Annotated in this window: 60 protein-coding genes, 2 pseudogenes and 1 riboswitch; of the genes and pseudogenes, 9 read left to right on the top strand and 53 right to left on the bottom strand. The window is 54.8% G+C overall.

Annotation, left to right across the window (positions count from 1 at the left end; genetic code table 11):
- Positions 1-15: 15 nt before the first annotated feature.
- Positions 16-330 carry a DUF4177 domain-containing protein gene (locus tag BZK31_RS02745; RefSeq protein WP_054994234.1) on the bottom strand — a complete coding sequence of 105 codons (315 nt, stop codon included), beginning with the start codon at positions 328-330 and terminating at the stop codon, positions 16-18.
- A gap of 168 nt (positions 331-498) precedes the next feature.
- Between BZK31_RS02745 and BZK31_RS02740 the strand changes: the two genes are divergently transcribed.
- Positions 499-930, top strand: a complete 432-nt coding sequence (locus BZK31_RS02740; RefSeq protein WP_074952385.1) for a hypothetical protein — start codon at positions 499-501, stop codon at positions 928-930.
- A 23-nt stretch (positions 931-953) separates the two neighbouring features.
- Here BZK31_RS02740 and BZK31_RS02735 read toward each other — a convergent pair whose 3' ends face one another.
- From BZK31_RS02735 to BZK31_RS02620, 24 genes are all read right to left on the bottom strand, one after another.
- On the bottom strand, positions 954-2,411 hold the full coding sequence (locus BZK31_RS02735; protein WP_083181163.1) for a UvrD-helicase domain-containing protein: 1,458 nt from the start codon (positions 2,409-2,411) through the stop codon (positions 954-956).
- Positions 2,412-2,420: 9 nt separating this feature from the next.
- Positions 2,421-3,170, bottom strand: a complete 750-nt coding sequence (locus BZK31_RS02730) for a TIGR03747 family integrating conjugative element membrane protein (RefSeq protein WP_003425101.1) — start codon at positions 3,168-3,170, stop codon at positions 2,421-2,423.
- Between the two features lie 39 nt (positions 3,171-3,209).
- Positions 3,210-5,369, bottom strand: coding sequence for a type IV conjugative transfer system coupling protein TraD (traD, locus tag BZK31_RS02725; protein WP_016567470.1), 2,160 nt, complete (start codon positions 5,367-5,369; stop codon positions 3,210-3,212).
- Positions 5,370-5,380: 11 nt separating this feature from the next.
- On the bottom strand, positions 5,381-5,887 hold the full coding sequence (locus tag BZK31_RS02720; protein WP_003435734.1) for an integrating conjugative element protein: 507 nt from the start codon (positions 5,885-5,887) through the stop codon (positions 5,381-5,383).
- Positions 5,884-6,441, bottom strand: a complete 558-nt coding sequence (locus tag BZK31_RS02715; protein ID WP_016567471.1) for a lysozyme family protein — start codon at positions 6,439-6,441, stop codon at positions 5,884-5,886. Before BZK31_RS02715 ends, BZK31_RS02720 begins: the two co-directional genes overlap by 4 nt.
- Complete coding sequence (locus tag BZK31_RS02710; protein ID WP_016567472.1) at positions 6,426-7,172, bottom strand: TIGR03759 family integrating conjugative element protein; 747 nt, start codon at positions 7,170-7,172, stop codon at positions 6,426-6,428. Before BZK31_RS02710 ends, BZK31_RS02715 begins: the two co-directional genes overlap by 16 nt.
- 8 nt (positions 7,173-7,180) lie before the next feature.
- On the bottom strand, positions 7,181-7,891 hold the full coding sequence (locus tag BZK31_RS02705) for a hypothetical protein (RefSeq protein ID WP_029572125.1): 711 nt from the start codon (positions 7,889-7,891) through the stop codon (positions 7,181-7,183).
- 441 nt (positions 7,892-8,332) lie between these two features.
- On the bottom strand, positions 8,333-9,154 hold the full coding sequence (locus tag BZK31_RS02700; RefSeq protein WP_029572124.1) for a hypothetical protein: 822 nt from the start codon (positions 9,152-9,154) through the stop codon (positions 8,333-8,335).
- Positions 9,151-9,567, bottom strand: coding sequence for a hypothetical protein (locus BZK31_RS02695; protein ID WP_229621099.1), 417 nt, complete (start codon positions 9,565-9,567; stop codon positions 9,151-9,153). The genes BZK31_RS02700 and BZK31_RS02695 overlap by 4 nt, the downstream gene beginning before the upstream one ends.
- A gap of 205 nt (positions 9,568-9,772) precedes the next feature.
- The gene (locus tag BZK31_RS02690; protein WP_029572122.1) at positions 9,773-12,031 is read right to left on the bottom strand and encodes an SNF2-related protein; all 2,259 of its coding nucleotides are present in this window, start codon (positions 12,029-12,031) and stop codon (positions 9,773-9,775) included.
- Positions 12,032-12,137: 106 nt separating this feature from the next.
- Entirely contained in the window at positions 12,138-13,589 is a 1,452-nt protein-coding gene (locus tag BZK31_RS02685) for a DUF6094 domain-containing protein (protein WP_057419740.1), read from the bottom strand.
- 29 nt (positions 13,590-13,618) lie between these two features.
- Positions 13,619-14,218 carry a hypothetical protein gene (locus tag BZK31_RS02680; RefSeq protein ID WP_029573114.1) on the bottom strand — a complete coding sequence of 200 codons (600 nt, stop codon included), beginning with the start codon at positions 14,216-14,218 and terminating at the stop codon, positions 13,619-13,621.
- 66 nt (positions 14,219-14,284) lie between these two features.
- On the bottom strand, positions 14,285-14,809 hold the full coding sequence (locus tag BZK31_RS02675) for a hypothetical protein (RefSeq protein ID WP_029573115.1): 525 nt from the start codon (positions 14,807-14,809) through the stop codon (positions 14,285-14,287).
- Positions 14,810-14,897: 88 nt separating this feature from the next.
- Entirely contained in the window at positions 14,898-15,509 is a 612-nt protein-coding gene (locus tag BZK31_RS02670; RefSeq protein ID WP_003317516.1) for a DUF3275 family protein, read from the bottom strand.
- Between the two features lie 95 nt (positions 15,510-15,604).
- Positions 15,605-15,940 carry a hypothetical protein gene (locus BZK31_RS02665; protein WP_054991125.1) on the bottom strand — a complete coding sequence of 112 codons (336 nt, stop codon included), beginning with the start codon at positions 15,938-15,940 and terminating at the stop codon, positions 15,605-15,607.
- A gap of 476 nt (positions 15,941-16,416) precedes the next feature.
- Entirely contained in the window at positions 16,417-16,572 is a 156-nt protein-coding gene (locus BZK31_RS29665) for a hypothetical protein (RefSeq protein WP_003317518.1), read from the bottom strand.
- A 70-nt stretch (positions 16,573-16,642) separates the two neighbouring features.
- Entirely contained in the window at positions 16,643-17,215 is a 573-nt protein-coding gene (locus BZK31_RS02655; RefSeq protein ID WP_004409789.1) for an STY4534 family ICE replication protein, read from the bottom strand.
- Positions 17,216-17,311: 96 nt separating this feature from the next.
- Positions 17,312-17,542, bottom strand: a complete 231-nt coding sequence (locus BZK31_RS29660; RefSeq protein ID WP_003425076.1) for a hypothetical protein — start codon at positions 17,540-17,542, stop codon at positions 17,312-17,314.
- A 304-nt stretch (positions 17,543-17,846) separates the two neighbouring features.
- A complete protein-coding gene (locus BZK31_RS02645) occupies positions 17,847-18,089 on the bottom strand; it encodes a hypothetical protein (protein WP_003317521.1) in 243 nt (80 codons plus the stop codon).
- A gap of 307 nt (positions 18,090-18,396) precedes the next feature.
- Positions 18,397-18,945 (bottom strand): hypothetical protein, encoded by a 549-nt coding sequence (locus BZK31_RS02640; RefSeq protein WP_029572725.1) that lies wholly within the window; start codon positions 18,943-18,945, stop codon positions 18,397-18,399.
- Between the two features lie 348 nt (positions 18,946-19,293).
- Positions 19,294-19,560, bottom strand: a complete 267-nt coding sequence (locus tag BZK31_RS02635) for a hypothetical protein (RefSeq protein WP_017699420.1) — start codon at positions 19,558-19,560, stop codon at positions 19,294-19,296.
- An 819-nt stretch (positions 19,561-20,379) separates the two neighbouring features.
- Positions 20,380-22,401, bottom strand: a complete 2,022-nt coding sequence (locus BZK31_RS02630; RefSeq protein ID WP_003425069.1) for a DNA topoisomerase III — start codon at positions 22,399-22,401, stop codon at positions 20,380-20,382.
- A gap of 132 nt (positions 22,402-22,533) precedes the next feature.
- Entirely contained in the window at positions 22,534-23,028 is a 495-nt protein-coding gene (locus tag BZK31_RS02625; RefSeq protein ID WP_029572726.1) for a hypothetical protein, read from the bottom strand.
- A gap of 205 nt (positions 23,029-23,233) precedes the next feature.
- Entirely contained in the window at positions 23,234-23,668 is a 435-nt protein-coding gene (locus tag BZK31_RS02620) for a MerR family transcriptional regulator (protein ID WP_080288487.1), read from the bottom strand.
- Between the two features lie 92 nt (positions 23,669-23,760).
- Here BZK31_RS02620 and BZK31_RS02615 point away from each other — a divergent pair, with 92 nt between their 5' ends.
- The gene (locus BZK31_RS02615; RefSeq protein ID WP_083181162.1) at positions 23,761-24,663 is read left to right on the top strand and encodes an arsenic resistance protein; all 903 of its coding nucleotides are present in this window, start codon (positions 23,761-23,763) and stop codon (positions 24,661-24,663) included.
- 142 nt (positions 24,664-24,805) lie between these two features.
- Here BZK31_RS02615 and arsH read toward each other — a convergent pair whose 3' ends face one another.
- Genes arsH through BZK31_RS02595 form a run of 4 tightly spaced genes read right to left on the bottom strand, consistent with a single transcriptional unit; the run spans position 24,806 to position 27,680 of the window.
- Positions 24,806-25,540: an arsenical resistance protein ArsH gene (gene arsH / locus BZK31_RS02610; protein WP_029571621.1), complete on the bottom strand. Its 735-nt coding sequence runs from the start codon at positions 25,538-25,540 to the stop codon at positions 24,806-24,808.
- Complete coding sequence (locus tag BZK31_RS02605; RefSeq protein ID WP_029571622.1) at positions 25,540-26,010, bottom strand: arsenate reductase ArsC; 471 nt, start codon at positions 26,008-26,010, stop codon at positions 25,540-25,542. The genes arsH and BZK31_RS02605 overlap by 1 nt, the downstream gene beginning before the upstream one ends.
- Positions 26,011-26,019: 9 nt before the next feature.
- Positions 26,020-27,309, bottom strand: a complete 1,290-nt coding sequence (locus BZK31_RS02600) for an arsenic transporter (protein WP_029571623.1) — start codon at positions 27,307-27,309, stop codon at positions 26,020-26,022.
- A gap of 20 nt (positions 27,310-27,329) precedes the next feature.
- On the bottom strand, positions 27,330-27,680 hold the full coding sequence (locus tag BZK31_RS02595; RefSeq protein ID WP_029571624.1) for a metalloregulator ArsR/SmtB family transcription factor: 351 nt from the start codon (positions 27,678-27,680) through the stop codon (positions 27,330-27,332).
- 294 nt (positions 27,681-27,974) lie between these two features.
- Between BZK31_RS02595 and BZK31_RS02590 the strand changes: the two genes are divergently transcribed.
- Positions 27,975-28,937 (top strand): tyrosine-type recombinase/integrase, encoded by a 963-nt coding sequence (locus BZK31_RS02590; protein WP_029571625.1) that lies wholly within the window; start codon positions 27,975-27,977, stop codon positions 28,935-28,937.
- A 28-nt stretch (positions 28,938-28,965) separates the two neighbouring features.
- Here the strand turns inward: BZK31_RS02590 and BZK31_RS02585 are convergent, their stop codons facing one another.
- The 4 genes from BZK31_RS02585 to BZK31_RS02565 form a co-directional block, all read right to left on the bottom strand.
- Positions 28,966-29,172, bottom strand: coding sequence for a hypothetical protein (locus tag BZK31_RS02585; protein WP_074996485.1), 207 nt, complete (start codon positions 29,170-29,172; stop codon positions 28,966-28,968).
- A 480-nt stretch (positions 29,173-29,652) separates the two neighbouring features.
- Positions 29,653-30,033 carry a COG4315 family predicted lipoprotein gene (locus BZK31_RS02580; RefSeq protein ID WP_005895472.1) on the bottom strand — a complete coding sequence of 127 codons (381 nt, stop codon included), beginning with the start codon at positions 30,031-30,033 and terminating at the stop codon, positions 29,653-29,655.
- Positions 30,034-30,360: 327 nt separating this feature from the next.
- The gene (locus BZK31_RS02570) at positions 30,361-31,353 is read right to left on the bottom strand and encodes a beta-propeller fold lactonase family protein (protein ID WP_005895475.1); all 993 of its coding nucleotides are present in this window, start codon (positions 31,351-31,353) and stop codon (positions 30,361-30,363) included.
- A gap of 157 nt (positions 31,354-31,510) precedes the next feature.
- Positions 31,511-32,407, bottom strand: a complete 897-nt coding sequence (locus BZK31_RS02565) for a LysR family transcriptional regulator (RefSeq protein ID WP_005895477.1) — start codon at positions 32,405-32,407, stop codon at positions 31,511-31,513.
- Between the two features lie 116 nt (positions 32,408-32,523).
- Between BZK31_RS02565 and BZK31_RS02560 the strand changes: the two genes are divergently transcribed.
- Positions 32,524-33,693 (top strand): TDT family transporter, encoded by a 1,170-nt coding sequence (locus tag BZK31_RS02560; RefSeq protein WP_029571626.1) that lies wholly within the window; start codon positions 32,524-32,526, stop codon positions 33,691-33,693.
- Positions 33,694-33,701: 8 nt separating this feature from the next.
- On the opposite strand, the gene BZK31_RS02555 is transcribed toward BZK31_RS02560, so the two are convergent.
- From BZK31_RS02555 to BZK31_RS02510, 10 genes and pseudogenes are all read right to left on the bottom strand, one after another.
- Positions 33,702-34,304, bottom strand: a complete 603-nt coding sequence (locus BZK31_RS02555) for a uracil-DNA glycosylase (protein WP_003317532.1) — start codon at positions 34,302-34,304, stop codon at positions 33,702-33,704.
- Complete coding sequence (ppa, locus tag BZK31_RS02550; RefSeq protein WP_003317533.1) at positions 34,304-34,849, bottom strand: inorganic diphosphatase; 546 nt, start codon at positions 34,847-34,849, stop codon at positions 34,304-34,306. The genes BZK31_RS02555 and ppa overlap by 1 nt, the downstream gene beginning before the upstream one ends.
- A 115-nt stretch (positions 34,850-34,964) precedes the next feature.
- On the bottom strand, positions 34,965-36,248 hold the full coding sequence (gene eno, locus BZK31_RS02545; RefSeq protein ID WP_005895484.1) for a phosphopyruvate hydratase: 1,284 nt from the start codon (positions 36,246-36,248) through the stop codon (positions 34,965-34,967).
- A gap of 73 nt (positions 36,249-36,321) precedes the next feature.
- Entirely contained in the window at positions 36,322-36,663 is a 342-nt protein-coding gene (locus BZK31_RS29655) for a hypothetical protein (RefSeq protein WP_003317535.1), read from the bottom strand.
- Between the two features lie 94 nt (positions 36,664-36,757).
- Positions 36,758-37,024 (bottom strand): hypothetical protein, encoded by a 267-nt coding sequence (locus tag BZK31_RS02535; protein WP_005895487.1) that lies wholly within the window; start codon positions 37,022-37,024, stop codon positions 36,758-36,760.
- A gap of 42 nt (positions 37,025-37,066) precedes the next feature.
- Positions 37,067-37,390 (bottom strand): DUF190 domain-containing protein, encoded by a 324-nt coding sequence (locus BZK31_RS02530; protein WP_003425060.1) that lies wholly within the window; start codon positions 37,388-37,390, stop codon positions 37,067-37,069.
- An 80-nt stretch (positions 37,391-37,470) separates the two neighbouring features.
- Positions 37,471-37,836 carry a hypothetical protein gene (locus tag BZK31_RS02525; RefSeq protein ID WP_005895490.1) on the bottom strand — a complete coding sequence of 122 codons (366 nt, stop codon included), beginning with the start codon at positions 37,834-37,836 and terminating at the stop codon, positions 37,471-37,473.
- Entirely contained in the window at positions 37,833-39,179 is a 1,347-nt protein-coding gene (locus tag BZK31_RS02520; protein ID WP_005895492.1) for a voltage-gated chloride channel family protein, read from the bottom strand. The genes BZK31_RS02525 and BZK31_RS02520 overlap by 4 nt, the downstream gene beginning before the upstream one ends.
- 79 nt (positions 39,180-39,258) lie before the next feature.
- Positions 39,259-39,331: riboswitch (Fluoride riboswitch) on the bottom strand.
- 95 nt (positions 39,332-39,426) lie between these two features.
- The gene (locus BZK31_RS02515) at positions 39,427-39,750 is read right to left on the bottom strand and encodes a DUF190 domain-containing protein (RefSeq protein ID WP_005895494.1); all 324 of its coding nucleotides are present in this window, start codon (positions 39,748-39,750) and stop codon (positions 39,427-39,429) included.
- Positions 39,751-39,760: 10 nt separating this feature from the next.
- A pseudogene (locus tag BZK31_RS02510) lies at positions 39,761-40,040 on the bottom strand (fluoride efflux transporter CrcB); the annotation flags it as partial.
- 582 nt (positions 40,041-40,622) lie between these two features.
- Between BZK31_RS02510 and BZK31_RS30450 the strand changes: the two are divergent.
- The 5 genes and pseudogenes from BZK31_RS30450 (at position 40,623) to BZK31_RS29650 (ending at position 43,885) form a co-directional block, all read left to right on the top strand.
- Entirely contained in the window at positions 40,623-40,766 is a 144-nt protein-coding gene (locus tag BZK31_RS30450; protein WP_229699110.1) for a histidine kinase dimerization/phospho-acceptor domain-containing protein, read from the top strand.
- Between the two features lie 2 nt (positions 40,767-40,768).
- Positions 40,769-41,140 (top strand): annotated as a pseudogene (locus BZK31_RS30445) (sensor histidine kinase); the annotation flags it as partial.
- On the top strand, positions 41,082-42,506 hold the full coding sequence (locus tag BZK31_RS29960; RefSeq protein WP_229616349.1) for a cation:proton antiporter: 1,425 nt from the start codon (positions 41,082-41,084) through the stop codon (positions 42,504-42,506). The pseudogene BZK31_RS30445 and the gene BZK31_RS29960, both read left to right, overlap by 59 nt.
- Entirely contained in the window at positions 42,503-43,459 is a 957-nt protein-coding gene (locus BZK31_RS02490; protein ID WP_005895504.1) for a tyrosine-type recombinase/integrase, read from the top strand. Before BZK31_RS29960 ends, BZK31_RS02490 begins: the two co-directional genes overlap by 4 nt.
- A 216-nt stretch (positions 43,460-43,675) precedes the next feature.
- A complete protein-coding gene (locus BZK31_RS29650; protein ID WP_154216775.1) occupies positions 43,676-43,885 on the top strand; it encodes a hypothetical protein in 210 nt (69 codons plus the stop codon).
- Positions 43,886-43,912: 27 nt separating this feature from the next.
- Here BZK31_RS29650 and pilM read toward each other — a convergent pair whose 3' ends face one another.
- The 10 genes from pilM to pilL2 are packed head-to-tail and all read right to left on the bottom strand — an operon-like array spanning position 43,913 to position 54,813.
- Entirely contained in the window at positions 43,913-44,353 is a 441-nt protein-coding gene (pilM, locus tag BZK31_RS02480; protein ID WP_020342594.1) for a type IV pilus biogenesis protein PilM, read from the bottom strand.
- Positions 44,354-44,384: 31 nt separating this feature from the next.
- Positions 44,385-45,791, bottom strand: coding sequence for a shufflon system plasmid conjugative transfer pilus tip adhesin PilV (gene pilV, locus BZK31_RS02475; protein WP_020342595.1), 1,407 nt, complete (start codon positions 45,789-45,791; stop codon positions 44,385-44,387).
- Entirely contained in the window at positions 45,788-46,720 is a 933-nt protein-coding gene (locus BZK31_RS02470) for an ATPase, T2SS/T4P/T4SS family (protein WP_029571627.1), read from the bottom strand. The genes pilV and BZK31_RS02470 overlap by 4 nt, the downstream gene beginning before the upstream one ends.
- 2 nt (positions 46,721-46,722) lie before the next feature.
- Complete coding sequence (locus tag BZK31_RS02465) at positions 46,723-47,247, bottom strand: type 4 pilus major pilin (RefSeq protein WP_003317566.1); 525 nt, start codon at positions 47,245-47,247, stop codon at positions 46,723-46,725.
- A 38-nt stretch (positions 47,248-47,285) separates the two neighbouring features.
- Entirely contained in the window at positions 47,286-48,377 is a 1,092-nt protein-coding gene (locus BZK31_RS02460) for a type II secretion system F family protein (protein ID WP_003425010.1), read from the bottom strand.
- The gene (locus tag BZK31_RS02455; protein ID WP_003425008.1) at positions 48,367-49,998 is read right to left on the bottom strand and encodes a GspE/PulE family protein; all 1,632 of its coding nucleotides are present in this window, start codon (positions 49,996-49,998) and stop codon (positions 48,367-48,369) included. The genes BZK31_RS02460 and BZK31_RS02455 overlap by 11 nt, the downstream gene beginning before the upstream one ends.
- A complete protein-coding gene (gene pilP, locus BZK31_RS02450) occupies positions 49,995-50,597 on the bottom strand; it encodes a type IV pilus biogenesis protein PilP (RefSeq protein WP_003425006.1) in 603 nt (200 codons plus the stop codon). The genes BZK31_RS02455 and pilP overlap by 4 nt, the downstream gene beginning before the upstream one ends.
- Positions 50,587-51,945 carry a type 4b pilus protein PilO2 gene (gene pilO2, locus BZK31_RS02445; RefSeq protein WP_003425003.1) on the bottom strand — a complete coding sequence of 453 codons (1,359 nt, stop codon included), beginning with the start codon at positions 51,943-51,945 and terminating at the stop codon, positions 50,587-50,589. The genes pilP and pilO2 overlap by 11 nt, the downstream gene beginning before the upstream one ends.
- Position 51,946: 1 nt before the next feature.
- The gene (pilN, locus tag BZK31_RS02440; RefSeq protein ID WP_016567500.1) at positions 51,947-53,683 is read right to left on the bottom strand and encodes a PilN family type IVB pilus formation outer membrane protein; all 1,737 of its coding nucleotides are present in this window, start codon (positions 53,681-53,683) and stop codon (positions 51,947-51,949) included.
- On the bottom strand, positions 53,680-54,813 hold the full coding sequence (pilL2, locus tag BZK31_RS02435) for a PFGI-1 class ICE element type IV pilus protein PilL2 (RefSeq protein ID WP_083181161.1): 1,134 nt from the start codon (positions 54,811-54,813) through the stop codon (positions 53,680-53,682). The genes pilN and pilL2 overlap by 4 nt, the downstream gene beginning before the upstream one ends.
- Positions 54,814-54,937 lie beyond the last annotated feature (124 nt).

Genomic DNA, 54,937 nt, shown 5'->3' with positions numbered 1-54,937 from the left:
CAGGTCGAAGTCCCATTATTCGACTTGTTGAATTCTCACGCAGCGTTTGAAAAAGAAAAGGAAGCCCGTACTGAGAGTGTAACCAAGCGCCCAGCCTTGGGCGTTTTGGTTGCCAATTTGCTCACGGCCGCGATTGATCTGCTGAACGCTCACCAGCTCCCATCCTTCTCTGCCATGTCGATTCAACACGGCCAGAGTTTCTGGGTCGCTCAGATACCTCTCAACATCCGGCTGGGTCGTCTCATCTATCGACTTGAACATCAACATGCCGCTGGTCACGGTTTTGTAGGGAAGGGGGACGAAGGTCTGGGTGTATTCATAGAGTGTCATCGGATACCTGCTGCGAGTAGATGGGGAAGGCCAGTTCATTTTTGCAGTCTCTAAGCGCTGGGCGAAGCGCCAAACCTATTCCATTTGGAAAATGGTATAGGTAGTGAGATATTTACTACGCCGGTCATGAGCCGGTCCACGCAGTTATATTCAAAGGGAACGTTGGGAATGCAGACGCTGGAATATCACAATTTTGAGTACAAAGGCTTCCACTCCATGGGAGCATGTTTTGTTCGTGTGCGTATCAAGGATGACGGGTTCCTTGTCTGTCTGATAGCTCAACTTCGTGACTACAATGGCACGTCAGTTACAAACGTCATTGAGGACATCATGTATGGTGTTGTTAAGCGTCTTGATTCTGAAAAAGCCCTTCCCAAGGCGCTTTCGTCAATGGATAAAATTCTTGAGCGTTCTGTTTGGATCGAACGATATGCCCCGGGTCTTGGCATCTCACCAGACGGTTCGTGGGCAATCGTTACCCTTGATTCCGAACGTAAACCGGATTGGACACACGCGAGCTTCGAAAGCGTTGTAGCGCATAGCGGTGTAGAACCTGGCTTCTTGGCTCTGACCGAAGAAGACTTGCGTCATAAGAAGTAGTTGGTTGGGGATGGGGCAGCGCATCAAGGTTTCGAGCGCTGCTTCATGTCTTTGAAGCGCTGCATGATGTCGATCACCAGCGAGTTGACGGCAAGAATCTTCATGGCTCGTGTGACAGCGACGTATAGAAGGTTCAGCTCATCGTCGCGTTTGCCTGCGTCGATGTCAGGTGAAAGCGGATCCGCAGAAAAGTCGTCATAAAGTCCAACGAAGTCCCACTCCAGACCTTTGGCTCTGTGCGCGGTGGTAAGGGTCACGGTTGCATCGAGCTCCGACGTGACAGATGCAGCACGCAGCTGCTCGATGCGTTGGGGCAGATCTGCATAGTTTTCGATGATTTTGATCGACCGCAGCATCTCAGGATCCTGCGTGGCCTTCGCGATCACGACATACTGGTCGTAATCGGCATAGTCGGTCAGCAATTTGCGCTGTTGGACCTGGTCATTCATATGCCGGCTGAAATAGAACAGGTCCTCCAGATCGCGCAAGGAATAGCTGTCGATCCCTCCGATCCACTGCATGCGGTGGTTTTGGTTGACCAGGCGCAGCGCGTTCTCGATCACACCGCTCACAGTACGGTGCAGGTAGGTGCGGTGAGGGAGGTCGTCCGGTAAGGCTCGTTTCACCAACGTCGGCTGTCCCAGGCCTTGCAGGGGGATCTTTTCACCCTTGAAGGAAAGGATGACGTTGGCCACGTAGGCAACTGCCGGTCCAAATCTGAAGCTCTGAGTCAGGAAGTGTTTCTCTGCGTCCTTCATCGCCGGGCTGTTTAAAGCATCCACAGCGCCTCTGAACCGATACAGCTGCTGATGCCGATCACCTACAGTGACTTGAGTTATTGTTTGGATCTGGACCAGGTTCGCGATGACCGGGTTCACGTCCTGCCCTTCGTCGAGCAAAATCGCACCGAAACGCTGGCTCAGATCTGGCTGGCTCATCTGGTACAGCTTCAGATAGCCATCGTGCGTCATGGGGACTGAGCGATCGTTGATATCGACCATCTTCTCCCAAACGCCTCTGGTCAGGTTGAGCGCTTTACTCATGTACTGCTGCTGGACCGAGGTCAGTCTGCGGTTGCTCTGGAATCGCACAAAGTGGTCTTCCAGCAGCTCCAGATCTTTGCTGGCCATGAAAGCATTGAGGGTCGAAACGATGTCTTTGGCCAGCTCCCAATCCTGGGTATTGATCGTCCTCGCGATGTCGGTCAAACGCAGATTGCCAGCCTGCTTGTGTTTGTACTGGCTGCCATAGACAGCGTAGGCAAGGCCGTGAGCTGTTTTGCAGGTCACGTTGCGTGGAAAACGGTTCTTTGCCGCGATCTCAACGGCTTTGTTGTAGCAGAGGTACAGCATTTTGACCGACGAATTATGCGTGGCGTAACCGACGAGTGTCGTTGTCTTCCCGGTACCGGCAAATGCCTGGACCAGTAGCTTCTTCGCGAAGGAGTGAATAGCTGGCAGTTGTTCTTCTGTCCATTGCATGGAGGGCACCTAAAGGTATTTTTTGAAGCTGGACGCCGTAATGCTGACCGCCAGGCCGAGCAGTGCTGCGCATGGCAGGAGCACCAACAATGGGCTCACGCTGAATGGCAGAGCCAGGTAGAGGCTCCAGGGGATGATCACCAGCGGCACCATCGTTGCTCGAGCTTTGTGATATAGGTAGCTGGACTCGCGGCCGGCACCGAACCGCCGCAAGTCTCTGCGTACCAGTCCGTCCACAAAACCAACAAACGCCGTCATCACAAATAACGGGATTGCGAGGGTCAGGATCACCAGGCGCACGCAAAACACCAGTGTCGTGTAGAGCGCCGCAAGGCCGTAATCCTGAAACTTGCTGACTCCCACGCCGAGCATGTAGCGCATATCGAAACCGCGTGATCGTTGTCCTGTCGCAGCATAATCAGAGGTGTGTTGAACCCAGTCCTGAAGCCCGGTCTTGACCACCAGCCAGTCATATGTGGTTTGAACCAGCCATGTCGCCGTTCGGCCTGGCTCTTGAACAACCACACTCTGCAGGAACCCCTTGGAGAGCCAGCTGAGTTCATGATCGAGCATTGCACGAGCATGCTGCCAACCGGCCTCCGGCCAGAAAAAGTACATGCAGATCCATTCGACGATGATGGCTCCCCCCAGAGAGAGGAACATCACTGCCGCGAATCGGAAGGGCAGGGTGAAAAGAGATCCTATGAACGACTGTTCGTGGTCTTGTTGCTGTTTCGCGCGATCGGCAACGTCAGCCATATCAGACGCCCCCTTGCCGATCGCTCAACCCGCCGAGAGTCATGCCGCATCCTCAGGTGCAGCACCGATTTTTTTGAAGTCGTCGAGCAGATCTGCAGGCAGCGACTCGTTGAGCGTCTGATAACCAGGCGCTGACCACCAGCCAGTGTCGTCGACCTTGCCCACCTGATACGTCTGACGCATGCTTTCCGCCAAGGCCTGCAGATCTGCCGGCATCACCTCATCAGGATCATGCCCGGGCAAAGGCATTCTTATTTTCCACAGATTGCCGCCCTCCATGAGAGCAAAGCATTGGCCCTTGGGGAGGCCGACGACATGCGCTGGCTCAATCATTGGCACGCTGACCTGCTGAACTTGGTCATGACTGGAGGACGTGAACGCGGTACTGCCCGTTGCACTGTCATTCGCCGAGCTGGCCGGGGTGGATGTGAAAACCTGAACCTTAGGCAACTGGTTTGTCAGCAGCTCGGCGGTGGACGTTTCGCGGACGCGCAGCATGAACACGTTGTTGAAGTTACCGATCACCTGGCCAGCCTTGGCCTTGTTGCCGATCTTCGCTTCGATATCGCTCATTGTCTGGGTGTAGGCAGTCACCTGCATGCCGGCACCACCACCCTTGTTGATCATCGGAATGAATTCCTCACCCATCAGCTCGTTGAACTCATCGGCATGGAGGTTGATAGGCACTTTGGTGCCAGGGACGCCGCCCGGTAGTCCGTCGTCGACACCGAACTTGTAGATATGGCCAGCGACCGAGACCAGGTCGGAGAACATAGAGTTGCCGACGGCAGCGGCGACCTCTGTGTCCGACAAGGCGTCCAGGCCGATATAAACCACGGCCTTTTTGCGGACCACCTGCATCCAGTCAAAGATCGGTCGAGGATCGTTCACGTCCTGATAGTCCGGCGAGATCAGTTCCGCCATGCGGCCTGTTGTCAGCTTCTCAAGCAGTGGCAGCAGCGAGGCGACGATCTTGTCGAAATAGGTCTTGTCGTAGCGGACCGCGCTGCGCAGTCCATCCATCACTGGATCTGCCACGCGCGTCTGAGACAGGTATTGATCGATGGCCACCACGCGGAACGGCCGACCCTTCATGTTGAACGGTACGTTTTTGTCGTTGAGCTTGCCCTCAATGGCGACGATCGCCTCCCAGGCCTTTGGATCAGATTCATCAAAGTATTTAGAGGCATACTCCTGGAAAATCCCTTCGATGTTGATCACGTGCTGCTGGATCTGGAGGTAGTCAGGTCGGCGGCCCAGTGCGACCAGGGCTCTTGCGATGATGTTCACGAAACGCCAGGCGAATTCACGGAATGCTGCCGAGTTTCCTTCGCCGGAGAGTTGGCCAGCGATCCGGGTGGCCACCTCCGAAATCCGACCAAAACGTCCTACGGCGTTGTAGCGTGCCGAGTGATCCGGCCAGCCCAGGTGGAACACATAGAATTCATTCAGGCGTCCGGCGCGTTTGGCTTCGAGATACATGCGCTTGAGCAGATCGGCGTCGCCCTTCGGGTCGAAGACGATAACGACTTCATGCTGGCCGTGTTTTTTACGCCGAATGTCCTGAGTGATGAACAATTCAGCCAGGCGCGTTTTTCCGACACGGGTAGTGCCCAGGACAATTGAATGGCCTACTCGCTCACCCAAAGGGAGAGAGACGTTCTCCTCGTATGGCTCGATGCCGTGCAGCCTTGGCAAACCGCCGACGGGGGGCAGAGGTCGCACAGGATTGATGGGCACGTCCCATGATGTGGCTCTGGCCAGAAGCCGGACCGGGTATGGGGCGAACTCAGCTCTTTCCTCAAAACGACGCGCTGCGCGGAAAAGGGGGGTAGCTTCAACGTAGCTGGCGTACTTCGGCAGGTAAGTGTCCATCAGCCGCTGGGTATGGCGCTGCTGCCAGCGAAAGCCAAGACCGATGAAGAGACGTTGATTGCTGACCGGCACTTCTTTACTGGTCATCGTGTAATGAGGCAGTCGACGGATGTTTCGGCGATAGCGCAGCACCTGCCATGCTTGTTTCAGACGCACTAAACCCAAAGCGAGAAAGCCCGCGGAGGTCACGATGCCGAACAGCGGAGTAAGCGCAAACGCCCAGGGAGCGAACACGCACAGGAATGCACCTGCAGCGCACACGTACACGGTGTACAGCTCTACGGCGGGTCTGAGCAGTGATTCAATGGCGTAATCGTGAGCCATAATCCGACCTCCTATTGCTCGATGGCGGTTGGGGTGATCAACACCGGATAGTGATTCAGGCCGAGTCGTTGAGAAAGCTCGTCACCCGATGCGGGGGACACGAGCGCGTCGGGCAACCAACTCCTGACTACGGCAAGTCGTTCTTGTGTGGCCACGTTGACCACCAGTCCTACGGCCTGCATCTGCTTCAGCACCGCACCGCGTTCTTGTAGCCATCGGCGTGATGTTTCATCGTCACCGATCAGGAACAAAGGCTGCAGGCCTGGCGCGTTGATGATTCGGCCCTGAACTGTCCCCGGAGTCATTCGAGTGGTGCGTACCGGCAAGCCCTGTGCTGCTACAGGATCCAGTTGCGAGGTCAGGTCATTTGAGACAGAAGAGGACGGCTCGGGATTGAGAGATCGATAGTAAGGCAGCGCTGAGTCACCACCTTTGTCTTCAACCACGGTGAGCTCTGCAGCTTGGCAGATCATAAATGGCAGGCAGAGCGCTGCGCCGAGGATCACTGATCGGGTCATGGATTGGTCACCAGCATTTGGATGCCGGTTACCCGGCTGAGATGTTTGGCAAAGGCCTTGCGGTAATTGGCGGCTGGAGCGCCGCCGGCAGGCCGGTGATAGCGTCCGGCTACGGTGATCCAGTCACCGCCAAGCGCGCGCAGTTCGGCGAGCATCTGGGCAGCTACATCGAGGTTCTTGTAGGGATTGAGCGCGTCGCACGGATTGCTTGATTTAAATCTCTGGCCGTTCCAGCCCATGTTGACCTGACCTAATCCGACGTCGACCCGCTTGGGACCCGCCTGCGCGAGTGCGATGATAAGTGCGGTGCAGGCATCGGCACGGGTTGCAAAACGATAACTTGCGCCGGCAACGTTCAGCGTCCAAGGCCACGGGACCAGTTGGCCCCGCAGTGGCGTCCCGCTTTCCTGCAGTGCCACCGAGTAGAGCACCTCCGACGGAATGTTCGCGGCGTGAGCAGCCAGTTGATAAGCCGGCGGCGGAAGCTCGGCTGCATGGCTTGTCAACGCGAAGCACAGCAGGGCAAGGCCTGCCCACGTCACTGACGCAGCCATTGCCCATTCACCTCTCGTACAACGGCCGGTAACTCGCCACCCAAGCTCAGGCCAAGCCAACGTCCACCGTCATGGTTGAGTGTGATTTGTCGGGTTCTGACATTCGCAGGGTCGATCCCCGAGACAATCGCCCAGTTACGAATTCGCTCATCGTCGTTCTGGCTACCCACCATGTACACGTCAAACGGCTGCTTCTGAGCTTGAAGGGCCTTAACCCGAACGGAGCACTCCGGGCAATCGTCCTTGACGAACACTGCCAATCGGCCATTGCCCTGGTTAGCAGGGCTCGCGGTCCCCCCCTGGGACGCCGAACTGGCGATGGGCATCAGATTGGGATAGAGGCGTTTGAAGGCATCGTCATATGCGCGTTGATACGCCAATTCTTTTGCCGTGCGCTGCGCCTCGGCTTTGACCTGGAGCTCTGCATACCGCCGGCGCTCTTCATCATTGCGGGCTTCGATACCCAATGCAGTTAGCGGATCCAGCCCGGGGGAATACACACCTCGTGAACTCTGCATCAGCGTTTGATAGCGCTGCCATTCCTGAGGACTGAGGTTCCAGTCTCGTGCCAGCATCTCGTCGCTCGATTGCGATTGGCTGTCCAGCAAAGCGCTCTGCTGCTCTCTACTGGTGGACTGCGCTGAACTATTGCTGGCGGCGTTGGCCATGCCAGTTGCTGAGAGCAGGATCACTCCCGTCAGTGTGAACATTCGCAAGGTGTAAATGGACATGTGAACCTCTAAGGGCGCAGGGGCAGTATGCGGGTGGAGCCGTTGATGCTGAACAGGGCGCGCGAGTCATCCAGGCTGTTGAGCTGCCAGTTGCTCCCCGCGACCACGTCGCCCGGGCGTACCAAGTTCAATTGACTCAGTTGAGTGCTGCCAGGCGGGGCAACTGACAAGAAACGTTCGCCCCCGCGATACTCCACACCCACGACCGAAAACGGTGGAGGAGCCTCCGGAACTTTGGTTTGTGCTGTTGATTTGCGGGAGGGGGGTGGAGTCTTTGGCTTGGCTGCCGTGATTTGAACAGATGCTGGTTTAGCCGCACGCAGGTCTTGGAGTTTCACCTGCAGCTCCTCGATCCGAGCCCCCATGACCACAACCTCTTCCATTGTGGCACCCTGCTGGGCAGCCTCCTTCGCCGCCTCCTGCACCTGCTTCAGGAGGGCTTGAACGGCATCGATGCGGTTGGACAAAGCCTGCTGGCCGGCTCTGAAATCATCGATGGTCACGGACTTCATCTGGCTGGCGGCATCGAGCCGGTCATCCACGCCATTGATGCGTTGGGTGATGGCGTTGACGGTTTCCAGGTTTGCAGCGGACTCAAAGCCGGCATTGAGGTGGAAAATCTGCCACTGCTGGTAGACCAACATGCCGATCAGCACGATCAGGGTCAGTATTTGCAGGATGGCAGCGCGGGAAAGAGAAGGGCGCAGTGGCAGTTTCATGAAGGACCTCACTCAAGATGTGAGGCAGGTTCGCAAAAGCGATCATCAGAATCAGTACCAAACCGTTTTTGGATTGCGTTGGGTTTCCGAGAGAGAAATTCTCCTCCTGGGAATTCGCGAACATTCTCAGGGATAACCTCAGGATTTCGGGCTGATCTACGAGGGTACTCAACCGGTCAAGGAGGTAAGTCTTCTTGCGCAAAAGTTTGTTAGGATGATATCGTACGATACAGCGCTACGCTCCACGCCTTCCGGGCTGCTGAATCCAATACGTTGGACACCGGCCTGGTCATCGACTGATGAATGCGTTGCCAATAGCTGGGAAAGCACCAGAAACGTATTCGTTTCAGAGCAGCAATCCTTTCTATTGACGCTGAGGGTGGAATAAGCGATAGGCTGCAGGAAAGGGGAATCAATTAATTGATTCCCCTTTTTTTTCGATCAAAAAAAGTCGTTCATGAACATGTTCAGGTGAGACGTTTTAGTGACCTCACGGGTCTCATTATGGCAATTCACAAATGCTCCCTTAACCGATGGGTTTCGCCCCGACCCGCGATTCACGTTGAAGTGCCTGAGAGGATCATCCACTTTCCTGCCGAACCTGAATCTGCCGTTGAGGTCACAAGACTTAGTGTGAGGTTCACCTGTTTGGAACTGTGAGTGATGTTCTTTCCCGTATAAAAAATGCTTATCATCATCATCTATAAAGAAATGTGTTCGATCCTTGTTTTTACGCCTGGGTTTCCGTCTCTTTCTGCGGATGTCTGTCAGTAGAATCTCTACCTCTTTGATAAAGGTGTCACTGTGTGTTTCACAACGTACCTTGTCGAGTAGTTGGCGCCATTCATCAGCATCAAAGTTCAGGGCTGGCAGGATCGAGACAAGGTAATTTTCGCCCCTTGCATTGAGCTGCTTGAAGGCACTGAAGTGATTTAGGAGCCGAGACAGATGATGTTTTAGAAATGGCGCAGGATTCTCAACTCGTTGGGGAATTTCCAGTCTATAGCTGAAAAGCGCCGTTGGAGTGAAGTCGATTTTAGTCGCGCAAGCGTGATCCGCAATTACGAGTAGAGCGTCATTGCAAGCTGATTTTGCGTGAAAATAGTCTTCTAGTGTGTCCCAATGCCCAACCTCTGGAGTACCCAACTCAAGTTTTATTGCTGTTTCACTGAGGTTGGCGGGAAGGGCGACGCCATTGCGGAGCTTTATGAATTCCTTTCGAAGAAAGTCGTTCGTGGTTGCCAGCGCAATGAAAACGTTCATGGCATGCGGTGCAATTTTGCCAGCACAGAGACTGGGATATTGAGGTTTACTAGATCCTGATCATCTAGCTTGCTAAGGATGTCGAGTAACCGGACTGCGTGGCTGTCACCGGTGTACTTCTGCTTTTGCTTTACAGCATCCTCCTCTTGCGGAAAATCGTAAGACTCTTCGGCGGGAATAAGCCCAATCTTCGCGCGGTGCTGCGGGTGAGTGACAACTTTGAGGTGGCCTTGTTCGGCTAAGGTGCTTACAAAGGCCTTCAATGAAGTATTTCCAAGGATGGACTTATAGTCTGCTATTCCCTTCTCGGACAAAGAACTGGGTAGGTTGCTCAGCAACAACGGGCTGCTGTAGGCCGCCCAAAAATCCCGAGTCGCGTGGATCAGCGTGTCTTTGAGTTGTTCGTTGTTCATCGTAGGTCCCTCCAAATGAGGGCACATATTCTCCTTGAAGGATGCTTAAGGCAAGTGGCCATGTGGCATGCGCTTCAAGATAAAGACTAGAGTAAGCGTCTGTTTACATGACTCGAACCCCATGGCCTGCGGCGCTGGGGGCAGGAAGTGTGTTGCTTGGAGGCACCCGAAGGATATAAAAATGGCCACCCGAAGGTGGCCATGTTCAAGCGTTGATGAGTTGTCTGGCGAGTGCCATCTCTACGGAATCACCATCCTGGTTCAGTGAATCCAATCCAGACTCTGGAACATCCCCTGAAGTGCTCTGCGATACGGCGATCTTCTTGGCCATCAGTTGCAGGCAGGTAATCTGAGAACTGCCGATGTAGCCGAAAAAGATCACCCGGACGTCCTGCTTCTGTCCGATCCTCCATGAGCGCCTTGCCGCCTGTTGCACCGTGTAGACGTTGTAACCCGTCTGCATGAACGCAATGGTCGGAAAGTCCAGCAGGTCCAGACCTGTTTTTACGAGCTCCGGGTTGGTGATCAGTACGTCGACGCCTCGATCAACCTGGTCAAGGATCCAGTCCTCGCGCCTGGCGGTGTCCACCGATGCACGCAGCACTGCCACCTTCAGTCCCGATTGCTCGAGCACCCGCTTCATGCGGCTCGTGGTGTCTCTGGTACCCGTGTAAACCGAGTAGGCCAGAACCTTGCGGTTCCGGGCTTTTTCAGCAAGACATAGGTCCAGAAGGGCCTGTTCCTTCGGCATGAGCTCGTCATCATCGAAGACCGACGGCACGAAAGCCAACGTGTCTCTGGATCGAGGATGTTTCACCACCTCAGGTCGAAAGCAGCAGTCCGGCCATGCCAACAGCACGTTCAACACCACCCCTAACAGCGTCGTATCTCTACGGGCCAGCGCCTGCCGAAGCTCGGCGGTCAATGTCTGGGCAAGCTTACGGTGAGCCGCCTCCTGGTCTGGAGACATCGGTACGTCAATGAACTCCTCCCGGTAACCAGGTAGCACGTTGCCGCCGATATCCTTGAGTTTCAGGAACACAGTGAAGGGTAGAACGAAGCGGTGAATGCCTTTCGGGCCGAACCCCGGAGCTTTGACCGTCCGCACTGAGAGTTTCTTACCTTTGGCAGTCTTGTGAGAACTGCCATCACGCTCGGTGTAGATATCCTTCAATACCCCGTGATCCCGCATAAAAGACATCGCCGCCGGCGCCATGCTTCCTCGCGCGTTGGGCTGATAGCCGTCCTCGATCATACGTCTGGTGAGGATTCGGAACAGGAGGTAGAACAGATCGTCTGCATACCCGCCCATCAGAGTGCCGGTCAGCAGCACAGTCTTTCGTGCTTTGGCTGCGAGCACGCCCATAGCCTGACCTTGTGCCGATCCACTGTTTTTGTACTCGTGCCCCTCGTCCACGACCAGTAGGTCGAAGCACCCATAAGGTAGGTAGCGCTTGATGAACTCGGTGGGTTGGTAACCCCCTTCGCCGAACCCGAACTCGATGTTCGCCATCGCACGCTCCATGCGCTTGGCCTGGCGGTCGCTGAAGATGAAGTTGCCTTTGGCGTCCATCAGGTTGATGAACTCAGAGACATTGTCCAGGAGCATCGAGGCGAGAAAGTCTTCGCCGAAGTCAGATAGAAGCCGTTCTGCACGAACAGGTCCGATTGTAGGGATGCGACACATCGACTTTAGGATCGTGTTACGGCGGCTGCCGCCATCCGATTTGCCCGGGCGCATCAGCGTCCATAAAGCGGCATCACAGTGTTCGCAGCGTCGACGTCGCTCTTCACGCTGAAATTCATCAGCGGTGATCAGATTGCCTTCCTGGTCCTGGAGCAGACGCCCACAATCTGGACACGCTGCCAGGCTCCTTCCACCGCCGGCACGTCGCTGCCAAAAGGCCAGACGCCAGTGGAACCCCATCCGCATCCGCACACGGCCGAGAATAAAGAACTCCTGACGTCCGTCGTAGGTATCACCCAGTTGATCGCGCAGCTTCAGCAGCTTGACCAGGGTATCCGGTCCGTTGAGCACCCAGACGCGAGCGTCTGGGATGGTTTCGAGGATTTCGCGCCGCCACTTGTAGACCAGGTGCGGAGGCGCGATGACCATCGTCCTGCGATAACCAGCTCCATGCATGACTGCAGCGAGAGCGATGGCCATCATTGTTTTGCCTGTCCCCATCTCGGCATTGATGATGCCAGCCTGCTCATTCTGATCGAGCAAAAGCGCGGCAATTGCCTGGACCACTTGAGCCTGGGCAGGGAAGGGCTGTCGTTTGAGGCCGTCCAGCACCCACTGCCGAGCCGGATTGTCGATGCCGGCGTAAACCGGTGGGTTGGAGCGGTTGAGTGACTCCAGGAGTTCGTCGCCAAACTCTTCGATAAACTCAGTGAGCCCGATGTTCAAAGTTGGCACACAAGGGTGGCCTGCAGGCGCAGCCAAAGGCAGGTCGTTCATGATGTTTCTCCACTATTGGGTTAAACAGGGCATGCACGACACCACCAAGGGTATTGTTCATACCCTGAGGTGCGGTTAGATGATTGAAAGGTGTTGGTAAAGTTTCTTAGTAGTCAGATGGCAACATGACTGTTGTTGCTGAGCGATCAGACTCGGTAATGATCCAGAGTCTGGTCTCATCCTCTGCGTCGATGTCATACCCGGAAAACAATCGGCCATCAGCACTCAGTGCTTGCTGGTTGCTGTCCCAGTCGTCGTTCGAAATCTCGCCCCAATCGCCCGTCGCGTGACGCCGCAGGTACTGCCTCACGTCGAGAGAGCTATTTTGAAGCAGACTTTGAACGCTGTGCGTGACCATCACACGGCCCAGTTCAATTGAAGCGTTCTGACTACTTGCAGCAGTGTTTGAGGTGGTTTCGTGTGTAGCTGGTGTTGTCGCATCCGAGCTGATGGTCAGTGCGTACCCTAGATAGGATGAGCCTGGCGTCATATCCCATGCCCGAATCCTGGGCACAAAACGATCAGTCAAGATCCGTGTCTCAAACACGTTGCCGTCCTCGTCCTCAGTGAATTCGGTCTTGGGAACCTTATCCTTGTAAGTGTCGCCCTTGAGCACCAGGACACGCCCGGAACGAGAGGTCACTACACCAGTTATGGCTCCAGCAGCGAGTGCCAGTGCCAAGTGCCACCGTGAAAGTGCCTTCACCGGGGCCCGCGGTTGAGCGCCAGTCTGGCCAAAGTGCAGCGTAAAATCAGGCCATAGGCCTCTCAGACGAAGAACCTCTTCACTGAATTGCTCGGGTTCAAGAGTGATTCGGTAGAAGTGTTCCAGTTCATTAGCGATCGGTAGGACAGCGTATTGCTCCCATGGCCAAGTGGCCGGTAGCAGATCAGCAGCTTCTTCCCCGGATCCGATTGCCCGCAGATACTCACGCATCGCCGCCAGTTCCCGGGATCTTGCCAGATCCTGACGCCGTACCCTGATTCCGAATATCACGACCTGTTTGAACGTCCGGTCTACCGCGGCGCAGATCCGCAGCCCGGTAAAGTGATTGGTGAGCCAGCCACACAGCTCGTCGTCCAGCACGTAGTGAGGAACGATGAATACCATCACCCCTCCGTACTGAAGCAACGGCAGTGACCGTTGGTAAAATGCCTTCTCCAGCCTTTTGCGGCCGCTACCCTGGTACTGTGAAGCGCCAGAGTGATCAGCGACCAGATCCCCGTAAGGAGGGTTGAGCCAGAGCAGTCCGAAGGACTGTCGAGAGATCATGGTGTCCATCAAGTCACCCTGCAGCACTCGGTCCAGCAACGTTTTCGAGTGATCAGCGCGCTCTTTGTCGTACTCAACCGCATACGTCTCTGTTCGGTCTCGCTCCAGCCGGTGTGCGACCTCAGCCAAAGCCACTCCTTCTCCCGAGCACGGATCAAGAATCCGCATCCGTCCCGAGGCCGCCGGCAACAATGCCTGCAGAGTGCGCTCCAGAGTCAGTTCGTCAGTCGGGTAATAGCCGTTGCGTGCAAAATTACGGGCAAGCCGTGAGAACATCAAAGCCATGGTTGGCTCCTTGGACTGGTGGGCGTGAACTACGCCGTAACTTCAGTGGTGAGCTTCCCTGCGCGAATGAGTTCGCCGAGAGCTTTTTCGAGCACGTCCAGCTGCAGCGACAAACGCCAGGCTGTCACCGAGCCAATAGCTCCCGGTAGCGGGTGCAACATGTTGTGCGCAGTAAGGACCTCCATCACCGGCTCACGCCAATGTGGAAGGAACGGAAGAGGGCAAGTGTCTACGATCAGCGGCCACAACCTATCGAACGGGTCTTGGGCTTGATTGATGAGCGCGTAAGCAGAATGGTTTGCTCTATCCGGCTGCGAGCAACGCTGATCGAACAGCCATAAGTGCAGCAGGCTGCCGAAGAGCGTTCCGCGAAGCTGGCGAGTGGTGCGTTTTTCCAACAGATCCGTATTAGGGAACACCGGGATGCGTTGGTCATTCATGACGATGTGGAACTGGTCCAAGCCGTTCTCGGTGGTACCGAGTGTGAGTCTGGCCAGAAACTCCTGCATGGCCGTGTCGCGGCCCCAGGCTGATAGGAATATCAGGTTTCGCTGCTCGTCACAGACGCACGCGTCGACGTACAGATCCGGGCATTCTTCGATGTGAAAGAGTTGAGTGCGGTTCGGCATTAGGTCCTCCAAAACACGAGGGGAACCGCCCTGAGGGGCGGTGATGCCCCTCGGGATTCAATGTGTTTAGCGGATAAATTCGGGTTTATCGATTGCCGCCCGAGTTTGTTCTTCTGTCTCGTACTGCCAGCGACCATCAACGAACGCATCGCGGTCGAAGTCGTAAACTTCAAACATGACGTTTTTGTCGCATGGGTTTAGATGGGTGCAATACAGCTCACCCTCTGAATTCAAACCGGCTGCCCAGTGAGCCCCCAGTTTGAGTCGGTAACCCGGTCGACTCTTCAGCAGCATCGTGTATATCTCTAGGATCTGATCGAAACTCAAAGGCTCAGCAGCCACGAGTTTTTTCTCAAGCGGATCGAAGGTTACGGTGTTTGTTTGATACAACGGGCTTTGCCCAGCAATGAACATCTCGCATTGGAAGCGCGGTCGCATTGCTATGGCTGCGTCTGCCTGTTCTACGGTCAAGTCAAGTTCGTCGACCAGAATGTTCCAGATTTCAGAGTCAGGCGCTTCTTCGTTGTTGGTGAGTTGATCCTCAATGATATCCAGGATCGCTTTCTTGATATTTATGAAAAGCGGATGCATGTGATGCTCCTTCAGTTAGTAATGAGGAGCACCCATGAGGGAGCCCTCAGGGGATGTAAAAGTAGAAAACGCTCAGTTCTGAGCAAGGTCAATAAGTGCTGAGATTCCAAATCTGCAGCTTGAAGTCAAGCTCATACCCGAGCTCGCCAAGGCGAACACATTGTTGCCGCAGACGCTTACGGTCTACAGTTGTGTCCAGCTTGACTGAACGTCCAATCGGCCAGATCGTGCCGAACAGCTCTGCATCAGCCTCATGTGCGGTGACCTGTTTCTCAGGCTCGGATCTCGACATCCCGAACGGTGCGTCACTGCCAGCAGAAACTGATCTTCTCGGAGTTGTTTGAATAGTCGGGCGAGGTTTGGTTGACGACGAGCCTCCCGAGGCTTCTTCGTCGAGTGGGTCAGTTTCGTTGTTGGACAGCCTCTCAGCCTCGTCTGCGCTCAGGTTGGCCACATCGTCCAAAGACATGCTGTCCAGCCTGGCGCGGACTTCTACCACTAATCTGCCGCCGTTTGTGTAGTAGGAGGGACGAATTTCGGTGATAACAAAATCACCTCGATATTTGCCCTCGTGGTACTGGTCCAGCAGCGCGTCCTTGATAACGAACTCACCGATGGACGTCGAAAGTCGCCCAACGTTGAAAGCGCCGTTGCGACCGCTGATGGTGCGTATGGCCAAATAGCCGGGCAGGTTGATCATGACTACTCCGGATTATCGGGCAGGCCACTAATATGGGAGCCCGAAAAAAAGCCCGAATATTCGGGCTTGTTCGTGGTTGCAGGTTGCTAACTGGGTCAGCAAAGATAGAGCGGCTTTTCATCCCTCAGCGAAATACACAGGTACGAATTACCGTGTACTGCATCAATGCGATGGAGTTTTAGCTCCAGCCATTCACGCCCTGAGCGGTCACCGTTAGGTGGGAAACGATAGATACCGAAGTCTATCTGGGTTTCATCGGGTTGCAGGTGGAGTTCACGATACGCTTCGAGTACGACTTCGCCTAGGCGAGTGCCGACTTCTGCAATATGTGATGGGGCTTCCAAGTGAACAGATTCATTCCATGCGGAAGGCGTCAGCACAACTGGCAATTTCAGCAAAGTGGATGGCAAGTGGTTTATGGCGGTGGACATAGTAGTTCTCCAGGTGCGGGTAACCACCTGGCCCGACCGGGTGGTGAATTACCCGGTCAGGTTGGTTTTCGTTCTTGAGAACGTTTGGTTAGAGTCTTTCTGTCACAGCGGATGGGCTATCAGGATATATATCTATCCCGCACCATTCCCGAAGAGTCCAGTAAGACCTGAGGAGTGCAGCATCTTCAATATACGAGCTGTGGTCCGGTGTGAAATTCTCAACGTGGTCCAATAGGGCCAAGTCTTCGAGCTTGTCCAGGACATCCTCCCAATACAAACTGGAAAAGCGATCCGGAGGCGTATCTTTGTTCAAAACCTGTTGATAGATACTATCTTGAGTGTGTGCTTTTGAGATCAGCAAAGCGAGCTCAAGTCGCAAGGTAAGTCTATTAGTATTACTGTCCATAGGAGCTCCAATATAAGGGCCCCGGACCCTTAAGGGTGGGGGCCTTAAGGGTAAAGTAGAAGGTTTAGTGTCAAGAAGTGATCACCATACCTGTCATTGCAAGAAAAGTGGCGACCAGTCCTCCTGCGCCGATCTGTGTCAGTAGTTGAGCGGAGAGCTGTTGTCCAAATTCCAGAAAAAATATGCTTAGCACTGTAAGCACGAGTGTAGCGATAGCGAATTTCATGAAGTCGTTACCTACTATGTGGAGAAAAGAAAAGGCGCCTGCAGGGCGCCTTGAGGTTGTAAAAAATCTATCAAGCGGCTTGTTTCTCTCCTCGTCCTGCGCGAGCTGGTTTTGCTCGTGTTGGCTTAGGGGGAGTAGCAGCTGGAGTAGCCACATCAGTTGGTTCGCTGGAGGCAGACGCCTCGGATTGAACGACTGGGGTAGCTTCGGACTCTGAACTTTCAGAAGAGGCAGGTGCTTCTTCTTTCTGCGGAGCCTGATAGACGTATTCACCTTCAACTTTGATCCAGGCAAGGTACAAGAGACGGCCTTTGAGGCTGACACCTGCTTGGCCCTGCTTAGCACCACTGCTGTAAGTAAAAACATCAGCCCAGATATCGCCGATCCGGAAAGAGACAAGAACCTTCTTCTCGGCAGCAACAGCTTCCTGGCAACGGCGAATCAGCTTGTCAGCTTCAGCACCAACCACGTTGCAGTCAATGTAGGCGTACTCAGGTTTCTCAGATGTGCCTTTGAGGGCAGCTACTGTCACAGCCATGAAAGGAGCGCCCTTACGAGGCTTCACTTCACGAATGCGGTTGAGATAGCCAATGCCGACGGTGTGCAGGTCGAAGTATTTGGTTTCGTTGGTAGAATTGCTCATGATGTATCTCCAGTTTTGAGTGTTCAAAGCGGAGATACACTTCGCCCAGGGGGAAGGTATTCCCCGCATGGGTGGTAAAGCGAAATTTTACGACAATCAATGCATGAATCTGAACGCAGTAAGCATAACGCCTACAGCAGCAGTCAGCATGACGGCCATACGAATGGTGAGTTTCAGTTCGAGTCTAGACTCGAGAGTGTCGATGTCGGCTTTTGTCGCGAGTTGCGTTTGCATATCCGACTCCAGAGCATCGACGACTGCAGCGGCGCGGTCTTCCGGAACATCGATTGAAATCAATGCTTGGTACAGCGCAATACTGCTTTTCATGAAGGTCTCCTGCTGGGCACGAGACCAACCCTACGGGAAAGGTCCCGATGGGGTGAGAGAATCATTGTGCATCCATCAACCAGATAAACTGATCAACCGTTCGCGCTTCCGAATGCTTTGCGAACTGGGGGTTGGATTAATGCGAAAAACGCATCGTAGTCATGAAATCCAGACTACCTCGGGCATGTTGCTGACAACGTCAGCGGTACATGGCTTTAGAATCCTTTAAGGGCGATTCGTTTGTCAACCCTCCAAATGAAAAAAGCCCCTCAATACATGAGGGGCTTGCCAAGGGTGGGGAGTATTAGGCAATGAGCTGGTCCAAAGGACCCATCACAGGGGCCTTGACTGGTGGTTCAGCATCCTGCTTTTGGGATGTTTCAAGCGCCTTCGATGCGCGAGATTTCCGGGGTTTCTTTACGGGTTTGGCTTGAATTTCTTGCATGTGGTGATCATACCAGCCAGCAAGATCGACGTGTTTGCATCGAGCCAATGCCGGCAGGCGGTATTGTTCCCACTGTTCGTTGGACATCACAGGTTCAGGCATTGTCCTGACTTGCTGTGGTGCGACTTGCACTGGTTCAGGATTAGGCTTATGAGTGACTGCACGGATGCATTCACGCAATGCTGTACCAACCATAACGCCAAAACGAAAGCTTGCTGTACTCATGATGTTTCTCCAGGGAAAATTGCGGAGAACACCGCCCGAGAGGGGAGTGATTCCCCGCTGGGTGAGTGACGCGTTTAATGTGCATCCATCGGCGTTTGAAACACCGATCGTTCGCGCCTCCGGAAGCTTTGCGAACTTTAGGTTGGATCAATGCGTAGAACGCATCGTAGTCGTGAGATCCAGACTACTTTCGACGAATAGTTGATAACTCCAACGCCTTAATCCACAAAGCTTTGAGGAGGTTACGGATAGGTTTGCTTGCGTATAACATTTCTTGTTGACGCCATTGTTCATTCATAAGCTCCCATTCCTCATCACTCATCGCGAGGGCTGGATCACTTATTTCAAAGACTTCAGCATCAGTAAGGTCACAATCTTCAGGTCCATAGTGCTCATAAACCTCTGGCCCAGTGAACTCAAAACAACCGCATGGGCAGGTGTCTTCAGTAAGACCGTGACTGCAGATTCCATGGCTTCGATTAATTTCCCTTGCCGCCTTGATTTCTGACGGGGAAAGATAATCATAGTCCAAGCGTGCATAGGTAAACGCATCTGCTGCTTCAAGCGCCAGTTCGTCATCGCCGAAAGTCTCAATCATCTGAGAGCAGAAATGCTCAAAGACCATCGTTTCGTATGTCGGAAATTGACGGCATGCCTCGCCATAAAGCATATCAACGCGTTTCGTGATTTCAACATTCTGAGATGCTGAGTGCATAGCCGTGTGATTCGACATGGTCAGTCTCCGTTCAAATAGTAGAAAACGGAGAAACTTGTCCCTAAGGGAAAGTATTCCCCGAGGGCAGGTGAGTTGTATGACATGACTCAGCCAAGCCGAGTGCAGCGTTGCGGGCGATGTGAAATATGCATCCATCGGTAACCAATACCGATCGTTCGCGCCTCCGGAAGCTTTGCGAACTTTGGGCGGGATCAATGCGTGGGACGCATCGTAGTCGTGAGATCCTGACTACCCGGGCATGTTGCTGACAACGTCAGCGGTACATGTCTTGAGAATGTGAATTCTTTGAAGGCTTGTCAAGCACGAGCTGTCGGGTTTGGCCACGACCAGCGTGAGATGCTTGTGTCAGAGCTCTCTACGACAGTATCTTCCTTCTGCTTGACTTGGTTCGCAGGCAGCAACCACGGCATTTGTCGCATCAATCACGGACTGCAGTCGACGTGTGATCATCGGGATCTCATCATGCTCCAAGGCTCCCCCTACTCTCAGAATCGCAGCGAGTTCTAAGGCTGCCTGAGCCGCTTGGTTCTCAACTGTTTCTGGTCTTACTGGAGATTGCTTAGACGCAAGTTTAGTGATCATCCAGTCAAGCACTCCCTTCAGCACACTCATGTTAATTCCTAATATTGATGAACGCAAAATACAGCGTTCCTTACTGACTCAGTCCCGCAAAAGCGAGGCGTAATTAGAGCTTGTTTTATTCACGCGAAAGAACAACCTGTTGGAGGAATTTCACGCGAACAGACGCTTTATCTGGCTGGAGAAACAATGTTGTTCTAACGCTGACTCAATGGGAATCGTGCTGAGAGCTATCTCATTGAAGACGCTAGCTCTCAGCCGATGTGTACTTTGCAACAACTTGTAAAGTTTGCCACCTGTGAGCGCTAGCTCAGCGAGGATCCCTGGGCATTGATCGCACGCATTGCTACATCGACATCACCCGGCCCGTTGTCGTGGCTTGGGCCAGTTATCAAAAGGCACGCATTCGCGCACAAAGGGAACCCGTTTTTTCACCGGTGGGCGCCGGCAGCGAAAAGTGGCTACCTCGGAAGGTAACCTGGTCATCCAGCGTTGCGAGATGACCAGGTTACCTGCCGAGAGAGTCGGAAGCGTTTTTAAAAAAAAGTGGACCGCAACACCAGTGCGGCCCTGAGACGACTATGCATCGAACCTTCTGTGAACTCTGTGTGCCTATGAACCCGCTTTCACGAGTTAGACGGCTGCGTGTCTGCTACTGAACAGGGAGACACAGGGAGAATTCACAACAAGATCTGTACGCCCCTCCCGATGCTTTGCGTACTTTGGGGGAGGAGAATGAAGGCAAGGCCGACTTCTCCAGGGTGTCACTGATGACCGTCAGTGACCAGCGGGGTGGAACTGGTAGTAGCCCCATTGTGGCACATCATTTGTAACCCCGCTATCACCAGCCTCTCAGCTGCTCTTGACAGTAGCGGCTCGGGGCTTGGCTGACTTGCCAGGTGATTTTTTCTTCCCTGTACCAATGTTCACCGTACCTTTGCATTCGGGGTAGCGGGAACACGCCCAGAAAACGCCTGAGGATCCTTTACGCTGCGAGGTTTTCGCACTGCACAAAGGGCACTTGGGACCTTCGGGCACTTTGATCGACAAGGTGGTGCCTTTGTATTGTTCGACGAGCCTGGTGATCCAGCTCGATTGTCTGGCGATAAAATCATCGAGCGTCAAGGTGCCTTGCTCGATCATCGTAAGCGCTTGCTCCCATATCGCAGTTGTGCCGGGATCGGCCACAGCAGGAGGGACCGCATCAATTAGCGAGAATGCTGCTTCAGTTGCTCGCAGCGCGCTACCTTTCTTGATGAGTGACCCTCGGTCTATCAAGCCCTGAATCGTGCCTGCGCGAGTTGCTTCAGTACCAATACCGGTGGTTTCCTTGAGCTTTTGAGCCAGTCGTGGATCCTTCACCAGCTTGGCAATGGTTTTCATCGCTTTGATTAATGTACCTTCGGTGTAAGCCTTGGGCGGCTCAGTTTTCAGCGATTTGAGATGCAGGTCCTGAACGTCACACCGAGTGCCAATTTGCAGCACTGGCAGGATCTGAGAGCGGCCGCCACTGTCATCAGCCTCTTCTTCGGACGATGCAGAAAAAAGAACCTTCCAGCCTGGGACCACGATTCGCTTGCCCACTGCTTGCAGTAGAACGGCATTGCATTCGAAGGTGGCCACGGTCCGGTCGTACTCATGGGTAGGCAGGAACTGCGCAAGGAAGTGGGCGCGGATCAATTCATAGACCTTGCGTTCCTTCTCAGACATTGCTGAAAGGTTTGCAGGTTCAAGCGTGGGGATTATCCCGTGGTGGGGACCAGTGATTTTTTTGTCATTCCATGCCCGGGAACGTTGCTCCGGGTCGATCAGTTGCAGCGTCTTGCCGATGGATGGATCAGTTCGATTCAGAGCATCGAGGACCATCGGCACTTCGTCAAACATGCTCTCCGGCAGGTACCCGCAATCGGTCCTTGGGTAGGTCGTCGCCTTGTGAGTTTCGTAAAGTGACTGTGCTACGTCCAGCGTCTCTTGCACACCCATCCCAAACTTTGCAGAGCACACCTCCTGCAGGGTGCTCAGATCGAACGGGAGCGGAGCTGGATCCTTGCCACGCTTTGTATCAACAGAAACTGTTGAGGCAGCCTGACTACTTTTCAGCGCGGCCAGTGCAGCAGCTGCAGCAGCTTGATCAAGGCAACGGCCTTCCTCATCTACCACGTACTCATCGGCGACCCATTTCGCTAAGAACGATTGTCCTGCCGTCCAGAGCTGAACCTCGACACTCCAGAACGGTTTGGGTATGAAGTTCGAGATATCCCGGTCGCGGTCGACCACCAGGCGAAGGGTCGGTGTTTGGACACGGCCCACGGAGAGCACACCGGTGTACCCGGCCTGTCGGCCGAGCAGGGTGAATAGCCGCGAAAAATTCATACCGATGAGCCAGTCCGCTCTGGAGCGAGCGAGCGCCGAGAGGTACAACGGGTAGGTTTCTGAGCCTTGCTTGACGGTGTTGAGCGCTTGGCGGATGGATGCTTCATTGAGCGCAGACAGCCATAGCCTCTGAATCGGTCCTCGGTACCCACAATACTCGATCAGTTCGCGCGCGATCATCTCCCCCTCGCGGTCAGCGTCTGTCGCAATGACGAGCTCGGTAGCCTGCTTGAGAAGCTGCTTGACGATCTTGAACTGACTGGAGGTTTTCGGCTTTACGAGCACTTTCCATTCAACAGGCAGGATTGGAAGTGTATCCAGGCTCCAGTTTTTCAGGTGATCGCCATAGGCATCCGGTGGAGCCGTTTCCAGCAAGTGCCCAATTCCCCAGGTCACGGCCACACCATTGCCCTTGATGCAGCCGTCACCTCGTGTCTTGGCCCCGAGTACGGCGGCGATGTCTTTACCCTGGCTGGGCTTCTCGCACAGATACAAACGCATAAGGACTCCGATGAGGTCGTTTTACTCAAAGGAGAAACATTGCCTGCTTGAGAAGTTATGCGCCTTAGAAAACCCTATACTGGTCCAACAGGGTTATCTGAAGCGCCTCACGCGTCCACCGAATGCCGTCATTTATCCTATGATGTTGATTTGAACCTGCTCAGGTCTAACATGGTAGAATTTCGAAACCGCAAGCTTTGCATCCTCCAACGACATTGCCTTCCTTAAAACTCCGTCTAGGTCGAAGACCTCTGGAGGTTTACGAGATCCATTTAGAAAGGCGTCAAAGTCTGTCACTTGAGAAGATGTCAGTTCCGTACCTGGACGGTAAGTATCCAACAAGTAATTTACCTGCTCCTTGGATAATCCAACTGTCCCCCCTATTCTCAGAGTCCAGTCAATCATCTTGCCTTGCGATCGGTTTACTATCCTCCGGTCCCATCCTGTAACTTTGTAAAGTTCTGCGTCCCCATCTTTATTATATTCAACTACATATTGAATGCGAAGTGCATCCTCGTCCTGAATCTTTTCTGGAAGCTTCATCTCCCAATCTGGAACTGAAACAAATCCATAGGGGTACTCATTCTTTTCATCATATTGGATAACGTAAACTCTTGGTCCAGTCATTGACGCAATTCCTTTTGATAGTGGCGATTTGATAATAGCAGTGAGATTCCTGATAGCAAGCCTGATGACTCTGCACTTTTGATGATCGGTAGGAGGTGCGCTTCGAGAGAACCTCCGATCCAAGCGAAAGCTAATTTAGGGTGATAAAATACGTTATAAAACAGATGTTTTTCTATATTTATCATAGACTTAAAATTTAATCTGTCTAAGAGCAGCAACCCGAACCAGTCCCAGCAGCCGGTTCAAACAGGGACTCTACGATCGTGCAATCTGGAGTGCTCGAGCCTAAGCAAGTCGACTCGCACCTGCCTGCCATCGAGAGCAAATCGATCCTTATTTGCTGGAGCTTGGCTACCTTCGCCTCTACTTCCGCTAGGTGTTTCCTGACGACCGACAACGCATCAGCGCACGGACGCTCAGCATCTGCTGCGAGCGCTATGAGTTCTCGTATATCGTCGAGGGGAAAGCCCAATTCACGGTTCTGGCGGATGAAGATGAGTCTTGATCGATGCTTCTCGGTATAGATTCGATGCCGCCCTGCTGACCGCGTAGCCGGGGGTAGAAGGCCTATTTTTTCGTAGTAGCGAATCGTTTCAATGTGACAACCCGTTGATTTCGACAGTGCTCCGATTCCTAGCATGCAGACTCCCAAAGATTTTGTTTGAACCTGTAGTGGCTACAGATATTAACCTTCTCAGTCGAGAAATGATCACTCACGATTAAGGGCATTTTGTGGACAGAGAACAGCTAGAGAAAAACCAGATTCCCGTTTACTTTGTGGCGGTCATTATCGCGGCCATTGGAGGCCTGCTCGCACCTCACGCGGCTCAAGCTTTAGGTGCAATGGTGACGCCGGCCATAGCAGTACTGATGTACGCAATGTTTTTACAGATTCCGTTCTTGGATCTCCGGGACGGGCTCGCCAATAAGCGCTTCATGGCGGCGCTGCTGACCGCGAATTTCCTAGCCATTCCCTTGTTGGTCTGGGCGTTGACGACGGGACTAAGCAATCATCCCGCGATTTTGGTAGGTGCTTTGCTGGTTCTGCTGACGCCTTGTATCGATTATGTGGTGGTGTTTACCCATATCGGGAAGGGCGATTCCAAACTGATCCTTGCAGCCACTCCATTGCTACTTTTGCTCCAGCTTGTGCTGCTGCCGCTGTACCTTGCCTTCATGCTGGGCGACGACTCTGCAGTAGTCATATCCATCGGCCCATTCATTGAGGCCTTTGTGGTGCTGATCGCCCTGCCTTTGGTTTTGGCGATAGCAACGGCTGCCGGGGCGAAGCGGTCGCGCTTTGTTGACGGCTGGAATAGCGCATGGGCTTGGATGCCTGTGCCGGCTATGGCTGCTGTGCTAGTTGTAGTGATTGGCTCGCAGATTTCGGCAGTGGTCAGAGACATAGATAAGCTGCTACCTGTGATTCCTGTCTACATCGGCTTCATGCTCCTGGCTCCATTGGTGGGTGCGCTGGTTGCGCGAGCATTCAAATTGCCAGCTATCACTGCCAGATCAGTTGCATTCAGTAGCTCGACACGCAATTCATTAGTCGTTCTACCTCTAGCATTGGCTTTACCCGAAGAAATCAGAGGGCTAGCTGCAGCTGCGGTCATTACTCAAACGTTGATTTAGTTGATAAGCGAGCTGATCTATATCAGAGCCATTCCTGCGTTGGTGTGGCGCAAAATTTAGGTGCCTATGACTTATCCGCCCGCGCCGTAGCTACTCGTTGGGCCTGTTAGCGCAATGCGCTAACAGGCTTGTGAGCCCAAGGCTAAATAGACCGCTGGTTCACCCGTTTGGAAAGGGCCTCGGCGTCTTCCTTGCGTTCCGAATAGCGGTCTACCAGGTAACTCTCTCGACCTCGTACCAACAACGTGAATTTCACCAGTTCCTCCATCACGTCCACTACCCGATCGTAGTAGGCAGACGGCTTCATGCGCCCGGCTTCGTCAAATTCAAGGAAGGCTTTGGGTACCGAGGATTGATTCGGGATCGTGACCATACGCATCCAGCGGCCCAGGATACGAAGCTGATTGACCGTATTGAAGGACTGGGATCCACCACATACCTGCATCACAGCCAACGTCTTGCCTTGCGAAGGTCGTACTGCGCCCAACGCCAAAGGGATCCAATCGATCTGCGCCTTGAACACGGCCGACATTGACCCATGCCGTTCCGGCGAACACCACACCTGACCCTCGGACCACAGCACCAGGTCGCGCAGCTCCTGGACTTTTGGATGTTCCACCGGTGCATCATCAGGTAACGGCAAACCTGAAGGGTCGAAGATGGCCGTCTCTGCACCCATGAGGTTCAGGAGTTGCGCTGCCTCTTGGGTCAGCAACCGACTGAACGAGCGCTCACGGGTGGACCCATAGAGCAACAGGATGCGAGGCTTGTAGTCGGGCTGCATACCCTGGCCAAGCTTCTCAGGCGTAGGCGCATCGAGCAGAGTTAGGTCCAGGCTGGGAAAGTCTTCCGGATATTCGGATGTAGGCTCGATCATTACAATGCTCCAACCCTGTCCAAGGCATGCTTGAGCTCTGTTGAACTGAGCGCGTCCAAGTCCAAAGCAAAGAAGGCCGTAAATCGGTTCCGGATAGTTGCCACGGTAGCATCAAAGGCTGCCTGCTTCTCCTCATCGCTGCCAACGACATCCGAGGGATCAGACAACCCCCAATGACTCTTGATAGCTGGGCCAAAATAGACGGGGCAGGGCTCGCCTCCAGCCTTGTCACAGACGGTGATCACAACGTCAGGCGGATTGTCCTGGAAGCTCTCCGAGCCCTTGCTATGTAGCCCTGACGTATCGATGCCGAGCGCTTGGAGGGTACTGACCGCCTGAGCATTGAGTCGTCCGCTCGGAAAGCTGCCGGAGCTCACTGCTGTGACGCCTTCAGGGGCCAGGTGGTTGAACAGCGCTTCAGAAAGCACGCTCCGACAGCTATTGGCGGTACACATGAAAAGGACTTTCATCGATTACTCCTAGGCTTGGATGCTGAGCCACAGGGCGAGTGCGGCCAAGGTAATAAGCAGAACAGGGATGGTTAGCAGGCTGCCAACCTTGAAGTAGAATCCCCACGTGATGCGGATGTTTTTTTGAGCCAGTACGTGGAGCCACAGCAACGTGGCCAGGCTACCGATCGGAGTGATCTTGGGCCCCAAGTCGCAGCCGATGATGTTGGCGTACACCATGGCCTGATGGACCACGCCTGTGGCCTGACTGGCCTGGATCGATAGGGCACCGAGAAGCACGCTGGGCATGTTGTTCATAACAGACGACAGCAATGCAGCCACCACGCCGGTACCCATAGTTGCAGTCCACAGGCCCTGTTCAGCGAAGACATTGAGCAGAGACGTGAGAGCGTCCGTGAGCCCTGCGTTGCGCAGCCCATAGACCACCAGGTACATCCCTAGCGAAAACACCACGACCTGCCACGGTGCATTTTTGATAACCGTACGGGTAGAAATAACGCGACCTTTGCCGGCTATCACCAGAAGGATGAGTGCGCAGCTGGCTGCCACCGCACTGATGGGGACCCCCAGCGGCTCCAGCGCGAACAGGCCGACAAGCAGTAATGCCAAGACCCACCAGCCGGCTACGAAGGTAGCCTTGTCACGGATGACAGTCTCAGGTGCATCGAGCTGCTGCGGATCGTAGGTGGTGGGTATGTCGCGCCGATAGCACAGCCACAGCATGAACAAGGTCGCCATCACGCTGACCATGTTCACGGGCAGCATCACCAAAGCATATTCAGCGAATCCGATTTGGAAGAAATCCGCTGACACGATATTGACCAGGTTGGACACCACCATCGGTAGGCTCGCGGTATCCGCGATGAAACCTGCAGCCATGACAAAGGCCAGGGTGGACGCCGGGCTAAAGCGCAAGGCTGTGAGCATGGCAATGACGATGGGGGTCAGGATCAACGCAGCGCCATCGTTTGCAAACAGGGCCGAAACAGCGGCGCCCAGCAGGATCATCAGGATGAACAACCGGATGCCTTTGCCTTGGCCCAACCGTGCCATGTGCAAGGCAGCCCACTCAAAGAATCCGGCCTCATCCAGCAACAGGCTGATGATGATGACGGCGATGAAAGTAGCCGTTGCATTCCACACGATGGCCCACACCGTGGGTACGTCGCTTAGGCCAACCACACCAGTGAGCAAAGCCAGTACTGCACCGCCGGCGGCGCTCCAGCCAACTCCCAACCCCTTCGGCTGCCAGATGACAAGCGTAAGTGTCAGGACAAAAATTGTGATTGCAGCAACCATATGGGTACTCTCAAGCGAAGTCAGCAGCACGCGGCCTGACGGACGGGACGACCTTCCATTGATGCAAGACGGCTTGCGTCCTGATCGATCCAGGACTGGTTAGCACTGCGTGTTATCTGGAGCACTTCCAAGACCCATTCGGGCAACTGGGTATGTAAGCGGTAATAAATCCACTGTCCCTGACGACGGTCCTCTAACAAACCGCAATTACGAAGTTGGGCTAAATGGCGAGAGATTTTCGGCTGACTATCATCCAGCGCCCAAATCAGCTCACAGACACAAAGCTCATCTTGGGCAGTGAGCATCAGCATGATGCGTGTACGTGTTTCGTCCCCAAGACATTTGAAGACGGTCGCCGGTGACAGATCCATGAGCAGTCCTAAGAGATGTGAATATTCGAATATACGAATATACACATTCTTTTCTGATCGCGCATCGTAAGGAACGATTTTGTTTATGCCGTCCTGTCAAGACTGAAGCTCCTAAGTAGGTCGATTTATGACCTTTGGCGCCTGATCAGACCCTTTGGCTAATTAGTGGTGATAAAATAGGTTATCACCAATTATTGCCGTTTATCCGATCTGCGTACGCCGATAGCTTAGCGCGTTGCTTTGGTGACTGGGATGACCATCAGTGATCGTAGCTGTGCCAACAGAGAGATAGATATGCATGAACTGACGAAAACCGCCCAGAACGATCAGCGCAGGCTGACGTCAGTCGAATTTCAGACACTGGCCCGGGTGCCGGCCGCAGTCGAGTGGTTTGCCAACCTCGACAACCCTCGCACACGACGCGCCTACCAAAATGACTTAGAAGACTTCTGCGGATTTGTCGGTTTGGCTTCGGCCGATGAGTTTCGTGTGGTGACCCGATCGCACGTTCTGGCCTGGCGTGCCCAGCTAGAACATCGCGGCTTAGCGGGAGCGACGATCCGGCGCAAATTGGCCGCGCTGGCCAGCCTTTTTGATCATCTCCTGGAAAGCAATGCAATCGCCGGCGGCAATCCCGTGCACGGAGTAAAACGGCCGAAGATTGAAAGCAACGAAGGCAAGACTCCGGCATTGGGCGATCACCAGGCCAAAGCGCTGCTCGAAGCCCCGGATGAAACGACGCTCAAAGGGCAACGCGACCGAGCGCTATTGGCTGTTCTTCTTTATCACGGGCTACGCCGCGAAGAAGCGGCGCTGCTGCAGGTGAGCGACATTCAGGAGCGCCGCGGTATTCAGCATCTGAAGGTTCACGGCAAGGGCGGCAAGGTGCGATACCTCCCGTTGCACCCGATCGCAGCCGGGCGTATTCATCAGTACCTGGAAAACTCAGAGCATCATCTGGCCGAACGGAAGGTGCCACTGTTCATGCCGCTGCGAGGTAAATTGACCGGCGCCGGTATCACGGCAAACGGCATCTATGCCGTCGTCACGGCCTACGCGAAAAAGGCCGGGATTGAGGTCGACGGCCTTGGGGTTCATGGACTCCGAGCAACGGCAGCCACCAACGCCTTGGAGCATGAAGCCGATATCGCCAAGGTCCAGGCCTGGCTGGGTCATGCCAACATCAGCACGACCAAGATCTACGATCGGCGGGAGAACCGGCCGGAGGATTCACCCACCTATAAAGTGAAGTATTAATTGAAGTGATCGAGGCCTAAGCGGCAGCTCACCCACGCGCACTGCCGAGGATGTGGTGCAACGCTGCCCATGGATGATGACCTTCCACATCGCTGGCTGGACAGGTGTCGGCATGTAGAAAGGGGCTTTCGCTGTCTTCCAGCGCTTGGCTTTCCATGCAGCCAGTGCATACAGCACGTCCGGCAACGATCGACCATCGACCGTTCCATTCCTCAACACCTCGTTCAGTCTCCACTGTTTCGACTCCTCAGCGTACGTTTGTTAGATGCTGAAGGTAGCGCTGTGCGGGCCGGTTTGATACGCCCAAAACCATACCCTTGTTTTGAGTTGTAAGCCATGCGCACCAACCAATAAAGCGACGCCTGTTGGTCGGCTTATTAACGGCAGCTTTCGGCCATAAGCAGACCTTCGCCCGCATATTTACGATGCCCTACCGTTCTAATTGGCGTTGCCTCAGAATATCGGTCCACTGGCGGCTGGATGGAACCACCATGCGCATCGTCACAGACTCCCGGCCAAACGAAATCCTCAGGCTGGCGTTACAGGAATACGTCCAAGGTGTACCGTACCTCGGCCCCATTTTTCGTTGAAATGATCCATCAAAGATTTATGAGGCGCGGCGGCTGTATGTTGGCGAAAATATCAGGTGTGTATTCTTCTGGTTTGCGCCACTGACAAAGCCAGTGGCGTAAGCCAGCCTATTAATTATTTGACGTTACGGCTTGGCAACGTGCCAGACTTGGTTGACGCCGTCACCGGTTGTATCCCCTGGCTTGGTATCTTTGACCCAGCTGTAAAGTGGCATGCCTTTGTATGCCCATTGTTTTGTGCCATCGTCTCGAGTGACGACAGAGTAATCATGCCCCGCTTTCGCGTCTGCGGATACCGGTAAAGGTGGCCAGTTTGAAGCGCATGGCCCATTGCAGACCGACTTGCCCGAGGTGTCCTTACCGAAGGTATAAAGAGTCATTCCTTTCGCGTCTACGAGTACTTTTCCCTTGTCCGTTTCAGCAAGCTTGACTGGCGCATCGGCGAGCGCCAAACCCGACATGCAGCTGGCGGCAACAGCGACGGTGAGAATCATCTTTTTGAACATATGTATTTCCTTTGGTCATTTTTAATTTTTAGAAGACCCACCTGCTTTTGAAACGGCAAGCGATCAGATAGTAGACGAGCCACAAACAGGTTAATTCGATTCCGTAGAAAAAACGTCCCGATATCATTTTTTGCTGGAATGCTGGGCTCCCCCCCCCCGGACCCTGTGCCTTCCTCAATTGAGCAAAGCGACGCTCACGGTCAAGCATCACTAGCTCATCTCAATGAGCGACGGCGATCCATCATCCAGGACTCATCATTTTCACTCATTATTATTCACTTGGTCGTGGAGTATCAGCAGGCCCCCATGAAGGCCTGCGCTGTTCAATCAGTCGGCCTTGAGCGTCGACACCACCTTGTTGCTGGCGAGATCGACTGTGGAGATACTCAAGTCCTCATTGAGGACATACGCCTTCGACTTGTCTTTGGTGAAGACAATGGCTTGGCGGGGTGCCTTCAAACCGGTCACAGTGGTGGTCACTTTCAGCGTTTTGGTGTCGATCACTGAAAGGCTGTTGTCACCGAGGTTACCCGAGTAGACGTGCAGCCCGTCTGGAGTGAGGGCTGCGCCGTAGGGGTCTTTGCCAACCATGACGGTGGTTGTGATGGCGCGTTTTTGAGTGTCGACAACTGCGATGCTGTTACTGCCGCTGTTAGCCGCGTACAGCGTATTGCCGTCCGCCGATATGGAGATGGCGCGCAACTTGTTGAAGCCAGTGATCTCACCTTCAATCGTATTGGTCTTGCTGTCGACCAAGGTAATTTTGTCCCCAAGAAAGTTGGTGACATAGACGGTTTTGCCGTCAGGGCTTACTCGGATGCCCTGGCGCGGTTGGGAGAAGCCAAGTACCACAGCTACTGGCCGCTGGTGATCAAGGTCAATGACCGACAGCGTGCTGGCCGCTTCATTATTGACGTAGAGCAGGCTTCCGTCCTTGCTGAGTGTGGTACCAAAAGCACCTGCGCCCAACGGAATATCTGCGATCACTTTTAAAGTCTTGGTGTCAATCTTGCGCACGACCCCCAAACTGCTGTCGGAGAGGTAGAACACATCGCCAGTTGGCGAAAACACAATATTTCGCGGCGTGACGTAGCCGGTGAGAACCTGGCGAACCTTACCGGTTTTCAAATCATAAACCACTACATCTGGACGCTGACTGTAAGAGACCACCGCCGTCGTTTCATCAGGGCTGACGGCCAGCGAGTTGTTGTGAATATCGCCGTCAAACGTCCAGCGATCTTGCGCGGCCCACGCGCTCATCGATGCGGCCAACGCAACACCCAACGTCAGGGCTGTGACGGTTTTCTTTATCACATTCATCAGAGTTTCCTCATAGGGTAAGCAAGGCACCCAGTCGCGCCTTGGCATATACAACTCGTTCATCGCTGCAGGGCAATGAGTTGACTTTATGCGTCGTTGATAAATTCCGGAAACAACTTGTTTTGGTAGCTCTTACCTGTTTTATAAATAGGTCTAGCTATTCCTGGCTCACGAATTGACTGCAGTTTTCCCAGAATCGCTCAAGCCCAGGCGAGATGTATTTGTCCCGGTGGCGGATCAGAAAAAAACGTCGGATCAGTGCAGGCAACGCGTGCGGCAGTTCAACCAGAACTTCAGAGGCCAGTAGATCCCGAACGACCCAGCGGGACAGGCAACTGATGCCGATGCCTTGTGCGAGGGTATGCTTGATGGCCTCTGAACTGCCGATCTGGCGCGTTTCGGCGAGATCGTGCAAATGACGCAGCAGCAATTGTTCGACTTCTTCACGGGTACCAGAACCTGGCTCGCGCAGTAGCCATTCAGCGGTACGAAGATCATCAAGTGTGACCTGCTGCTTTAGTGCCAAGGGGTGCCGTTGGCCTGCGACAATAAGCAACTCATCAATAAGCCAAGGCTCGGCACTGAGTTCGGGCAGGTGGCAAGGCCCCTCGATCAGGCCCATATCAATCTCGAAATCAGCGACTCTTCTTGCGATAGCCATGCTGTTGGCCATGTCGACATCGACCCTCAAATGTGGTGTTGATTGACGTAGCTCACCGAGAATCAATGGCAGAACATAATTGCCTATCGTGGTACTGCATCCTACCCGCAAGCGTGTCTTCAGCCCGGCATGGCCGGGTAAGAAACTGGCCTCTATCTGTTGTGCATTCTCAAGCATCCTTCTGGCTTGAGGCAGTAAGGCATGGCCGTTATCGTTCAGCACTAAACGCTTGCCTACACGGTCGAACAGCCTGGTATCCAAGGCGCTTTCCAACTCGTTCAGTGCGGCGCTGGTTGCAGATTGGGACAGTGACACCGAAATGGCGGCGCTGGTGGTGCTACCGTGCTGCGCGACGGCGCAGAAAATTTGTAGCTGGCGTAGGCTTAGCTTCAAGTAATCTACCTTCTTAATAGGTAATGTAAACCTATACTATCCGTTTTACCGCTATGCCCATCAAGCTATACTTCAACCATGTCATATTGTAGGCACACTTAAGCGGGAGCGCGAAAATGAGTGAGACACGACTCGCAGCTATAATGGGCGGCAGCCATCCACTGGCGGCTTTGTCCAATCCACGAGAAGCGATCCGGCAGTTCACACCCAACTGGTTCGCCGCCACGATGGGCACCGGGATTCTGGCGCTGGCTCTGGGCCAACTGCCCTTTGTTGCGCAGTGGCCCAAAGCGTTAGGGGAAGCCTTGTGGTTTTTTAATATCGTGCTGTTTTGCCTGTTTACGCTGATGTACGCGAGCCGTTGGGTATTGTTCTTCGATGAGGCCAAACAGATCTTCGGCCACTCCACTGTATCGATGTTTTTTGGAACTATCCCCATGGGATTGGCGACCATCATCAACGGTTTTCTCCTTTATGGTTTGCCACGCTGGGGGGGTGGGGTAGTCGCTTTAGCCGAAGTGTTGTGGTGGATCGATGTCACCATGGCATTGGCCTGCGGGGTGCTGATCCCGTATATGATGTTTACTCGCCAGCAGCACAGCATTGATCAGATGACAGCGGTATGGCTGCTGCCAGTAGTTGCGGCTGAGGTGGCTGCCGCCAGTGGCGGTCTATTGGCTCCTCACCTCGCTGATGCGAGCGCACAGTTCACCATGCTCATCACCAGCTACGTGCTGTGGGCCTACTCGGTGCCCGTCGCCTTGAGCATACTGGTGATCCTGTTACTGCGCATGGCGCTGCACAAACTACCTCATGAAAGCATGGCAGCATCAAGCTGGCTGTCTTTAGGGCCGATCGGTACCGGGGCTTTGGGGATGTTGCTGCTGGGCAACGATGCTCCAGCAATCTTTGCTGCTCATGGAATGGCAAGCATCGGCGGCGTAGCCGAGGGCATTGGCTTGATCGGTGGTGTGCTGTTCTGGGGGCTGGGATTGTGGTGGATGGTATTGGCGCTGCTAATTACCGGGCGCTACTTCAGGGAGGGCATTCCCTTCAACCTCGGCTGGTGGGGCTTCACCTTTCCGCTGGGAGTGTACGCCGTAACAACCCTCAAATTGGGCTCTATGCTGCACCTCACGTTCTTTAGCTTCTTTGGCGTGGTGCTGGTGTTGATGCTGACTGTCATGTGGATGATCGTCGCGGCTAAAACCCTGGCTGGTGCCTATCGCGGCAACTTGTTCGTCTCGCCGTGTATCCGCTCGCTGAGCAAGGCGAGCAAAACCTGAGCCTTTGGCTACTTGATCGACTGTTTGGCGTGACGCAGTGTGGACAAAATGCGCTGCCTAACATTCGGGTGAGTGCAAACAGAAAGGGGACTTGGGTGTGGCATTTCCAGCAATGAAAAATTAGGAAAGGCGAGCCGAACACGCGGTATGGCTTTTTGGGCAACACGTCCGGCAAACACGATAGTGACGAGATCAGGGAAAAGCGTCAGTAGCGTGATCAGCATCTCGATACCTTCCTCAATTTGCGCTCTGCGGAGCGGACCCTTGGGCTTATCGAGATCTGGTAACCAAGGGTACAAATTCCAAAGGACGGTTTTGTGACGTGCCAGTCCAACCTGCTCAATGAAACCTTTCAGGTTGCGTTGTGCAGGCCCCGGATTGTCTCTTGAGACATACCGTGGAAGACTGACCGTTCGAGCGGGCGATTCCAACAAGATCAATACCCTTGCGAAGACGCCGCCATCCAGTGGATCGAAATACGGTAATGTTCTTTCGCCCGTGGACTGGGCCATTACCCAGCGCGTCAATTCAGCAGTTTTCGGCAGCAGCAAAAAGTCTTCTCTTACCTTCAGAGAAATTTCCTGCTCTGCGCTCTTCTGATTGAGTAACACTACTTGGAAGCCTCCTTCTTCAGGTTATAGGCCGCTACCGATTTACGAATATCTTCCCGCGCTTCGTCTGCGCTCCCCCAGCGGCCCATTTTCACCCACTTACCCGGCTCTAACGCTTTGTAGTTTTCGAAGAAGTGCTGAATCTGTGCGAGGAGTAACGCAGGGAGGTCAGAGCATTCCTTTACATTGCTGTACATAGAGCTGAGTTTTTCATGAGGCACTGCGATTACCTTGGCATCCGCACCAGCTTCGTCCGTCATGTACATCACACCTACTGGGCGACTGCGGATGACAACGCCAGGTGATACCGGGTAAGGGCAAATCACGAGGACGTCCAAAGGATCGCCGTCATCGCTCAAGGTATTTGGAATGAACCCGTAGTTAGCCGGGTAGAACATCGGCGTGCTGAGGAAGCGATCAACGAAGATCTGTCCACTTGGCTTGTCCACCTCGTACTTGATCGGCGAGTGGTTTGCAGGAATCTCGATAACGGTGAAGAAGTCATCGGGGATCGCGTTACCAGCTGGAATATCCGTGTAGCTCATGCTCATATCTCCAAGCGTCTAGGAAAGGCCAATGCCACTGACGTTTTTGCCAACAGCTATACGTGGTTCGTTTTTTTACGGTAACCAGTCCAACAGGTTTACCGGCGATAGGCCGTCAGCGCACGAATGCATCATGTCCTGCATAAAACGCACGGCTGCCAAGATGCTCTTCTATTCGCAGAAACTGATTGTATTTCTCGACCCGCTCCCCCCGGCATGGAGCTCCTGTCTTGAGATGGCCAGTCCCCATCGCGACAGTCAGATCAGCGATGGAGCTGTCCACCGTCTCCCCGCTACGATGAGAAACCATCGCCCCCCAATTTGCCCCATAGGCCATTACGATGGCGGCCTTGGTCTCAGTCAGGGTTCCGATTTGATTGGGTTTGATCAGTACGGCATTGGCGACGTTTTCTGTGATGCCTCGCTGGATCCGTTCGACGTTGGTGACAAACAGGTCATCTCCAACCAACTCGATCCGGTCACCCAGCGCAGTATTCAATAGCTTCCAGCCCGCCCAATCGTCTTCCGCGAGGCCATCTTCCAGTACCGCAATCGGGTACTTGTTGACCCAAGAGGAATAGAGGCTAATCAGCTCCTGGGCATCGACCTTACGACCTTCCGAACGCAGATGGTAAAGACCGTTTTCATAGAAACCGCTGGATGCTGGATCGATAGCGATCTCGATCTGAGATCCAGGGGCGTAACCGGCTCTTTCAATTGCCTTGATGATCAGCTCAATGGCATCTGAGTTTTTCTTGAGCGTCGGAGCAAAGCCGCCTTCATCTCCGACCGCAGTTGAGTAGCCGGCGTCCTTAAGCACTACTTTCAGCTCGTGGTACACCTCAGCGCCCCAACGAAAGGCTTCCTTGAAACTGCCAGCCCCTGTAGGTGCAATCATGAATTCCTGAAAGTCAGGGCCTTGCCAGTTGGCGTGAACACCGCCATTGAGAATATTGAACATCGGGACGGGCATTCTTGCTGCTTGCTCGCCGCCCAGATATTGGAACAAGGGCAAGTTCAGCGCAGAAGCCGCCGCTCTGGCAACGGCGAGGCTCACGCCCAAGATCGCGTTTCCTCCAAGCCTGGATTTATCAGAGGTTCCATCCAGCTTAATCATCAAATGATCAATTTGTTCCTGGTCAATCGCATTCATGCCCCTCAGAGACTCAAGTATTTCGGTATTCACATTGCTAACGGCCTTTAACACTCCCTTGCCGGAGTACCGCTGTGTATCTTTGTCACGCAACTCAACTGCTTCGTGAGCGCCTGTAGAGGCACCGGACGGTACTGAAGCCCGGCCCATGGCGCCGCACTCCAAGGTGACGTCGACTTCAACGGTAGGGTTACCGCGTGAATCGAGAATTTCACGTGCATGAATGGCCTGGATTTGCGTTTTCATTGATCTTCTCCAAGTAACGATTCGGGAACGTCATTAACCATTTGAATCTGTTGAGAGGCCTCTATGTCGGACGTCAGCTCTCCATGAGTATCCTGAACAGCTGCACTGCCGACACCGCAATTGCGGGAACCAAGAAGCCTCCAATAATTAGTTCAGGAATCTCTCCCACCAAGGGCATGAACTGCCCTCTTTTTGCCATCTGGAAAAGCTCCATCATTTGGTTTGAAGCAACCATTACAGAGCAGCAATACGCCGTCTGGGCTTGTAGCCTGACGCGCCTTTGATTTAGCAGATGAAAGGTCAGCAAGGACACTCCAACGCTTACGATGAAAAGCGCGGCGAACTCATAGACGGATCCTGTGAAAAACCTGCCCATCACAAGCCCGAATACGATGCTCAGCGTCACTGCGCTCATGTGGTCTCCCAATTCTCTAAAATGATTTTGATGAGCCGACGTCGGTGAGCTCCATTTCGCGATCTCATCTTTGGATTGCCAACCGCCATCGCGCTCACTGTTGCTGTGCTCTCAGCTCGTAGCCCGGTACGCAGGTCTGGGCTACGTCGGCCTTGCAGGACTTCTCACTGGGCATACGCAGCGTGACCAATGCGCCTTCGAGCGAGGTGACGATGTACCACCCCTCGCTCGAGACCTTTTGACTACCTGCGATGCCGGCCAGAAAAAGTGACCAGAAAACCAGTCCTACGAGGAGCTGCCTGTTGTCATGAGCCCAGTTAGCGGGGGCTGGCTGTGGGCGTAGGTTATAAACTCGGTACATGGCGTTTATCCTTTTTATTGGTTGTCCAACAAGGTGCGTTTTTTAGTTTTTCGCCTGGCCCACTCGACCGTATTCGATGGGCAATTTGATATAGCTCAGTGAAAACGACTCCTTGGCCAATGCCTCCAGCAACCTGTCGCACCCAATTTCATCAGTGGATATAGTCACCGTGACGGGATGGTCGGCACCGCCGAGGAAATGCGCCGTATGCAAATGCCCCAAATGATCTAGCCCCTCTGTACCGCTCACCAACGTCGCACCCAACGCGCCCTCTCGCTTGGCGAACTCGACCAACCACTCTCCCAGTGGAAGGTGCTGGTAGTTGGTACTCTGTTCGGTGAAAAAAGTCAGTTGAAAGCCGTTCATAGCTACATCCTCTAATGTCGCGAGTGACCGACGCTTCGGTCGGCCTTACCTCTTCATTTCCGAGCTTTTTTCAAACTGAATTACGACGCGTCAGTGAGCGGTAACTCACATAAGAAAAGAACTGCTCGCACTTTGCGTAACTCGTCAGCGTGGTCGCGCAGGTATGCGCGCAGCTTGTCCTCTGTATCTAGCAATTCCAGACACTGGGGATGACGCATATCGCCAAGCTCCGGGTGATGATGGGAGATGCGATGGCCTGGCAAATAACCTGCAGAAATCGTCTTGAGCATGACCTGCTCAATTTTTGCTTTTTGAGCAACTTTAAGGAGGTGCTGGGCTAGTGCAGGTGCGCTTAGGTGGTGCCAGAAGCTGGTCACGCGAGCCCGGCTAGCGCCAGGAAAATAGAGTTGCAAAGCTGTCAGGCGATCTTGGTGATGTTCAATCATTTCTCTTCCCCCGCAAGAGTCACTTTCCGCTCGCTGGCGGATTCACTTTGAGCATGAAATTGCTTGATATCAGAGAGCCGGATTTCCTCCGGAAGAGGACGGTGATGCTTGCTGTGGCCGACGCGCTGGGCGTGATAGATCCCGGTGTGTCCGGATACGAGGTAACTTGCGATACAGGCAATGGCTGCAAGCGGAGCAATCTCGGGCCCGAAGAGCTCCATGGCCATAACGATGGTTGCCAGTGGCGTATTAGCTGCACCGGCAAAGACGGCGACAAAGCCGATACCAGCCAGCATGCCGAAGGGAAGGTGCAAGAGGGGAGCCAGCGCATTCCCCAAGGTGGCGCCGATGTAAAACAGCGGTGTCACTTCACCGCCTTTGAATCCAGTGCCCAAGGAGACAACGGTGAACACCATCTTTCCAAGCCAATCCCAAGGGGCCATTGGCATTTGAAAGGATTGGACGATGCTCGGAATGCCTAGCCCGATGTACTTATCAACGTCGATGTAATGGTTACTACCGAGCGCCCACACTACGACTGCGATCAGCAGGCCGCCGGCGAAGGGTCTTAATGGTGAATAGGTGATAAGCCGCTTAACGAAGGCTCCGAGCTTGTGGGTCGCGGTCGCGAATAGCAGGCCGGTAAGGCCAAAGACAATCCCAGCTGCCACCACAGCCATGACGCTCCACAGCTGCACCGGAACCACTTCGCCAATGACGTAATGCGTGTGAACCACGCCCCAGGCTTGCCCCACCTGGTCAGCAACGATTGCCGCAACCACGCAAGGGAAAAGCGCGTCGTAACGCATACGTCCAATGGCCAATACTTCAAGTCCGAATAAAGCCCCGGCAAGAGGGGTGCCGAAGACGGACGCAAAGCCAGCACTGATACCGGCCATGAGAATCACCCGACGGTCTTCGCGGCGCAGACGGAAGACATGCGTCAGTTGATCGGCAAGGGCACCGCCCATTTGCACCGCCGTCCCCTCACGTCCCACAGATGCACCAAAAAGGTGGGAAACCACGGTTCCAATCAGCACCATCGGCACCATGCGCAAAGGCACGATCTTCTTAGGATCATGGATCTCATCGATGATCAGGTTGTTTCCGGCATCAACGGGTTTGCCTATCAAGTGATATGCAAGTCCCACAGCAAAGCCAGCCACCGGCAGGAGCCAGATCACCAAAGGATGGGTTTCTCGCCACTGGGTGGCATGATCCAAGGAAAGGAGGAATAACGCAGAAGCAGAGCCTGCCAAAAGAGCTACAAGACCTGCAAGCGCAAGCCATTTCGCTATATAGGGCAGTAAGTCGAGTTGTTCAGGTCGTCGAAATTTAGACATTTGGCCAGCCACAAAAAAGTAAGTGTGCCTGACCAAAAAGGGAATCTGAGCGCGAACGCCTACAGACCTGATTGATCAGGTTTCTGTAGGCATCATCAGCTGCTACGGGCGCAGCGGTTGGTTAATGGAGGAATGCCATCTCCAATGCGCCGATCTTAGCTAGGTCTGTCCAAAATGTAAAATCGTGTTTCGGAGTACGAGGCAAGCGAAGGCGTCTTCGAGTCACCGCTTATGAAAGAGGGCCAAACTAGGTGACCTCTGTTCCGACGAAGCCCAGCTCAACTGGGGTTTTTATGTAAAACAACGAGATATCTTCAAGCTCCAATCGCTTGAATAACTGTTCAGATTCGTCCTCGGTAATGGCCATACGAATTTCGGTAGGCTGATCCGCTAGTTCAAAAAAATGCGAGGAATGCAGCCGGCCGGTATGCCCAAAGCCTTCGATACCTGTGGACAGGGTCGCACCCCGCAGTCCCATTTCTTTCGCCAAATCAACGACCCAGTCGCCGAGCATCTTTCCCTGATAGCGACGATTCTGTTGAGTAAAGAAAGTCACCAGAAAACCTTTCATATTCCTCTCCTCAGCGCGTGCTGATTATTTGATAGGACAAGCCCGGCAGCCGTCATTACCACCGAGCCCACGACGTGTAGTGAAACTGAGCCTAGCGCCCGGAGCAGCCTACCTTCCTGAATCAGGGCAATTGTTTCTACGCAAAACGTAGAAAAGGTAGTTCGCCCTCCACAAAATCCCATGATGATCAGCAGGCACCACTCAGGACTCATTGTGGGGGAAGCGGCCAAAAATGCGATAGCCAGGCCGATGATGTAGCCACCAACCATGTTCGCCACCACAGTGCCTGGGTGATGGCGCTGCCCAAGGCGTATGTATCGAAATTAGCGAGTCTATGCAGAAGACATAAGCTCGCTAATTTCGATATATATCTCCCTCATAAACCATACGACGTCAATCTCCGGGCGCCCCCACAAAAACCAGCTAAAGAACCCAATGCGCCATAATCGGTTCTTAAAGCTGCCGCTCCAGGCCCTGAGGACGTTCCTCGCTGATGGAGCGCAGAAGCCTTCAGAAGCTAATCGCAATTGGTGGTCCCTCCCGCGCAGACCTTGTGTGATCAGGTTCGCCAACTGCGTCGATCATGGGTTTATGGCGAGGGGTTTTACGAACTCACGCAATCTGACTACCCAGTCTGTGCACCGAGCGATATTCCATCCGCTCAAAGCCACATATCAATCCCCATTATCACAGCTGACAGGCAGTTCTTCGGTACGTTATGCGCACTGGATACAGCCTCGGTCGTACTGAACGAGCAGAATGTCGTCAATACGCTTGAGCTGTCTGCTCAACTGATTGCTTCAAATTTGGACCTTCATGATCGCCTTCAGCGCAGTGAATCGCAGTTGGGCGAGTCCGTCGAACTTGGGCGGCTGCGTGAGCAGTTCGTCGCGGTACTCAGCCATGACCTTCGCACCCCGCTAAGTGCCGTCAGACTGAGCGCAGACGCCTTGCACGGTGATGTCTCCGAGAACCGTCCCGAGTATTGGCTGACGCCATCCGAACGAGCGCTGTAAGCATGTCGGCATTGATCGAAGACGTTTTAGACTTTACGCGCTGTCAGTTGGGAGGGGATGTCAGCATTAGACTTCGCCGGGTTGTAGACATTTTTGGAGCGCTTGAGCCTGTGGTGCAGGAAGTGCTCTTGGCCAATCCACAAGCAAACATTGTCTTTCACCACACTGGTGCGGCGGCCCTGCTATGTGATCCAGGCCGGATCAAGCAACTGATGTCCGATCTGATTGCCAATGCTGTGGCCCACGGCCTAAAGGGTGGGCCTATCCTGATCAAGGGACAGGTCAACCAGAGCACGCTGCAGTTAACGTGCACAAATGTTGGACAGCCTATTCCCGAAGCGCTGCTTGGCTCACTTTTCGAACCCTTCACTCGGACAAAACGCGACAGCCCCTCCGAAGGATTGGGACTGTACATCTGCTCGCAGATCGCTAAGGACCCTGTGTATCGGCTTTGCGATCTGGGCCCTACTGTCGCTCACCGATCTGGCTCTGCCGCTTTCGTACTGCCTGGTGTTCGGCGCGCTGATTTCGCCGACAGACCCCATCGCGGTCATGGGCGTTCTGAAATCCGCCGGCGCGCCCGCCAGTATCGAACTGGTGATCTCGGGCGAATCCCTGTTCAACGACGGCGTCAGCGTTGTTCTGTTTTCGCTCATCCTGGCGATGATTGTCAGTGGTGACGCACCCTCAGTGCTAGGCGCCTCACAACTACTGGTAGAGGAGGCAGGCGGCGGCGCATTGGTTGGCGCGGTGTTGGGCTACATCACCTATCGAATGCTCAAAAGCATCGACAGCTATCAGGAAGAAGTGCTCATCACCTTGGCCGCAGTACTTGCCGGCTACGCTTTAGCGAGTCATCTGCACGTCTCGAGCCCGCTGGCGATGGTGGTAATGGGCCTCATCGTTGGCAATCAAGGCCGCTCCCATGCCATGTCGGAAGAAACCGAGAAGAACCTTGATATGTTCTGGGAGTTGACTGACGAGATTCTCAACGCGGTTCTATTTGTGTTAATTGGCCTGGAGGTAGTGCTGATCCACTTCTCAGGTACGCTTGCTGTCACGGGACTGGCCGTTATCGTGCTGACATTGCTGGCCAGGCTGCTGACGGTCGGCGCTCCCGTTGCAGTGCTGGGCAAACGGCTCCTTACCAACGTAAGAAATACGTTATCGGCTCTTTCGACCTCAGGCGGGCACATGAAGATTTTCAGCAGGATTCTTGGTCTTTTTAGTAGACGGCACTGCGCGAGTGTGGTGATGCGTCCGGTCACCCTGGTGAACGAGCGCACCGAATCGCAGCCTGGTCATTTCGTGTTTCCCGGTACTGACTTCGTCGATCACATCCAGGTCGATGGCCAGCGTGTGGGTCAGATCGACTACAGCATCAATCCGCTGCGCGACCGGCTGTACATCAACATGATTGAGCTCAGGCCCGGTAGTCAGCGACAGGGCATCGGCTCGGCCGTCCTCTGGCATCTTTGGCAACTGCACGGGCTGCCCATCGTGCCGCTGTACGAATACACCACGTCGGAAGGATTCTGGTGCCAGGCACGTGCGCGCCTCGGCGCAGCGGGTGTGAAGATTGAGGCTCAGTTGCGCGGTGTCAGGCAAATGGAGCTGGAGCAGGAGCGTTGGCAGCACCTGGTGCCAGAGCCGGAACACAAGCGCCTGATCCGCGAGTTGATGGCTTCCCCCGAGTGGCCGGCCATCAAAGCGCGGCACGATGCGGAGCGAAATGCGTGAGCGAGCTGGTGGTGGCCAATGCCGGCGAGCGGCGACTGACTGCACTGGAATTCCAGGAATTGGCCTCAGTGCCGGCAGCGGTCGAGTGGTTCGCCAATATCCGCAACCCCCGCACGCGCCGTGCGTACCAGGCCGATCTGCGTGACTTTTGCAGCTTTGTCGGCCTGGCCGGTGCCGAAGAGTTTCGCGCCGTGAACCGGTCTCACGTTTTAGCCTGGCGCGCCCAGCTCGAGCGGCGCGCTCTTTCTGGGGCCACGATCCGGCGCAAACTGGCGGCGCTGGCCAGCCTCTTCGATTACCTGCTTAACAACAACGCGCTGGCCGGGGGCAACCCGGTGCATGGGGTCGCACGTCCGAAGGTGGAAACCAACGAGGGCAAGACACCAGCTCTGGGCGACGACCAGGCCAAGCGGCTGCTTGATGCGCCAGACGCCGAATCGCTCCAGGGCGTGCGCGACAGGGCCATTCTGGCGGTGCTGCTATACCACGGATTGAGGCGCGAGGAATTGAGTCTGCTGCAGACGGGCGACCTGCAGGAGCGCCGCGGTGTGAAGCACCTACGGATCCACGGCAAGGGCGGGAAGATCCGCTACCTGCCACTGCACCCAGTCGCGGCTGAACGGATCTACGTGTACCTGGTGCGCGATGGTGATCGAGCGCTTACGCCTGGCGCGCTGTTCCGCTCACAGCGAGGAAAAACGTCGGGTACCGGGATTACAGGGAAAGGGGTTTATGGCGTGGTAACAAAGTGGGCCAGTGCTGCGCAAATCCGCGTCGACGGGCTTGGGGTCCATGGCCTGCGCGCAACTGCGGCGACCAATGCGCTCGAGCATGACGCGGACATCGCCAAGGTGCAGATCTGGCTGGGGCACGCGAACATCAGCACGACGCGTTTGTACGATCGGCGCGGTCAGCGACCGGAGGATTCACCGACTTTCAAAGTGAAGTACTGAGACGAGCGCTGGTGAAAGGTTCGGTTACTGATCGCCTGCATAAACTCAGGCGAGCCCAATCCATCCAGCCTCAGAGAGGCGCTAAGTGTGCGTGGGCGGACTTTCGGCCTTACCTCCTAATCGGCTGGTTGGGCCTGAGCTGTTTTCTCTATCGTGGCCTTATCGCCAGGCGTCACTTGAGTGTGTTTCGCAGCCATAGCCTCGACGAAGGCCAGCATGAACAAAAAAGCCCCACAGCTAGCAGAGATGACCCCGAAGATTACCGCCACGACATTGCCCTGCATCCCTCCCACAACAGCTAGCAGCGACATGGCGACCATCGAGCCAAACCAAAAGGCGGTCGTAACGTATCTTGTCTCTATCCAATTCATTTTCAACGTCAATCCCATCAACCTGCTACTGCACCAGCAGCATGGTAGTAGTTGAAGGCCAAGGCGATATGTCACCCTTTCCTCATTGGTAGGCGACAGCAGCTCCAGTTGGAACTGCCGCGGGCAGCGTGACTCCCACATACCCTGAGCTTGGTGTGAGCAGGCTACCGGAGGATGCAGTGCCGATGGCCAGCGATCCACCAGTCAAATTGATCATCTCTGAAACAAGACCGGGAGGAGGGGATCCGACGAACGCGTAACTTCGTCCAGCATCGATCACTCCCTCCACCCCAGGGTAACGCGCGTACCAGGTGGGCAGTGCCAACTGGTTATCGGCCACCGTTCCTGATGCAGCTTTGTGAGCGTAGGCATACTCGGCCAAGGCATTTCTGTAGACGAGGACGTTATGAGCAATCAAGGAGATTTCTACGGTCTGGGAGCTCTGTTCTGCCTGGTGTGACTTCTCATAAACCATTCCGAGCACTGCTGTAATCACCACCATTGCAAGCCAGTAAATGTTCACTCTACGTCCTCGATGACAGTTATGAGCCTGGTCAGAACTGACAACAGAAAATGGTGGCGTAATCGTTCTGGCCGACCACGATTCCTTGGGTACTGCTGAATCGTTGGCCTGAGCCGGCCGTGTCCCAACCAACTTTTGTGTAGCCGACTGGGCAAGCGTAGGTAGTGACGTCGTTTGCGTCGTAGCCGGGGATGGTTTTTGCCGTGCAGGTAGGGGCACTGGAACCGTTCACCACCCAGACCTGGTTATCACAAGAAAGGGATCGACCCGTACTGGTTCGACCAACCATACCGTTTGCAGCACAGGCAGTGCCGGCAGTTGCAACGCCATTCAGCTGCAGGTATTCACCGACGGTCGCGCGACCTTCCGAAGTCACTGTCCCACCCCGGATGTTCCCGGCTGTGTAGAGGCTCTTGTCGCCGTAGACCCGAACCCAGTCCGAGTCACTCATGTACCAGCCACCACCCCATTTTTCGCTGTACCAGCCGGTGTCGCCCTGAGTGCGAAACCAACCGCCTGTGACAGTCTCGCCTGATATGCGGGCAGCCGCCCCCGTGAGGTTGGCCGAGGCATTCACCGACTGCGCGTATACATCACCTGCAGCGATGACGTTGCTCTGGGCTGTGACGCTCCCCGACGCACTCACATTCCCCTGGGCTGTGACAGATCCCGAGGCACTCACGTTGCCAACGGCGTTCACTGACCCAGCAGTGTCGACATTACCTCCAACCGTCACTGTTCCAGAGGCGTTCAATGCAGCCACATCGTTGACATTGTTTCCTCCCATACTGAGCGCCGTGTTCATGCGATTGAGTTCAGGCTTTCCTGGGATGGCGTTGCGGTACAGGTAGTCGTTGGAGAGCGTGCCATCCTGGAGAAACAAGGCACTTGCAGTGTGGCCAACGCCTGGGTTGATCCCATAGTTGCTCAGCGCAAGTTGCCAGCCGCCTCGTACTCCTTGGATAACGCCGGTGTTGTTGAACGGGATGAAGCCACCCGGCGCACCCATATTTTCCGCAATCGTCCGGGTACCGATCTCATCGATAGCCTGGCCACCGGTAGTGATCACGATGGATTCGAGCTGGTTGACGTTGACCCTTCGAGCAAGCACCACGTAGCTCTGACCGAATGCATTTGTGTCACTGAAGCTGGCTGGCAGATAGTTGGTGTTGCGTAGCATCTGAGGGGTAATCGTCGCAGGCGTGGTTGTGCCCGCCGATCCATAGACCGTTGCGAAATTGTCCTTCAGGTATTTAGAAGCGGCCTCTGCGATCTGCTGCTGTTGCTGAGCTGCGATTTGATAGTTCTGCGCATCCATCCTGTCGGCCATCAGCGAGACGCCTATGGCCGACGCAATGGCGAAAATGATCAGGCCGAAGAGCAGCTCGATCACCACAAAACCATTCTTTCTGGTCTGGCTATGCTTGAGAACATTCATCCCCAGAGGCTCCTGTTCGATTGTTGATCCACATCCTGGCTAATCATTGCGATTTGATTTGATCGGATCTTCTCTCGAATACCAGGGCCGTCAGGTCCAGTCAGTGAAAGGCTCTGGATCTTCAGATGTCGCATTTCGCCTTCACCTTCGAGGGCAAGCGCAGCTACAGCTACCAAACCCTGTGACAGAATTGATCGGACGTTGCTGATGGCCGGCTCCGCAAGAGTCGCTACTCGCTCGATCGCCTGCGGTACTGTTCCCGCGTGAACTGTGGTGATGATGAACAGGCCATTGATTGCCGCTCGCACTGCCTGAACTGCCGTGGGGGTGTCTCTGATCTCACCGATAAGCATCATGTCCGCGCCAGAGCGGAGGCCTCTCATCAAAGCCTCCTCATACCCGCCATTGCGTCTCGAAACCTGCATCTGGATGCAACGACCAGGTCCGTGACGACCGTTCAAATCTGTCTCAGCTGGATCCTCTGCAGCCAACGCGATCCCACCGCACGCATTTAGCCTGGCGATGATCAGCGAAGCTGCGCTTGACGTCTTACCGGTGCAAATCTCGCCGCAAAAAATCACCAGGCCGCGCACCTGCTTCGTAAGCAGCGATTCGACAAGGTCTTCAGGAAAACCCAATTGGTCGAACTGCCGGACCTGCGCATTTGATCTGCGCAGTACGAACACGGCCTGGCCAAAGGCATCGGGTATCTGAGTGACGCGAAGCACCGTTCCTTCTTTGATCAACGAGAACTCAGGATCCTGATGCACTTCAAAATGCTTTGCGCATTCCTCCCGTAATAGCAGGGCGCTTTCTTTCCAGTTTTCCGGAGCCTCGACACGTCCGCTCTGGCCATCCAGGCCTTTTACGTCCGTAAAATCCGGCCCCAAGTAGAGGTCACTAAAAGGCGTGTCGATAATTGGGTTCATGCTCAGTAGGCCGTCCAAGCCAACGTGTTGCTATCAGTAGAGCAGCCACTGGTGGCAGCAGCTGAACTCACCTCGCCGTTCACAGCTGTGCCGCCATTGATAGAGGTGGTGACCTTCTGCCCGCGTCCAATCTTCGTGGCCAGTGTCACACAGGCATCTTGGGGCAAACCGGCCTCGGTCACGGTGAATGTCATCCCGTTGGCAACCACAGTGACCTGGCCACTCCAGGCGTTGTAGAGCTTGCCGCTGGAGAACGACATATTGGGCAGGCCACGTATCGAGCTGAGCTGGGCGATCAGATCGGTCCCTGACGCTCCGTAACCGGTACTGCCTTTGAGCTTGCGAGTGTTCGCGATCAATTGACCGACGTTACCCTGTTCGTTGTTGACGTCCGAACTGCCCATCGCGCCCCAACCGTTGTAAAGGGCGTAGCCCATCCCGATCAGGATAACGATGAGAACGAAGAGCAATTCAATCGAGATATAACCGATCTGGTTCGCCCGAGCGGAGTGAGTGGTGTTTTGCATGTGTGTGGTCCTGGGTATGTGGGTAACGGGTGTAGTGCTCAGTGCGTCATGCCTTGTGTGGCATTGCCGGTCATGCTGTAGGCCCCGACCATGACCAGAATCATCAACAGGCCGATCAGAACCATGGATACGAGGGACAGTGTCTTTGCGTAACGCTCGACCTGTTTCAGTGATATCTCCAACCAGCGAAGGCTGTAGCGGTGCACTGCAGCCGAGAAGCTCTGCGTAGTGGAGAGAACAATCAGAAATTGAATCGCTTCGTGGTCTGGGAATTCATGCCCGGAAAGATCTAAAGCCTCCCCAAAGTTTTTACCCATCCGAACCCCGTAGTGGGCGGCTTCCAGGCGTTCACGCAGCCACGGATTTGCCCCACGCTTTAACGTGTCCAACGCTCCGAGCGGATCGATGTTTGCTCGCAGCATGACCGCGATATTGAGGAGGAACGTTGAGCCGTGGAGCGCTTTGTAGATTGACCAGGGAGGCAATATCTCCAGCCTTGTCCGCCAAGGGCCACGGAAGTAAGGCAGAGTGACGACACTGGTGACAACCAGGACTACCACAAGGCACAAAGTCAGAAGTCCCCAGTTAGTCACAAAGGTGGCGATCATGTGCAGAACCATGGGTGCGCCGGACCAGGCTTCTGGGTTGGATGAGCGGCTCATGGCCGGCACCACCCGGGTGGCGATTACGTTCAGCAAGTAGGCCATCAGGCTCCAGACAAAAACCGGGTACGAGGCCGTTGAGACCACCAGCTTCATCACTTTTTGCCGAGCTTCGATGATCCGCACGCAGTCGCTGAATGCCTGGATCAAGTTCCCTGACTTCTCGCCGGCGCTGATTACGGCGTGCTCCTGATAAGGCACCCAGTTAAGGCAGGCCTGGGCTAGCGTCTTGCCGCCGTCCACAGCCTTGCCTATGCCATAGCTGGCAAGGGCAATCGGATGTCGAGCACGGCGGCCACCGTCACTGTAGATCGATCCGATACGATCAAGAGCCAGGTCGAGAGGCACCCCGTTCTCCAGCAGGGCGGTCATGCTCTCGTAAAGCCGGATACGCTCATTGCCTCCGAACTGGTTTCTGTAAAAGCCTTCTACAAGCCCTGACCAGGCGTCCATCGCCTTACTCAGCATGGGCTTCAACCTCAGGTGGCTCGGCATCCAGCATGTAGCTGTCAAAATCCACTGGCCCGACTACGGCCTCTGCCATGCGCGGATCGATCAGCCCCGCATTGATCTTGATGAGCGTGTGGGCAACCTTCGTGATACCACCCATGTGCTTGACCCAATACTGGCGCGCTGCGCTTGGTCCGTTCTTGCGGATCTCCTCCATGAACCGGTGGGTCGGGAGAAGAATCTCTGCGACAGCGACCCTGCCGTTGACCCCGTCACGGCATAGAGAGCAACCTGGCCCAGCCAAATAAACCTGATCGAGCACGGTCATCTTTTCAAGCCTCTCGACCAGCTGCGGATCCAGGGTACTGATCTGGCTGCGCGCAGGCACGCGACACTTCTTGCACAGCGTTGGCAAGAGTGACTGGTTGATAAGACCGACAATGAGTGTTGGGTCGGTGACCAGGCTTGTATCTGCACCCATGTCGATCAGGCGAGGAATTGCTGCTACAGCGTTGTTGGTGTGCAGAGTCGATAAAACGAGGTGGCCGGTCATCCCCCCGCGCAGTGCCCCCTGAGCTGATTCAAGGTCGCGAATCTCCCCGTACATCAGTATGTCGGGGTCGAGTCGCACGGAGTTTGTAATGGATTCTCCCCATGTCTCATTGCTGCCAAGAGGGGACTGATTTGCACGCATCGGATACTCGGGCGGGTCCTCAACGGTCAGGATATGTTTCGTGCCTTTGCACTCTTCAGCCAGAAGGTTGATCTGCACCTGGAGCGACTTCGATTTCCCTGATCCAGTTGGACCGGTCAATATGATCACGCCGTAAGGAAGGCTTCGCAGCCGCTTGAACAGCAAATTCTGTTCTGGCAGAAACCCCAGATCGTCGACTGACTGTTTCTCCTGATCGTCATAGATCAGTCGCAGCACCATCAAAGGCCCTTCGACCAGAGGGCGTGTAGCTACACGGGCTCCGGACAGTCCCAATTGATCGAGGAAGGTGCGAGCCATGCGCGCATCTTGTTTCAATTCCGGTTGATAGTAGCCCTCAGATTTGACGTCGCACATTGAGTTGAAGAGTGAAGAACAGAGCTCGTTACCTACGGCGCTCTGGATCTGCCCGTATTCCCGCAAGAGACCGTCCTCACGGAACTTGATGTAGGTGATTTCGTGGCCAACGATGAAGTGAACGTCGGAAGCACGGCGTCCATGGGCCGCGCCGATGATGCGAATCACCTCTTGTTGGCGCTGGGTACTGTCGATAGATCCGGCGAAAGCTTTGCCCGCATTCTGGTACAGAGACTTGATATCGCTGAGCGTGCTGCTGATGGTCTGAAACGGCACGCCAGCTCTGTCCAGGCGGTCCATAAATGCCATCACATAAGGGTCGTGCATGTGCTGAGACGAGACGAGCAGTTCAGCTTCATCAGCCTCTGGGGCAGGTGCCAACAAGGCAACCAGCTGACGCAACTCGCTGGTAATGTCCCCCCACCGCTGTCCCTCAGCAGTAAGGACTGTTCCGACCACGTCAGATTGCATGGCGATGGTTATCGGTTGCACGACTGCGGTTGGCCGGGTGACCTGGCGTGCCAACGGATCAGCCTTGATGTCTGGCTCAATTCGTACCGCGCCGCTCATCGCTGTAACTCCTGCGACATGCTGGACAGCGGACTCGTAACCGAGGGCTGGCCGGGAGCTATAGGCTTGAGTGTCTGCAGTGACATTTGGGGTGCGTCGACCGAACCAATCGGCGCCCGGGTCGAGAACCCTAGTGGATATCGGCGTCCGTCATGGCCCAGTACAACGCTGTCGAGAGACACGCTGATTACCTTGAACCCTCCTGGCAACTCGGCATTGCCAACTGATGCATCGACCTCGAAACCACTTCCGTACAGCAACGTGGCATATAGAGCGTTATTCGTCCTGAACACGGTCTTGACCACTGGCAACTGCGGTGTGCTGTTGCTGGCCGGGGCGGGCGTCGTGTAAGCGTTCTGCGTAACCTGAACCGGCGCGGACGTGGTCGTTTTGGCCCCGTTTACGATGTCTTCCTTGGCACGAGCTCGCGCCGCCTGTGCCGTGAAGAGCAAGGTTTCACTCTGCACCTGGGACAACTCGCCAATGTTGATCCGACTGAGGTCGTTGGGGGATGGATCCGCCGCGACGGCCATGTTGCCGGCAGCCACGCACGACAACAGTAGGGTCAGCAGAGTTGAGGCGCGAGTGTTAATGCACATAGAGGTCACCTATGACGTTCCAGGTTAATTTGCCGTCTTGAAAGTCGGTTTTGATTTCACGCAGGCGCATTCCAGTGCTTTGCACGCCTTGAAGAACAGTCGCTGGCGGCAACAGGCTCGTGTAGCGGATTTCGAAGTGTCGGTAATCCGGGGGAGGTGGTGGTGGAGGCGCGGGTTGGCCAGGCAAAGCTGGTGGCTGGACAACCGTCACAGGTACTTCCGTGATCTTGGGCTGCAGGTCTTGGGCTTGCAGCCATGAAGTGATGCTGTCCAAAGCTTGCGTTGCCGGGTTCAGAGCGTCATCACCCGCCAGCGGCAGCTCGAACGTGAGCTTCACTGCGGCCATGTTGCCTTCGTCGTAAAACGCTGGCGTATCAGCAAAGTAGCCCGCCGTAGCTGCGCTGAAAGCCATCGTGGTGCTGTTGCCGGTGCGGTTGTAGTTGGCCGACATCAGCGTTCCGTCGCATTTAGCGGAAACGAATAACCACCCTTCGATTGCCGGTGGTAACTGGTCAATTGCGCCGTTACAGCCTTCAAGAAATACTGGGACAGAAGGCTGTTTCACCCACGGATGTACAAGCGCCTCGATCACAACTGGTGCGTTTGTTCGCTGGTTCAGGGCATCCAATTCAGCTTGCCTTGCCGCCTCTGCCGCTTCCTGCGCCTGGCGAGCAAGTTGCAGCTTATGTTCGTTCCACTGGTGCCACCCAATCAGGCCGGCCACGACCAAGGCACCAATCACCGCGGCTTTCATCAACTCCTGTCTGGACAGGCCGAATGCCAGCGGTGTCAGCTTGTATTCGCGCTTGAGGTTTGATGGCTGCAACAATGTTTCAGGGTCAAATTGTTCGCCACCGCGACCAAACTCCGGCGGGAGAAAGATCTTGTCGAAGCTCATGGAGCGGCTCAGCTGCTGAGCCACTTTCTTTTTTATTTCCTCACTGCTACCTACCAGGTCAGCGCCCGGGATGACCGCGCCTCGGTACACTGCGACCAAGGCGTATCTGTCCTCGGTATTTTCGATCTTCCAGGCAGCAAGCCACGATGCGCCCAGCTGCCCAGCGAGTGCGGCTGCAAGCGAGTACATGCCTTTGACTGCACCGTCATTCTGCGAAACGAATCCAGCCTGAATCACAGACTCGGTATGCCTGATAGCAACGATGTCCATTTGTTGGGTGCGACCGAACTGGCGTGCTTCTTTCATGTAGCCGGTAAGGCTGCCCAACGGGTGCCACAGCAGGCCTGTCACGAAAGATCGACCGTGATAAGTCAGAATCTGAACTTTGCCGTCACTGGGCATTTGAGCGCGCGGCGCGCGTTTTCGTAACAGGGAGAGCAGGTTCGCCATGTCAGTTGGTCACAATCGGGGTGATCAACACCACCAGAACGCTTTTTGACGAGGTGCGTTTACGCCCACCTCCAAGACCGAAGAATCCCGGTGAGCCTGTGCCGATCTTGTCCGTGTTGTCGCTGAGCTCCTCAAAGCCCGACAGGATCAATGTCTGGCCGCTGCGTAGCTTCACCTTAGGTGACAGACTTTTCGCATCGTAGTTGGGGATCTGAACGCTGGAGCCGTTGCTAGTGAATGGCTCGAAGGTAGGTTTGGAGCTCATATTGATCGACACCATGAGCAGCATCTCATCGTCGTCCATCAGGCGCGGTTGCAGCGTCATGTTGAAACCGGAGGTGATCGTGCCAGGAGTAATTGCTGTGCTGGAGCCTACTGATGCCGTGGTGTTGGTCTGAACCGATGGAATGTAGCCTTGAACGTTGCCGATCTGCAGCGGAGCAGGCTGCAGGTTCAATGTGGTTACAGACGGTGAGCGAACATTCGAGATCCGGGCCTGTTCTGCGATTGCCTGGATGATCGCGTTGGAACCTGCCCAGGCGGAGTTGGCTGTATCGACAATGCCGACAGAGCCAGAGATTGCGCTGGAGCTGATGCCTGGCACAGTATTCGAGAGAGACAGGCCCCACTTTGTGCTCAGCGAGTTGTAGACGGCCGCCCAGTTCAAAGCCAACTGATCGGTGTCGGTCAGAGTCGCCTCAAACACCTTCACATTGAACAGTACCTGTTGGGTGATCGCGTGGTTGGTCTTGGCCAGATAGGTCTCAACGTTTGCAAGCACGTCGGGCCGGTCTGTCACGGTCAACGTCCCTGTCGAGGGCGACAGATACATACGGCCAGGCGGCGACGTACTCAGCATGGCTCTCACGTTGCTCTGGATGTCAGTCAGGATCGATGTGTTGAGCGTGACGGTCGTGCTCTGGTTGCTGCCCGAGTCACCCGAAACGCCTGAAGAACTGCTGCCTGACGACGATCCGCTCGACGAACCGCTTCCCGAGCCTGAGGAGGTGGTCATACCGGATCTGACGGTGCTTTTGATTTCCTGCACGTCTCCAAATGCGTAGACGTCGAACACCTTGGTATCGAAATAGCTGACCTGCACTGACCGTGATGTGGGATTGAATCGATAGGTGAGTCCCAACCGCGCGGTGACCTCATCCAGCAGACCCGAGGCTTTCCCTGAGTAGCGCAACCCACTGACGAGGTTCGGTGTCAGCATGGATGCGAAGTCAGAACTTCTCCCCTGAGAGGGCTGCGCCAGGTTGGAGCTGCCTGTAATGCCAGCAGGCAGCAACCCAGCGAGACTGTCAGGGTTTGGGGCCGTGCTGATTGGAGGCGCATTGTTGCCCGGAGCGGGTGCATTAGCGTTCAGCAGACCTGGATTGAGGGCATCGGGCGAGACCAGTACAGGGATCTCGCACTGTCTGGAAATGTACTGGGCAATTTCAGCAATTCCGACACTGCCAGCAGGCCGATATGCGACCTCACAGTCATACTTGGAGGGGATGCCTCGTCTCGCAACAACTGGCTGCGTTGAAACCCAGGGTTTGTCGCTGAATATCACTGTGTCCCGACGTTCCTGTTGCTGCTTGTTACGCTGTATAGCCGCGTAACGGCCGGCAGAATCGGCGGTAGCCTCTGCCCGTGCAGCGGCTTCATCCACCCGTTGGACTGAGCAGGCTGATGCCGATAGAACAGCGAGACTCAGAGCGGTCTGACGCATGAAGGGCATGCTCATTTTTTCCTCTCCGATACGTGCAGAACCTGCTGACCATTGCCCTCATTACCGTCCACCACAAAGGACCGTTTGGCGTTGTCGTACAGTGGGAATATCTGCCTGACCGCCGAACTGAAGGAGCCTGTGAAACTCAGCGGTGCTTCGATGGGGTAGTCCAGGTCCTCCGGTACCCAGATAACCTGCCAGCCGGCCCGCTTGGCCCAGTCTTCAACCGATTGACGCAAGGTACTGCCCACAGGTGCATTCCACGTTTGCTGTGGCGCAGCGGTTGCTACGGGTTTCGCTCCTGGTTCAGGCTTCATAGGAGCCTGGCTGGTCGAAACGATGCTCTTGGTGACGGTGGTCTGAGATGTGGCCTTCGCCGGAGCCGCGCTCACAGGAGTCGGCTTTTGCTGTGTAGGGGTGCCTTCCTTGGCTGGGGTGCTGATGGATGCAGCTGGTTGCGCTTTTGCCTGCGTGACGACCGTGGTTTGCGGTTGCCCTGCAGGCGATGTGTCCTTGCTGAATGGGGTTCCGGTTGCCGGGGCAGTTACAACAGTAACGGCAGAGGAGGTGCTGGCTACCGAGGTTGATCCAGTGCTGGCCGGTTGCGCAGGTTGAGCCAGTGCCACGGGCTTAGACGTCTCTGGCAGTTGGTAACCTGGCCGCAGTACAAAACACACACCGCGCGTTACTTCGTTGACCTTGACCTGCCATGCCGGACCGGCCAGTACCTGCAGCGTGTTGCGCAGGCTCATTGGGCCGAGCTTGTACTGGGCAGCCGGAAGAGGACGTGTGAACAAGATGTTTACGTGACCGGTGCTCGGTGGGCACAACGTGTAGCCTGAGCGGCTGACCACATACTGCATCGCGTCCTGGACGGACGGATGCATGTTGGCGGGAATGCTGACATCGATGATCTGGGCCATCAGATCGCGTTGCTCCGCTTCCGGAGCGGTATTCACCAGGGCGTAGCGACCATAGCGGACCATTGGCTCCTGACCGGACTTTGCGCCACTTGAGTACAGGTCTGGCGAGAGCAGCTCAGGATTCTGGCTGCTGTCGAAAGCAGGTCCAACCGGTTTGTCCGCTACAGACGTGCATCCGGCGAACAGCGCGAGTATGGAAAGTGTGGAAAGCTGCCTGATCATGTGTGCCTTGACCCCATTTCTTGATGGTGGCCAAGGTGCCAGCGCTTAGGTTGCAAAGCACTGCTAAACCCTTAACGGATCGATTCAGGTTATTCGAGCAGGCGTGGGGATAAGGGAGGGTGGG

Source organism: Pseudomonas floridensis, from assembly GCF_002087235.1.
Classification (GTDB): Bacteria; Pseudomonadota; Gammaproteobacteria; order Pseudomonadales; family Pseudomonadaceae; genus Aquipseudomonas; species Aquipseudomonas floridensis.
The sequence above is the reverse complement of the archived record's forward strand: the minus strand, read 5'-3'. Positions and strand labels throughout refer to the sequence as shown.

Coding starts and splice junctions, on each gene's coding strand:
- BZK31_RS02745 (WP_054994234.1), bottom strand. CDS start 330: ATGACACTCTATGAATACACCCAGACCTTCGTCCCCCTTCCCTACAAA.
- BZK31_RS02740 (WP_074952385.1), top strand. CDS start 499: ATGCAGACGCTGGAATATCACAATTTTGAGTACAAAGGCTTCCACTCC.
- BZK31_RS02735 (WP_083181163.1), bottom strand. CDS start 2,411: ATGCAATGGACAGAAGAACAACTGCCAGCTATTCACTCCTTCGCGAAG.
- BZK31_RS02730 (WP_003425101.1), bottom strand. CDS start 3,170: ATGGCTGACGTTGCCGATCGCGCGAAACAGCAACAAGACCACGAACAG.
- traD (WP_016567470.1), bottom strand. CDS start 5,369: ATGGCTCACGATTACGCCATTGAATCACTGCTCAGACCCGCCGTAGAG.
- BZK31_RS02720 (WP_003435734.1), bottom strand. CDS start 5,887: ATGACCCGATCAGTGATCCTCGGCGCAGCGCTCTGCCTGCCATTTATG.
- BZK31_RS02715 (WP_016567471.1), bottom strand. CDS start 6,441: ATGGCTGCGTCAGTGACGTGGGCAGGCCTTGCCCTGCTGTGCTTCGCG.
- BZK31_RS02710 (WP_016567472.1), bottom strand. CDS start 7,172: ATGTCCATTTACACCTTGCGAATGTTCACACTGACGGGAGTGATCCTG.
- BZK31_RS02705 (WP_029572125.1), bottom strand. CDS start 7,891: ATGAAACTGCCACTGCGCCCTTCTCTTTCCCGCGCTGCCATCCTGCAA.
- BZK31_RS02700 (WP_029572124.1), bottom strand. CDS start 9,154: ATGAACGTTTTCATTGCGCTGGCAACCACGAACGACTTTCTTCGAAAG.
- BZK31_RS02695 (WP_229621099.1), bottom strand. CDS start 9,567: ATGAACAACGAACAACTCAAAGACACGCTGATCCACGCGACTCGGGAT.
- BZK31_RS02690 (WP_029572122.1), bottom strand. CDS start 12,031: ATGAACGACCTGCCTTTGGCTGCGCCTGCAGGCCACCCTTGTGTGCCA.
- BZK31_RS02685 (WP_057419740.1), bottom strand. CDS start 13,589: ATGGCTTTGATGTTCTCACGGCTTGCCCGTAATTTTGCACGCAACGGC.
- BZK31_RS02680 (WP_029573114.1), bottom strand. CDS start 14,218: ATGCCGAACCGCACTCAACTCTTTCACATCGAAGAATGCCCGGATCTG.
- BZK31_RS02675 (WP_029573115.1), bottom strand. CDS start 14,809: ATGCATCCGCTTTTCATAAATATCAAGAAAGCGATCCTGGATATCATT.
- BZK31_RS02670 (WP_003317516.1), bottom strand. CDS start 15,509: ATGATCAACCTGCCCGGCTATTTGGCCATACGCACCATCAGCGGTCGC.
- BZK31_RS02665 (WP_054991125.1), bottom strand. CDS start 15,940: ATGTCCACCGCCATAAACCACTTGCCATCCACTTTGCTGAAATTGCCA.
- BZK31_RS29665 (WP_003317518.1), bottom strand. CDS start 16,572: ATGAAATTCGCTATCGCTACACTCGTGCTTACAGTGCTAAGCATATTT.
- BZK31_RS02655 (WP_004409789.1), bottom strand. CDS start 17,215: ATGAGCAATTCTACCAACGAAACCAAATACTTCGACCTGCACACCGTC.
- BZK31_RS29660 (WP_003425076.1), bottom strand. CDS start 17,542: ATGAAAAGCAGTATTGCGCTGTACCAAGCATTGATTTCAATCGATGTT.
- BZK31_RS02645 (WP_003317521.1), bottom strand. CDS start 18,089: ATGCCTGAACCTGTGATGTCCAACGAACAGTGGGAACAATACCGCCTG.
- BZK31_RS02640 (WP_029572725.1), bottom strand. CDS start 18,945: ATGTCGAATCACACGGCTATGCACTCAGCATCTCAGAATGTTGAAATC.
- BZK31_RS02635 (WP_017699420.1), bottom strand. CDS start 19,560: ATGAGTGTGCTGAAGGGAGTGCTTGACTGGATGATCACTAAACTTGCG.
- BZK31_RS02630 (WP_003425069.1), bottom strand. CDS start 22,401: ATGCGTTTGTATCTGTGCGAGAAGCCCAGCCAGGGTAAAGACATCGCC.
- BZK31_RS02625 (WP_029572726.1), bottom strand. CDS start 23,028: ATGACTGGACCAAGAGTTTACGTTATCCAATATGATGAAAAGAATGAG.
- BZK31_RS02620 (WP_080288487.1), bottom strand. CDS start 23,668: ATGCTAGGAATCGGAGCACTGTCGAAATCAACGGGTTGTCACATTGAA.
- arsH (WP_029571621.1), bottom strand. CDS start 25,540: ATGATCGAGCCTACATCCGAATATCCGGAAGACTTTCCCAGCCTGGAC.
- BZK31_RS02605 (WP_029571622.1), bottom strand. CDS start 26,010: ATGAAAGTCCTTTTCATGTGTACCGCCAATAGCTGTCGGAGCGTGCTT.
- BZK31_RS02600 (WP_029571623.1), bottom strand. CDS start 27,309: ATGGTTGCTGCAATCACAATTTTTGTCCTGACACTTACGCTTGTCATC.
- BZK31_RS02595 (WP_029571624.1), bottom strand. CDS start 27,680: ATGGATCTGTCACCGGCGACCGTCTTCAAATGTCTTGGGGACGAAACA.
- BZK31_RS02590 (WP_029571625.1), top strand. CDS start 27,975: ATGCATGAACTGACGAAAACCGCCCAGAACGATCAGCGCAGGCTGACG.
- BZK31_RS02580 (WP_005895472.1), bottom strand. CDS start 30,033: ATGTTCAAAAAGATGATTCTCACCGTCGCTGTTGCCGCCAGCTGCATG.
- BZK31_RS02570 (WP_005895475.1), bottom strand. CDS start 31,353: ATGAATGTGATAAAGAAAACCGTCACAGCCCTGACGTTGGGTGTTGCG.
- BZK31_RS02560 (WP_029571626.1), top strand. CDS start 32,524: ATGAGTGAGACACGACTCGCAGCTATAATGGGCGGCAGCCATCCACTG.
- ppa (WP_003317533.1), bottom strand. CDS start 34,849: ATGAGCTACACGGATATTCCAGCTGGTAACGCGATCCCCGATGACTTC.
- eno (WP_005895484.1), bottom strand. CDS start 36,248: ATGAAAACGCAAATCCAGGCCATTCATGCACGTGAAATTCTCGATTCA.
- BZK31_RS29655 (WP_003317535.1), bottom strand. CDS start 36,663: ATGAGCGCAGTGACGCTGAGCATCGTATTCGGGCTTGTGATGGGCAGG.
- BZK31_RS02535 (WP_005895487.1), bottom strand. CDS start 37,024: ATGTACCGAGTTTATAACCTACGCCCACAGCCAGCCCCCGCTAACTGG.
- BZK31_RS02530 (WP_003425060.1), bottom strand. CDS start 37,390: ATGAACGGCTTTCAACTGACTTTTTTCACCGAACAGAGTACCAACTAC.
- BZK31_RS02525 (WP_005895490.1), bottom strand. CDS start 37,836: ATGATTGAACATCACCAAGATCGCCTGACAGCTTTGCAACTCTATTTT.
- BZK31_RS02520 (WP_005895492.1), bottom strand. CDS start 39,179: ATGTCTAAATTTCGACGACCTGAACAACTCGACTTACTGCCCTATATA.
- BZK31_RS02515 (WP_005895494.1), bottom strand. CDS start 39,750: ATGAAAGGTTTTCTGGTGACTTTCTTTACTCAACAGAATCGTCGCTAT.
- BZK31_RS29960 (WP_229616349.1), top strand. CDS start 41,082: ATGTTGGACAGCCTATTCCCGAAGCGCTGCTTGGCTCACTTTTCGAAC.
- BZK31_RS29650 (WP_154216775.1), top strand. CDS start 43,676: ATGAACAAAAAAGCCCCACAGCTAGCAGAGATGACCCCGAAGATTACC.
- pilV (WP_020342595.1), bottom strand. CDS start 45,791: ATGAATGTTCTCAAGCATAGCCAGACCAGAAAGAATGGTTTTGTGGTG.
- BZK31_RS02470 (WP_029571627.1), bottom strand. CDS start 46,720: ATGAACCCAATTATCGACACGCCTTTTAGTGACCTCTACTTGGGGCCG.
- BZK31_RS02465 (WP_003317566.1), bottom strand. CDS start 47,247: ATGCAAAACACCACTCACTCCGCTCGGGCGAACCAGATCGGTTATATC.
- BZK31_RS02460 (WP_003425010.1), bottom strand. CDS start 48,377: ATGCTGAGTAAGGCGATGGACGCCTGGTCAGGGCTTGTAGAAGGCTTT.
- BZK31_RS02455 (WP_003425008.1), bottom strand. CDS start 49,998: ATGAGCGGCGCGGTACGAATTGAGCCAGACATCAAGGCTGATCCGTTG.
- pilP (WP_003425006.1), bottom strand. CDS start 50,597: ATGTGCATTAACACTCGCGCCTCAACTCTGCTGACCCTACTGTTGTCG.
- pilO2 (WP_003425003.1), bottom strand. CDS start 51,945: ATGGCGAACCTGCTCTCCCTGTTACGAAAACGCGCGCCGCGCGCTCAA.
- pilN (WP_016567500.1), bottom strand. CDS start 53,683: ATGAGCATGCCCTTCATGCGTCAGACCGCTCTGAGTCTCGCTGTTCTA.
- pilL2 (WP_083181161.1), bottom strand. CDS start 54,813: ATGATCAGGCAGCTTTCCACACTTTCCATACTCGCGCTGTTCGCCGGA.